The organism is Streptomyces sp. NPDC021100, from assembly GCF_044333095.1.
Lineage (GTDB): Bacteria > Actinomycetota > Actinomycetes > Streptomycetales > Streptomycetaceae > Streptomyces.
In genome coordinates, this window is record NZ_JBIRQH010000010.1 from 111,619 (window position 1) to 169,289 (window position 57,671).

General features: G+C 75.1%; 42 protein-coding genes and 1 pseudogene (2 of these 43 only partly in view). 13 read left to right on the top strand and 30 right to left on the bottom strand.

Translation table 11 applies throughout. The annotated features are described in order from the left end of the window. Window positions 1-34: the 5' end (the start) of a hypothetical protein gene (locus ACH4PU_RS19730; protein ID WP_398273219.1), read on the bottom strand. It extends 518 nt beyond the left edge of the window; 34 of the gene's 552 nt are visible here — the first part of the coding sequence; the start codon lies at window positions 32-34; its stop codon lies beyond the left edge, outside the window. A gap of 100 nt (window positions 35-134) precedes the next feature. Here ACH4PU_RS19730 and ACH4PU_RS19735 point away from each other — a divergent pair, with 100 nt between their 5' ends. After that, window positions 135-1,067 carry a hypothetical protein gene (locus ACH4PU_RS19735; RefSeq protein WP_398273221.1) on the top strand — a complete coding sequence of 311 codons (933 nt, stop codon included), beginning with the start codon at window positions 135-137 and terminating at the stop codon, window positions 1,065-1,067. A gap of 106 nt (window positions 1,068-1,173) precedes the next feature. Further along, window positions 1,174-1,410, top strand: a complete 237-nt coding sequence (locus ACH4PU_RS19740) for a hypothetical protein (RefSeq protein WP_185945181.1) — start codon at window positions 1,174-1,176, stop codon at window positions 1,408-1,410. A gap of 66 nt (window positions 1,411-1,476) precedes the next feature. On the opposite strand, the gene ACH4PU_RS19745 is transcribed toward ACH4PU_RS19740, so the two are convergent. The 9 genes from ACH4PU_RS19745 to ACH4PU_RS19785 all read right to left on the bottom strand — a co-directional run bounded on the left by ACH4PU_RS19745 (window position 1,477) and on the right by ACH4PU_RS19785 (window position 20,260). After that, window positions 1,477-3,678 (bottom strand): germacradienol/geosmin synthase, encoded by a 2,202-nt coding sequence (locus ACH4PU_RS19745; protein ID WP_398273224.1) that lies wholly within the window; start codon window positions 3,676-3,678, stop codon window positions 1,477-1,479. A 192-nt stretch (window positions 3,679-3,870) separates the two neighbouring features. After that, window positions 3,871-5,280 (bottom strand): family 2B encapsulin nanocompartment shell protein, encoded by a 1,410-nt coding sequence (locus ACH4PU_RS19750; protein WP_398273226.1) that lies wholly within the window; start codon window positions 5,278-5,280, stop codon window positions 3,871-3,873. Between the two features lie 374 nt (window positions 5,281-5,654). Next, window positions 5,655-8,285, bottom strand: coding sequence for a condensation domain-containing protein (locus ACH4PU_RS19755; protein ID WP_398273228.1), 2,631 nt, complete (start codon window positions 8,283-8,285; stop codon window positions 5,655-5,657). Then, window positions 8,282-12,412: an amino acid adenylation domain-containing protein gene (locus ACH4PU_RS19760; RefSeq protein WP_398273230.1), complete on the bottom strand. Its 4,131-nt coding sequence runs from the start codon at window positions 12,410-12,412 to the stop codon at window positions 8,282-8,284. The genes ACH4PU_RS19755 and ACH4PU_RS19760 overlap by 4 nt, the downstream gene beginning before the upstream one ends. A gap of 50 nt (window positions 12,413-12,462) precedes the next feature. Further along, the gene (locus ACH4PU_RS19765; RefSeq protein ID WP_398273232.1) at window positions 12,463-13,620 is read right to left on the bottom strand and encodes an acyl-CoA dehydrogenase family protein; all 1,158 of its coding nucleotides are present in this window, start codon (window positions 13,618-13,620) and stop codon (window positions 12,463-12,465) included. After that, on the bottom strand, window positions 13,617-16,724 hold the full coding sequence (locus ACH4PU_RS19770) for an amino acid adenylation domain-containing protein (protein WP_398273234.1): 3,108 nt from the start codon (window positions 16,722-16,724) through the stop codon (window positions 13,617-13,619). Before ACH4PU_RS19770 ends, ACH4PU_RS19765 begins: the two co-directional genes overlap by 4 nt. A gap of 144 nt (window positions 16,725-16,868) precedes the next feature. Beyond that, window positions 16,869-18,134, bottom strand: a complete 1,266-nt coding sequence (locus ACH4PU_RS19775) for a non-ribosomal peptide synthetase (RefSeq protein WP_398273236.1) — start codon at window positions 18,132-18,134, stop codon at window positions 16,869-16,871. Between the two features lie 68 nt (window positions 18,135-18,202). Then, complete coding sequence (locus tag ACH4PU_RS19780) at window positions 18,203-19,453, bottom strand: MFS transporter (protein ID WP_398273238.1); 1,251 nt, start codon at window positions 19,451-19,453, stop codon at window positions 18,203-18,205. Window positions 19,454-19,762: 309 nt separating this feature from the next. Further along, window positions 19,763-20,260, bottom strand: a complete 498-nt coding sequence (locus ACH4PU_RS19785) for a MarR family winged helix-turn-helix transcriptional regulator (RefSeq protein ID WP_398273240.1) — start codon at window positions 20,258-20,260, stop codon at window positions 19,763-19,765. Between the two features lie 55 nt (window positions 20,261-20,315). Between ACH4PU_RS19785 and ACH4PU_RS19790 the strand changes: the two genes are divergently transcribed. Further along, a complete protein-coding gene (locus tag ACH4PU_RS19790) occupies window positions 20,316-21,455 on the top strand; it encodes a hypothetical protein (RefSeq protein WP_398273242.1) in 1,140 nt (379 codons plus the stop codon). Window positions 21,456-21,617: 162 nt separating this feature from the next. On the opposite strand, the gene ACH4PU_RS19795 is transcribed toward ACH4PU_RS19790, so the two are convergent. Together ACH4PU_RS19795 and ACH4PU_RS19800 are read right to left on the bottom strand one after the other, a co-directional pair. Continuing rightward, complete coding sequence (locus tag ACH4PU_RS19795) at window positions 21,618-23,015, bottom strand: NAD(P)/FAD-dependent oxidoreductase (RefSeq protein ID WP_398273244.1); 1,398 nt, start codon at window positions 23,013-23,015, stop codon at window positions 21,618-21,620. Between the two features lie 451 nt (window positions 23,016-23,466). Next, the gene (locus tag ACH4PU_RS19800; RefSeq protein ID WP_398273246.1) at window positions 23,467-24,132 is read right to left on the bottom strand and encodes a TetR/AcrR family transcriptional regulator; all 666 of its coding nucleotides are present in this window, start codon (window positions 24,130-24,132) and stop codon (window positions 23,467-23,469) included. A gap of 64 nt (window positions 24,133-24,196) precedes the next feature. Here ACH4PU_RS19800 and ACH4PU_RS19805 point away from each other — a divergent pair, with 64 nt between their 5' ends. Both ACH4PU_RS19805 and ACH4PU_RS19810 read left to right on the top strand, forming a co-directional pair. Continuing rightward, window positions 24,197-25,711 (top strand): monooxygenase, encoded by a 1,515-nt coding sequence (locus ACH4PU_RS19805; protein WP_398273248.1) that lies wholly within the window; start codon window positions 24,197-24,199, stop codon window positions 25,709-25,711. A 199-nt stretch (window positions 25,712-25,910) separates the two neighbouring features. Continuing rightward, a complete protein-coding gene (locus tag ACH4PU_RS19810; protein WP_398273250.1) occupies window positions 25,911-26,297 on the top strand; it encodes a hypothetical protein in 387 nt (128 codons plus the stop codon). Window positions 26,298-26,445: 148 nt separating this feature from the next. Here ACH4PU_RS19810 and ACH4PU_RS19815 read toward each other — a convergent pair whose 3' ends face one another. The 9 genes and pseudogenes from ACH4PU_RS19815 to ACH4PU_RS19855 form a co-directional block, all read right to left on the bottom strand. Further along, a complete protein-coding gene (locus tag ACH4PU_RS19815) occupies window positions 26,446-27,378 on the bottom strand; it encodes a hypothetical protein (protein ID WP_398273515.1) in 933 nt (310 codons plus the stop codon). A gap of 404 nt (window positions 27,379-27,782) precedes the next feature. Further along, window positions 27,783-28,505 (bottom strand): annotated as a pseudogene (locus tag ACH4PU_RS19820) (glycosyl hydrolase family 32); the annotation flags it as partial. Between the two features lie 30 nt (window positions 28,506-28,535). Beyond that, window positions 28,536-30,059, bottom strand: a complete 1,524-nt coding sequence (locus ACH4PU_RS19825; protein WP_398273252.1) for a peptidoglycan DD-metalloendopeptidase family protein — start codon at window positions 30,057-30,059, stop codon at window positions 28,536-28,538. Between the two features lie 95 nt (window positions 30,060-30,154). Further along, complete coding sequence (locus ACH4PU_RS19830) at window positions 30,155-31,150, bottom strand: alpha/beta hydrolase (protein ID WP_398273254.1); 996 nt, start codon at window positions 31,148-31,150, stop codon at window positions 30,155-30,157. A 41-nt stretch (window positions 31,151-31,191) separates the two neighbouring features. Then, window positions 31,192-32,241 (bottom strand): LGFP repeat-containing protein, encoded by a 1,050-nt coding sequence (locus tag ACH4PU_RS19835; RefSeq protein ID WP_398273256.1) that lies wholly within the window; start codon window positions 32,239-32,241, stop codon window positions 31,192-31,194. A 110-nt stretch (window positions 32,242-32,351) separates the two neighbouring features. After that, complete coding sequence (locus tag ACH4PU_RS19840) at window positions 32,352-33,821, bottom strand: serine/threonine-protein kinase (protein WP_398273258.1); 1,470 nt, start codon at window positions 33,819-33,821, stop codon at window positions 32,352-32,354. Beyond that, the gene (locus ACH4PU_RS19845) at window positions 33,790-34,644 is read right to left on the bottom strand and encodes a serine/threonine protein kinase (protein ID WP_398273260.1); all 855 of its coding nucleotides are present in this window, start codon (window positions 34,642-34,644) and stop codon (window positions 33,790-33,792) included. Before ACH4PU_RS19845 ends, ACH4PU_RS19840 begins: the two co-directional genes overlap by 32 nt. 316 nt (window positions 34,645-34,960) lie before the next feature. Beyond that, window positions 34,961-35,695 (bottom strand): permease prefix domain 1-containing protein, encoded by a 735-nt coding sequence (locus ACH4PU_RS19850; protein WP_398273262.1) that lies wholly within the window; start codon window positions 35,693-35,695, stop codon window positions 34,961-34,963. Continuing rightward, the gene (locus ACH4PU_RS19855) at window positions 35,692-36,033 is read right to left on the bottom strand and encodes a PadR family transcriptional regulator (RefSeq protein WP_398273264.1); all 342 of its coding nucleotides are present in this window, start codon (window positions 36,031-36,033) and stop codon (window positions 35,692-35,694) included. Before ACH4PU_RS19855 ends, ACH4PU_RS19850 begins: the two co-directional genes overlap by 4 nt. A 215-nt stretch (window positions 36,034-36,248) precedes the next feature. Here ACH4PU_RS19855 and ACH4PU_RS19860 point away from each other — a divergent pair, with 215 nt between their 5' ends. Beyond that, window positions 36,249-37,247 carry an ATP-binding cassette domain-containing protein gene (locus ACH4PU_RS19860; RefSeq protein WP_398273265.1) on the top strand — a complete coding sequence of 333 codons (999 nt, stop codon included), beginning with the start codon at window positions 36,249-36,251 and terminating at the stop codon, window positions 37,245-37,247. After that, window positions 37,244-38,128: an ABC transporter permease gene (locus tag ACH4PU_RS19865; RefSeq protein WP_398273267.1), complete on the top strand. Its 885-nt coding sequence runs from the start codon at window positions 37,244-37,246 to the stop codon at window positions 38,126-38,128. Before ACH4PU_RS19860 ends, ACH4PU_RS19865 begins: the two co-directional genes overlap by 4 nt. 79 nt (window positions 38,129-38,207) lie before the next feature. On the opposite strand, the gene ACH4PU_RS19870 is transcribed toward ACH4PU_RS19865, so the two are convergent. The 3 genes from ACH4PU_RS19870 to ACH4PU_RS19880 all read right to left on the bottom strand — a co-directional run bounded on the left by ACH4PU_RS19870 (window position 38,208) and on the right by ACH4PU_RS19880 (window position 42,123). Beyond that, window positions 38,208-39,170, bottom strand: a complete 963-nt coding sequence (locus ACH4PU_RS19870) for an L-tyrosine/L-tryptophan isonitrile synthase family protein (protein WP_398273269.1) — start codon at window positions 39,168-39,170, stop codon at window positions 38,208-38,210. A gap of 113 nt (window positions 39,171-39,283) precedes the next feature. Continuing rightward, complete coding sequence (locus ACH4PU_RS19875) at window positions 39,284-40,735, bottom strand: cytochrome P450 (protein WP_398273271.1); 1,452 nt, start codon at window positions 40,733-40,735, stop codon at window positions 39,284-39,286. 314 nt (window positions 40,736-41,049) lie between these two features. Continuing rightward, entirely contained in the window at window positions 41,050-42,123 is a 1,074-nt protein-coding gene (locus ACH4PU_RS19880) for a glucose-1-phosphate thymidylyltransferase (protein WP_398273274.1), read from the bottom strand. A 466-nt stretch (window positions 42,124-42,589) separates the two neighbouring features. On the opposite strand from ACH4PU_RS19880, the gene ACH4PU_RS19885 reads away from it, so the two are divergent. After that, on the top strand, window positions 42,590-46,114 hold the full coding sequence (locus ACH4PU_RS19885; RefSeq protein ID WP_398273276.1) for an AfsR/SARP family transcriptional regulator: 3,525 nt from the start codon (window positions 42,590-42,592) through the stop codon (window positions 46,112-46,114). A gap of 12 nt (window positions 46,115-46,126) precedes the next feature. Here ACH4PU_RS19885 and ACH4PU_RS19890 read toward each other — a convergent pair whose 3' ends face one another. Further along, window positions 46,127-47,086 (bottom strand): SRPBCC family protein, encoded by a 960-nt coding sequence (locus ACH4PU_RS19890; RefSeq protein WP_398273278.1) that lies wholly within the window; start codon window positions 47,084-47,086, stop codon window positions 46,127-46,129. A gap of 603 nt (window positions 47,087-47,689) precedes the next feature. On the opposite strand from ACH4PU_RS19890, the gene ACH4PU_RS19895 reads away from it, so the two are divergent. After that, complete coding sequence (locus ACH4PU_RS19895; protein ID WP_398273280.1) at window positions 47,690-48,466, top strand: hypothetical protein; 777 nt, start codon at window positions 47,690-47,692, stop codon at window positions 48,464-48,466. A 160-nt stretch (window positions 48,467-48,626) separates the two neighbouring features. After that, a complete protein-coding gene (locus ACH4PU_RS19900) occupies window positions 48,627-48,881 on the top strand; it encodes a hypothetical protein (protein WP_398273282.1) in 255 nt (84 codons plus the stop codon). 59 nt (window positions 48,882-48,940) lie between these two features. Here the strand turns inward: ACH4PU_RS19900 and ACH4PU_RS19905 are convergent, their stop codons facing one another. The 3 genes from ACH4PU_RS19905 to ACH4PU_RS19915 form a co-directional block, all read right to left on the bottom strand. Further along, the gene (locus ACH4PU_RS19905) at window positions 48,941-50,158 is read right to left on the bottom strand and encodes an IS701 family transposase (protein ID WP_398273284.1); all 1,218 of its coding nucleotides are present in this window, start codon (window positions 50,156-50,158) and stop codon (window positions 48,941-48,943) included. 379 nt (window positions 50,159-50,537) lie between these two features. After that, on the bottom strand, window positions 50,538-51,185 hold the full coding sequence (locus ACH4PU_RS19910; protein WP_398273286.1) for a hypothetical protein: 648 nt from the start codon (window positions 51,183-51,185) through the stop codon (window positions 50,538-50,540). A gap of 606 nt (window positions 51,186-51,791) precedes the next feature. Next, window positions 51,792-52,523 carry a TetR/AcrR family transcriptional regulator gene (locus ACH4PU_RS19915; protein ID WP_398273288.1) on the bottom strand — a complete coding sequence of 244 codons (732 nt, stop codon included), beginning with the start codon at window positions 52,521-52,523 and terminating at the stop codon, window positions 51,792-51,794. A gap of 335 nt (window positions 52,524-52,858) precedes the next feature. On the opposite strand from ACH4PU_RS19915, the gene ACH4PU_RS19920 reads away from it, so the two are divergent. The 3 genes from ACH4PU_RS19920 to ACH4PU_RS19930 all read left to right on the top strand — a co-directional run bounded on the left by ACH4PU_RS19920 (window position 52,859) and on the right by ACH4PU_RS19930 (window position 56,044). Continuing rightward, complete coding sequence (locus ACH4PU_RS19920; RefSeq protein WP_398273290.1) at window positions 52,859-54,328, top strand: MFS transporter; 1,470 nt, start codon at window positions 52,859-52,861, stop codon at window positions 54,326-54,328. A gap of 183 nt (window positions 54,329-54,511) precedes the next feature. Then, the gene (locus ACH4PU_RS19925; protein WP_398273292.1) at window positions 54,512-55,273 is read left to right on the top strand and encodes a class I SAM-dependent methyltransferase; all 762 of its coding nucleotides are present in this window, start codon (window positions 54,512-54,514) and stop codon (window positions 55,271-55,273) included. 39 nt (window positions 55,274-55,312) lie between these two features. Beyond that, entirely contained in the window at window positions 55,313-56,044 is a 732-nt protein-coding gene (locus ACH4PU_RS19930; protein WP_398273295.1) for an NAD(P)-dependent oxidoreductase, read from the top strand. A 10-nt stretch (window positions 56,045-56,054) separates the two neighbouring features. On the opposite strand, the gene ACH4PU_RS19935 is transcribed toward ACH4PU_RS19930, so the two are convergent. Both ACH4PU_RS19935 and ACH4PU_RS19940 read right to left on the bottom strand, forming a co-directional pair. Then, window positions 56,055-57,359 (bottom strand): FAD-dependent monooxygenase, encoded by a 1,305-nt coding sequence (locus ACH4PU_RS19935; RefSeq protein WP_398273297.1) that lies wholly within the window; start codon window positions 57,357-57,359, stop codon window positions 56,055-56,057. Next, window positions 57,356-57,671 carry the final stretch of a class I adenylate-forming enzyme family protein gene (locus ACH4PU_RS19940; protein ID WP_398273299.1) on the bottom strand. Its footprint extends 1,283 nt past the window's final position, so the window shows 316 of its 1,599 coding nt (coding positions 1,284-1,599); the start codon falls outside the window, past its right edge; its stop codon occupies window positions 57,356-57,358. The genes ACH4PU_RS19935 and ACH4PU_RS19940 overlap by 4 nt, the downstream gene beginning before the upstream one ends.

Consider the following 57,671-nt stretch of genomic DNA (forward strand, 5'->3'; position numbering starts at 1 on the left):
GGGCGGCGGTCACGGCGGTGGAGGTGAGGCGCACGGGGGTCCTTTCACGGGTGCGGAGGGGGCATCGAGCACAATAGTTCGAGTGCGGGTGCCGCCGGGCCCGTACCCCCGGCACGAGCGAGAGAGCACAGCGCATGGGCATCACGGTCGAATACGTTGCGTACCAGGACGACACGGATGCCGAGGTCCGCCTGTACGAGGAGCTCTACGCCGGGCTGCCGATGCCCGTCCCCGACCTGGGCCGCGCCGCCGCCGACCGCCCGGCGTGGATCGTCGTCGCCCGCCGCCCCGACGGCCGCCTGCTCGGCTGGGCCGAGGTCCACCCGCCGGCGGCCCGAGACGATACCGCCGACGCCGCCGACGTCCAGTGGCTGCTGGTCTCCCGGGAGCGCGAACGCCTCACCACCGGCGTCCACGCCCGGCGCTCCCCCACCGCCGAGGAGCGGGAGACGGCCGCCCGGCTGCTGCGCGGCGCGGCCCGCAGGGCGGCGGCCGGCGGGCTCCCCGCCCTGGAGTGGACCGGCACGGACGGGGACGGCGTCGCGGCGGACCTGGGTGCCGGCGCGACGGAGGAGCCGGGCGGCCGCTGGACGACACCCGTCTCCCTGGCCGGCTGGCAACGGCCCGCCGGCCTACCGCAGGTGACGGTCCGTCAGGTCACCGTCCCGGCCCCCGCCGGCCTGCTCGCGGAGCACGCCCGCCTCTACTCCGAGGTCACCGGACGCCCGTACACCCCGCGCGACGCCGCCGAGGTGCTGCGCGACCTCCCGCCGCTCCCGCACCTCACCCTGGACCTCCTCACCCCCGCCGGCCGCACGGCCGCCCAGGTCACGGCCGTGATCGCCGGGACGGAGGCGCTGGTCGACGTCGTCTTCCGGGGCGCCGCGGCCGACGGGCCAGCCGTCGCCGGACTGATCGCCGAACTCGCCGCCCGCCTCCGCCGGGACCATCCGCGGGCCGCCCTGCTGGAGGTCCAGGAGCACGGCGACCCGGTCACCGCCGAGGCCCTGGCCGCGGCGGGCCTGCGGCCGGCCGAGCGGTGGTACCGGTACCGGCTGGAGCTCTGAGCCGGCCGTTCGGCGTCGGGTGCCCGCTCCGCCGGGCGGGTGCAGCCCGTTCGACGCGCCCGGCGGGCGCTTGCCAGCGTCCGCCGCACTCCGGAGCATGCGGCGCATGGCAGAGTGCGAAGTTTGCGGCAACGACTACGACATGGCGTTCTTCGTCGAGACCCAGGACGGCTCCCGGCACGCCTTCGACTCCTTCTCCTGCGCCATCCACCGCATGGCCCCGATCTGTGAGCACTGCCGGGTCCGGGTCATCGGTCACGGCGTGGAGGCCGACGGGCAGTGGTACTGCTGTGCCCACTGCGCACGGGAGGCCGGGAAGGCGGGCATCGTGGACCGGGTGTGAACCGCCGGCGGGGGGGGGGGGGGGGGGCGCCCCCCCCCCCCCCCCCCCCCCCCCCCCCCCCGCCGGTCAGCGGGAAGCCGCCCAGGGAGCGGCGGGCAGGAAGGCGGACGGCTCCGCCACCGGAAGGAATCGGAAGTTCCGCTCCAGGTCCTCCTGGCGGTACCTCCGGCACCCCCGGTGCCAGTTGAGGATCCCCGCCAGCCAGTTCTCCAGCTCCTTCACATAGCCCTCCAGCGCCTCCCGCGCCTCCGGCCCCAGCCGGGCGTCCTCGTACAGCACCGGCAGCTCGTGCGTGGCCACGTGCCGGAACTGGTTCATCCGGCCGCGCATCAGATCGTCGACGATGCCGAGCGCCGCCCGCCGGTCGCAGCCGAAGAACGTCTGCACCACCAGGACGGAGTTGTGCACCTCGCCCTCGTACTCGATCTCCTTCTGGTACGAGAACACGTCGTTGAGCAGTGTCGCGTAGTCGATCGCCGCGTTCTCCAGGGAGCGGACGGTGCCGCTGCGGTAGACCTCGTCCGGCACCGCGCGACCGTGCCCGACGCGGCACAGCGCGATGGTGAGGTCGGAGCCGAAGGTGGCGCGGCGCATCTCGATGTAGTCGACGGGTTCCGGGACGCGGTGCTCGGCCTGGTTCTGCAGCTCCCACAGCCGGCCCTCGCACATCGCCTCGACGGCGTCCCGCAGTCGGGAGCGGCCCGCGGCGTCCATCGGCCCGGTCGTGCGCTCCCACAGGTCGGCGAGGCCGCGCTCCAGTGCGGTCAGCGGTACGGGCGCGGGCGCCCCCGTCAGGTCGAGCGGCATCAGGGCCGGCAGCCGGGCGTGGGCCAGCTTGGCGCCGGTCAGGTCGCGGGGCCGGCCGTAGACCACGGGGTAGTAGTCGTCGCCGTAGGCGCCCCAGGTCAGCCACTGCGAGACCAGGTCGAGCTCCTCGGGGGTGGCGTCCGGGTGCAGGCCCGCCGCGCACAGCGGGAAGTCATAGCCGTACAGCTTGCGTTCGTCCCAGATGTACGACGTCGGCACCCCCGGCTGCGGGGCGAGCATGCCCATCTCCCGGGCCCACTCGACGGCGTTCGTCCGGGAGCGGTCCAGGTGCGGGCTGAGCCGCAGGGTGAACGGCATGTCGAAGTCCGGCAGTTCGGACGGGCCGACGTGCTGGTGGGGGATGTGGGTGAGGGAGCGGAGGCGCTGGGCGCCCGTCGCCGCGAACAGGTGCTTGAGGCCGAGGCCGGCCGTACCGGGGCCGGTGGGCCCGGGCAGCCCGGTCGGGGCCGCCTCCTTGTTCATGTAGCGGCTGGAGCGCATGTGCCACTCATGGCCGCCGGCCTGCCAGTCCTGGAGGCCCTTGGCGTAGGTGAGCACCGCCCGGCAGTCCTCCGGGCCGAGCGCGTGGTCGACGAAGAGCTGCGGCAGTTCGGTGACGACCGTGTGCTCGAACTGCTGCATCCGCGATGTCAGCAGGTCGTTGACGGACGCGGCGGCCTCCTGCGTCCCGCAGCCGAGGAAGGTCTCCAACACCAGGATGCCGTTCGAGAGTTCGCCCTCGTCCTCGACCTCGCGCTGGTACGAGAAGATGTCGTTGCGCAGGTGCACCGCGTCGGCGAACGTGTCGGACAGCACCCGCATCGGGCGCGTGCCCGCCACCGACGCCGGCACCTCGGCGCCGGCCGCGTACTCCACCAGCCCGGCCGACCAGGGTGCGCCGCCCACCTTGCGGCGCATCTCGATGTACTCGACCGGGTTGGCGATCCTCCCCTCGTTGATGTTGGACAGCTCCCAGAGCGACTCGTCGAGGAGGTTCCGGGTGCTCTCCGCGAACCGGACCCGCCAGCCCGCGGACATGTGCGGGACCGTGCGCGCCCACAGGTCCGCCAGGCCCGCCTCCACCGGGTGCGTCGGCTCCGGAACGGCGGCGGCGGAGTCCATGGGCATGAACGCCGGGAGCCGGTCCAGGTAGGCGCGGCCGCCCTCGCGGTCCTGGGTGCGCTTGAACAGCTCCAGGAAGTGGTCGTCGAAGAAGAACACCCACACGTACCAGTCGGTGACCAGGGACAGCGTCGGGCCGTCGCAGTCGGGGTGCGTGTAGGCGCAGAGCAGGGCGTAGTCGTGCGCGTCGAGGTCCGCCTGGTCCCACACGCCCGACCCCTCCAGCATGCCCATCCCGCGGGCCCACTCCCGTGCGTGGGCGCGTGCCTCCTCCAGGTGGGGGTTGAGCCGGGCGGGGTGGTTCATGTAGAAGGCGGGCAGGGTGAAGGGCTGGGTCACTGCGAGACTCCTCGTCCGGTCCGCACCGTGGCGGCGGCCGGCGCGTTCCTGATGCCGACGGGCCGGGCGGCCGTCGGCGACTCCTCGGCCGCGGCGCGCGGTCCGGCGCGGCACCGGCAGGTCACCGGGCGGTGCCCGGGGGTTCCCGCCGGCCCCGGGCCCCCGTCGGGGCCGGGGCCGGGGCCGGCTCGGTCAGCGCCACCGGCCGATCTCGACGTTCTCCAGCACCCCGAGCGCGTCCGGCACCAGCACGGCCGCCGAGTAGTACGCCGTCACCAGGTAGGACATGACCGCCTGCTCGTTGATGCCCATGAACCGCACCGACAGGCTCGGCTCGATCTCGTCCGGGATGCCGGCCTGCCGCAGCCCGATGACGCCCTGCTCGGCCTCGCCGGTACGCATGCAGATGATCGACGTCGTCCGCGCCTCGGTGACCGGGATCTTGTTGCACGGGAAGATCGGCACCCCGCGCCAGGTCGGGATGCGGTGGCCGCCCATGTCGATCGTCTCGGGCACCAGTCCGCGCTTGTTGAACTCCCGCCCGATCGCCGCGATGGCCCGCGGGTGCGCCAGGAACAGCTTCGAACCCCGTCGGCGGCTGAGCAGTTCGTCCAGGTCGTCCGGGCTGGGGACGCCGTCGTGCGGCTGGAGCCGCTGGTCGTACTCGCAGTTGTTGAGGAGCCCGAACTCCCGGTTGTTGATCAGCTCGTGCTCCTGGCGCTCCTTGAGCGCCTCGACCGTGAGCCGCAGCTGCTGCTCCATCTGGTTCATCGGGTGGTTGTACAGGTCGGCGACGCGGGTGTGGACGCGCAGGACCGTCTGCGCCACGCTCAGCTCGTACTCGCGCGGGTGCTCCTCGTAGTCGACGAACGTCGCCGGGATGTCGGCCTCGCCGCGGTGGCCGGCGCGGAGTTCGATCTCCTTCTCGCCGTACTTGTTGGTCCGCTGGGCCGGCAGCGAGCGGATCCGCTCGACGTGCCCGCGGAGCGACTCCGAGCGCTCCACCGCCTGGTCGAAGGCCAGCTTCGGCAGCACCAGGACCGTACAGGCCGTCGCGGCGCGGGCCGTGTACTCCCAGGTGGCGCCCGAGGCGAGCAGGGTGTCCCCGCCGAAGTGGTCGCCGTCCGCGAGCACGCCGAGCACCGCGTCGTCCCCGTAGGGACCCTCGCCGATCTTCTCCACCCGGCCGTGCGCGAGCAGCACGACCCCGTCGACGGGCTCGCCCTTCGTCGCCAGGATGTCGCCCGGCCCGTACTCGCGCTGCTCGCAGCGGCGGGCGAGCTCGGTGAGCACGTCGGCGTCCTCGTACCCGTGCAGCGCCGCCAGCTCGCCGAGTTCGGCCGGGATGACCTCGACGCGGTCTCCCGTCTTGATGAAGGTGACCCGGCCGTCGCCGACCGTGTAGGCGAGCCGCCGGTTCACCCGGTAGGTACCGCCCTGAATGTGGCTCCACGGCAGCATCTTCAGGAGCCACCGGGAGGTGATCTCCTGCATCTGGGGTTCGGACTTGGTGGTCGTCGCCAGATTCCGCGCCGCGGCCGTTCCGAGGCTCTGCTGCGGACGGTCCTGCTCTTCGGCGCGGTTCTCTTCGGCTACGGACATGTGCGTGCCTTCCCGGGTTGCCTGGCGGGGTGCGATGTCGGCATGGGTGTGCCTCGGGAAGACTTACCAACGCGGAGTGTGGTCGTATCCTCACACAAGTGAGTGAGATTACGGTGGGGGTTTCGAGGGAGGCGTTCGAGGTTACGGTGTGTGGTCGGGGAGTTGGGCCCCGGTCCCGCCCTTTCGCCGTTTCTTCCGGGGCTCTGCCCCGGACCCGTGATCGCGGCTTCGCCGCTCGTCCTCAAGCGCCGGACGGGCTGAAATCAGCCCGTCCGGCGCTTGAGGACAACCGCGCGGAGCGTGGTTCCGGGGGGGGCGGGGGCGGAGCCCTCGCAAGAAACGGTGAAAGGGTGGGTCCGGGGCTCATCCCCGCGTCAGCCCCGCAACATTGCGGCCAATACCTCCCGCCAGCCCTCCCCTGCTCGCGGTACGAGCAACTCCGCCAACGCCTCGGCCCGATACCGATGCCGGTGGCGAAGCCCGGGAGCGGTGGTCTCCGCGGGAAGGACGGGACCCGAGGTACCCAGGAGACGAACGAGCTCCTCGGCGAGCTCGGCCCACGCCACATGTCCACCGATCGCGTTGACGACCCCGTCCACCGGCCGCTCGACACAGTGCGTCAACACCCGCGCCAGCGAGGCCGCGTGGATCCACGGCGCCCCCGCCCACGGATCACCCGATCCGGGGACGGCCCCGGCGGCCGGCAGGACGACCGGGCCGCCTGCCCGCGCCGCCTGGTAGAGATCACCGGTCGCACCCCAGCGCAACTGGTCGCGCAGCCGCGGGTGATCGCCCCAGACGATGGGCGCCCGCACCACACTCGCCCCGCCCCCGGGGCCCGCGGCCTCCAGCAGCAGGCGTTCGCAGTCGAGCTTGCCCCGCCCGTACGCGCTCACCGGCTCCTCGGAGGGCGCGCCCTCCGGGACCTCGGCCACCGACGGCGAGCCGTAGGCGTCGACGCTGCTGACGAAGACGAACGGTCCGGGACCCCGCTCCGCGAGGAGCGCCCGCATCGCGGCCACGTCCACCTCGGGGGAGGTGAAGGTGCAGGCGGAGTGGATGACCGCGTCCACGCCGCGCACGGCGGCGCGCAGGCTGTCCGGGTCGGTCAGGTCGCCCTCGGCGATCTCGACGTCGGGACCGTCCGGCACCAGGTGCGCCGATTCCGGCCGGACGAGCGCCCGCACCGGGCGCCCGCGCGCGGCGAGTTCGCGCAGGACGAACGCGCCCACGCCGCCCGTACCGCCGGTGACCAGGACCGTACCGGCCCGGGCGGACGTACGCCGCCCACCCCCGGCCCCGGCGGCCGGGCGGGCCGCCGCGCGCCGCGCCGTCCGCTCGTCGAGCAGCGCGGCGAGCGCCCGCGGCGTGCGGTGTTCCAGCACGTCGAGGCCGGTGAGGGGCGCCCGGAAGCGCTCCCGCAGCCGTTCGGCGACCCGTACCGCGAGCAGCGAGTGGCCGCCGAGGAGGAAGAAGTCGCCGTCGGGGCCCGGCCGTTCGCCGAGCAGGTCCGCGAAGACGGCCTCGACCTCGGGCGTCGGACCGGGAAGGTGCTCCGCCGGCCGGGCCGGGGCGTCCTCCGGCGCGGCCTGAGGGGTGGCGGCCGGCCGGCGCAGCGCGGCGTTCCCGGACGCGGCCACGCCCGTCAGCAGGCCCGCGAAGCCGTCCAGCAGGGCCCGAACGGCCCCGCCGTCCAGCCGCCCGGCGTCGTACTGCACCACGCACCGGGCCGGACGCCCGTCCGCCGCCTCCTCCAGGAAGAAGCCGAGGCCGAACTTGGCCGTGCCCAGCGGGACGTCGACCGGGGTGCACTCCGCGTCCGGCAGCCGCAGCCCGACGGGACCGGACACGACGTCCGCCGTCACGCCCACCAGGGCGCCGCCGTCCGTGTCCCGGGCGGACGGATCCAGCCGCCGCACGATCGCGTCGAACGGCACGTGCCGGTACCGCTGCGCCCGCAGCAGTTCGTCACGCACCCGGTCCAGCAGGCCGGTGAAGTCCTCGGTGCCGGAGAGGTCGGGGCGGACGGGGAGGGTGTTGACGCAGAGGCCGACCAGGCCCCGGTCGGCGGTCCGGTCGCGGTGGCCGCTCGCGCAGCCGACGACCAGGTCCTCGCGGCCGGTCGCCTCCAGCAGGGCGCCGAAGGCGGCCGCGAGCACCACCGTGAACAGCGTGGCCCGGTGCGCGCGCCCGGCCTCGGGCAGTCCCTCGACGGTGCCGGCCGGCAGGAGGGCGGTGAGGAGGCGCCCCTCGCCGCGCGAGCCCTGGGAGCCCTCGGCACCCGGGGCGCCGTCCGCCGGACCGGGCAGCGCGGGCGGGCGGGCCCCCGCGAGCCGCCGGGTCCAGTAGGCGGTCCCCTCCTCGTCCGCCGGCGCCGAGCGCTCCCGCCGGGCGAAGTCGGTGTAGCGCGGCGCCGGGTCCTCCGCACCGTCCGGGCGGCCCTCCACGACCGCCCGGTACCGGTCGCCGAGCTCCCGTGCGACGATCTCCAACCCACCGCCGTCCACGGCGATGTGATGCATCGTCAGGAGAACGGTGTGGTCGTCCGGCGCGTGCCGGAGCAGCAGGGCCCGCAGGACCGGGCCCTCGGCGAGGTCGAAGGGGCGTTCCGCCTCCGCCCGCAGCAGCGGACCGGCCGCGTCGGCGGCGGCCTCCACCACGGGCACCGGCACCGGCGCGGGCGGCAGCACCTCCTGGTACGGCTCGCCGTCGCCCTGCCGGTAGCGGGTGCGCAGCACTTCGTGGCGGCGCACCAGCCAGTCCAGGGCCTGTCCGAACGCCCCGCGGTCGAAGGGGCCGCGGACGCGGGTGGCGAACGGCACGTTGTACAGCGCGCCCGTGTGCCCCAGGCGTTCCATCAGCCACATGCGGTGCTGGGCGTGCGAGAGGGGGGCCGGTCCGGCGTCCTCCCGCGCGGGGGCGGGGGCCGTACGGGTGCCCGCGGCGCGGCGGCGGGCCCGGCGCAGCAGTTCCTCCTGGCGTGCGACGTCCTGAGCGGTGCTCATCGGCCCGCCTCCGTCTCGTCCTCGTCCTGGCCGAAGGCGGCGGCCAGTTCCCGTTCCACCAGCTCGGCCTGGCCCGCCACGGTCGGGGCGGCGAAGAACGCGGCGAGCGACAGCTCGACCCCCAGGTCCTCGCGGAGGTCGTCCACGATGCCCAGCGCGAGCAGCGAATGGCCGCCCAGTGCCAGGAAGTCGGCGTCCGGTCCGGTGACCTCGCGGTCCAGGGCGCGGGCCCAGGCCGCCGCCACCGCCTGCTGGAGCGGCGTCAGCGCGCGGACCGGGGCGTCCGCCGGGTCCGGGGCGGTCAGGGGCAGGCCGGCGAGTGCCGCGCGGTCGACCTTCCCGTTGGCGGTCACCGGCAGCCGGTCCGTCAGCGACCAGGCCGAGGGCAGCATGTGCGCGGGCAGCAGCCCGGTCAGGTGCTCGCGGAGCGCCGCCGGCGATGGGCGCGCGCCCTCGGCGGGGACGACGAAGGCGGCGAGCCGCGCGTCCACGCCGCCCGCGCCGTCGGACGCGTCCGGCCGCAGCACCGTCACCGCCGCGTCCGCGACGCCGGCGTGCGAGCGCAGCGCGTGCTCGATCTCGCCCGGCTCGATGCGGTAGCCGCGCACCTTCACCTGGTCGTCCAGCCGCCCGTGGAACTCCAGCGTGCCGTCGGGGCGGGCCGAGACCAGGTCGCCGGTGCGGTAGAGCCGGCCGTGCGCGGGGTCAGCGGGGTTGTCGGCGAACGCCTCGGCGGTGCGCTCCGGCTGCCCCAGGTAGCCCAGGGCCAGCCGGGAGCCGCCGATCCACAGCTCGCCCCGGACGCCGGCGGGCACCGGCGCGCCGTGCTCGTCGCGGACGTGCGCCGTCGCCCCGGCGATCGGCCGGCCGATGGGCGGCGGCTCCTCGCCGTCCGCCGGGAGCACCCGGTGGGCGGTGGCGAAACTGGTGGCCTCGGTGGGCCCGTAGCCGTTGACCAGTTCCAGCCAGGGGTGGCGGCGCAGCACGGCGTGGGCGAGCCGGCCGGACAGCGCCTCGCCGCCGACGATCACGCTCCGGAGCACGCCGAAGACCGCCGAGCCGCGGGCCGCGAGGTGGTGGAAGAGGGCCGTGGTGAACAGGGCCACCGTCGCCCCGAGCCGCTCCACGTCCCGGGCCAGGTTCTCCAGCGACTCCCGGTCCGCGGTGGACACCACGGCGGCGGCGCCGTTGGCCAGCGCCGACCACAGCTCGAACGGCGAGGCGTCGAAGGCGAGCGGGGAGTGGAAGAGGACCCGGTCGCGCGGCGTGACCGTGAGGAACTCCGGCTCCGTCACCAGCTCCGCCACGGCCCGGTGCGGGATCGCGACCGCCTTCGGCCGGCCCGTCGAACCGGAGGTGAACATGGTGTACGCGACGGCGTCCGCGTCGTACGCGCACGGCTCCGGCAGCTCCCGCTCCGCGAGCGGCGCGCCCTCGCCGGCCGTACCGCCCGCCGCCGACACGGCCAGCGCGCGGGCGGCCGGCACCCCGGCCGCCTCCAGCAGGTCCTTGCCGCCCACCGTGAGGACCACCCCGGCGTCCGCCAGCATGGCGGCGATCCGGGCGCGCGGGTAGGCGGCGTCCAGCGGCACGTAGTGGCCGCCGGCCCACCAGACGGCGAGCTGGGCCACGACGACGCCGGTCGAGTGCGGCAGCAGGACGCCGACCGCGTCCCTCCGGCCGACACCCCGGGCACGCAGTACGCCCGCCAAACGCCGTGCCGCGTCGGTCAGTTCGGCATAAGTGAGGGTGTCGTCGGCGTCTCGCACGGCGAGGGCGTCCGGCGTGGCGGCGGCGTGCGCCAGCACCCGGCCGAGCACGCCGCCGGGACGGTTCGCCACCCCGGCCGGGGAACCCGCGGCTCCCGCCAGGCGGTCCGCTCCCTCGGCCGGGAAGCCGGCGGCTTCGGCCGGGTGGTCCGTCGCTTCGGCCGGGCGGCTCGCGGCGACGGCCGTACCGTCAGCCGTCCCTGCCGCCGGCCCCCGTCGCGCGTCCAGCAGCGCGGCCAGCGCTCGCAGGTCGGGCTGGCGCAGTACCTCCGGTGCGCGCAGGCGGACGCCGCAGTGCTCCTCCAGGGCCGTCAGCAGCCGGGCCGCCGACAGCGAGTCTCCGCCGGAGCCGAGGAAGTTGGCGTCCGCCGTGAGGTCCGGGCGGCCCAACAGGTCCCGGCACAGGCCGACGACCAGGTCCTCGGTCGAACGGTTCGCCGTCCCGCCCGGGCCGTCCGCCGCCGGTTCCGCGCCCGGAGCCGCCGCCGGCCCCCGTCGCGCGTCCAGCAGCGCGGCCAGTGCCCGCAGGTCGGGCTGGCGCAGTACCTCCGGTGCGCGCAGGCGGACGCCGCAGTGCTCCTCCAGGGCCGTCAGCAGCCGGGCCGCCGACAGCGAGTCTCCGCCGGAGCCGAGGAAGTTGGCGTCCGCCGTGAGGTCCGGGCGGTCCAGCAACTCCCGGCACAGGCCGACGACCAGGTCCTCGGTGGAGGACGACGCCTGAGCGGCCGTGGCTCCCTCGGGCCGGTCGGCGAGCGGAGCCGCGGCCTCGGTGGTCCGGCCGGCCCGCGGCGTCGTGGTCTCCTCGCGGCGTCCGGCGAGCAGCGCCTCGCGGTCCACCTTGCCGTTCGCGTCCACCGGGAAGGCGTCCACGCAGCGGACCGCCGACGGCACCGCCTGCTCCGGCAGCCAGCCGCGTACCGTGGTCAGCAGCTCGTCCGCCGTGGGAGCGGTCACGCCGGGCGCCGGGCGGACGAACGCGACGAGCCGGACGCCGCCCCCGGCGGCGGTGTCCGCCGCGACGACCGTGCGCAGCACGCGCGGGTCCCGCTCGAACGCGGCCTCGACCTCGGCCGGTTCGACGCGTACCCCGCGCACCTTCAGCTGGTCGTCCAGCCGGCCCAGGAACTCCAGTACGCCGTCCGGCCGCATCCGCACCCGGTCGCCGGTGCGGTACACCCGGTCGGTGCCCGTCACCCCGGCCGGCGGCGGTACGAAGCGCCGGGCGGTCAGTTCGGGGTCCAGGTAGCCGATCGCCAGGCCGTCGCCGCCGACCCGCAGTTCGCCCGGCTCGCCGTGCGGCACCAGCCGTCCGTCGGCGTCGGTCACGCAGGCGACGACGCCGGGGAGCGGGGTGCCGATGGGCGGCGGGGCGGACGCGTCGGTGCCGTTCAGGGCGTGGGCCGTGACCAGGACGGTCGCCTCGGCCGGGCCGTAGTTGTTGTCCACGCGCGCGGTGACGTCCGGGCCGGGGACGCGGCGCAGCCGGTCGCCGCCGGTGCTCAGGTGACGCAGCGGCAGGTCGCGCGGCCAGGGGCGCTCCAGGACGAGCTCGGCCAGCGGGGTGGGGAGGATCGCCACCGTCACCCCGGCGCGGCGCCACCAGTCGGTGAGCGCCTGCGGGTCCCAGCGGACGTCGTCGGGTGCGACGCTCAGTGTGGCCCCGGACGTCAGGCCCGCCCACAGCTCCATCAGGTGCGGGTCGAAGGCGACCCCGATCAGCAGGTTGTGCCGGTCGCCCGGCCCGCAGCCGGTGCGCCCGGTGTACCAGTCCAGCCGGGCGGCCAGCGCCGCGGAGCTCACGGCCACGGCCTTCGGCACCCCGGTGGTGCCCGAGGTGAGGACCGCGTACAGGGTGCCCTCCGGCGCGCCGCGCCGGCTCTCCGTGGGGGAGGCGGGGAACGCCGCGACGGGGTCCCCGGAGACGTTGGCCCCGGCCGCCGGGAGCGGCAGCGGGAGCGTGCCGCCGGCGCGAGCCGCCTCGGGCAGCGCGTCGGCCGTGCCGACCAGGCAGGTCACCCGGAGCACGTCCGCGACCGCCGCCAGCCGGCGCTCGCCGGGGCGCGGCCCCAGCGGCAGGTAGACGGCGCCCAGCCGGGCCAGCGCGACGGCGGTGGCGGCCAGGGCGGCGGAGCGGTCCAGGCAGACCCCGACCAGGTCGCCCGGCCGCACCCGGTCGCGCAGCGCGTCGGCGGTCCGGTCGGCCAGGGCGTCCAGTTCGGCGTAGGTCCAGCTCAGGTCGCCGTCCTCGACGGCGGGGGCGGACGGGTCGCGCCGGACCCGGTCCGTGAAGCGGGCCAGGACGTCGTCCGGCCCGCGCTCGGCGCGCTCGGCGCCGTACGCGACAGATGCAGTGGTCATGATGTCCTCGGTTGGCACGAAGAGTTCGGTGGGAAGGCCGGAACGCATGGTCAGCCCAGCCCCATGGCCCGGGCGACGATCACCTTCTGGATCTCCGAGGTCCCCTCGATGATCGTCATCATCCGGACGTACCGGTACAGGAACTCCAGCGGATGCCCGCGCACCCAGCCCGTGGCGCCGTGCACCCGCAGCGCGCGGTCGACCACGCGGACGGCCGTCTCGGAGGCGGTGAGCTTGGCCAGCGCCGCGTTCTCCGGGGCCTCCACGCCGTCGTCCACCAGCCGGGCGCAGGCCAGCGTCAGCAGCTTGGCCGCCTCGACCTCGGCGCGGCTGCTCACCAGGTGCTCCTGGACGTGCTGGTAGGCGCCGATGCGCTCGCCGAACGCCCGCCGCTCGCGGGCGTACTCGACGCCGAGCCGCAGCGCGTACTCGGCGATGCCGTTGCACATCGCGGCCACCACCAGCCGGCCCCGGGACAGGCTGTCGATGCCGTGGCCCAGCGCCGCGCCGATCCCCGGCTCGCCGCCGACGACCGCGTCGGCCGGCAACTCCACGCCGTCCAGGATCAGTTCGTACAGTTCCTCGCCGGACATGCCGGTGTAGCACTGGCCGATGCGGAGCCGCGGGTGGTCCATCGGGACGACGAACGCCGTCGCGCCCGCCTCCGCCTGGGCCACGACGATCGCGAAGTCCGCGTGCCCCGCGTTGCTGACGAACGTCTTGCGGCCGGACAGCACCCAGCCGCCGTCGTCCCGCCGGCCGGCCGTGCTGGTCAGCCGGAAGGCGTCGGATCCGGCGTTGGGCTCGGTCAGCGCGAGGCAGCGCGTCGCCTCGCCGCGCACCAGCGGCATCAGGTAGCGCTCGATCTGCTCGGGCGTGCCCTGCCGCAGCAGTGGACTGGGCCCGTCCGAACCGGCCAGCGCGTACGGCGCCAGCGGGCAGCCGCTGCTCCCGGCCGCGTGGTGGAGCTGGACGACGGCGGTGAACGGCATGCCGGAGCCGCCCAGTTCCTCCGGGTGGTCGGCGGCGTAGAAGCCCAGCTTCGCCGACCGCCGGCGGACGTACGCCCGCAGGTCGGCCGGGGGCAGGTCGCCGCCCTCGGGCAGCTCGGCGGCCAGCGGCACCAGCTCCCGGCGGACGAACGAGGCGAACGAGTCGACGATCTCGCGGTGGTCGGCCTCCAGGACCGACGACGGGGAGGTGCTCATCGGACCGCCTCCGCCACCGCGTGCGCCTGCTCGGACAGGACGGGGTTCTGGAACAGGACCCGCAGCGGCGGGCGGCCGCCCAGCCGCGGCTCCAGCCACGCGGCGAGCTGCGCCGCCAGCAGCGAGTGGCCGCCGACCTGGAAGAAGTGGGACGCCGGGGTGAACCGGTCGTGGCCCAGCACCTCCCGCCAGCCCTCGGCCAGCAGCTCGACGGCCGGGTCGGCCGCGGTCTCCGGCGCCTCGGGGGCCGTCTCCTCGGCGGTCTCGGCGAGGTGGGCCAGGGCCGTCCGGTCCGGCTTGCCGCCGGACAGCAGCGGCATGGACTCCAGCCGGATCCAGCGGGACGGGACCAGCGCGGCCGGCAGCCGCCCGGACAGCGCCCGGTGCAGCGCCACCTGGTCCGGCTCGGCGCCGCCGTCGAGGAAGCCGACCAGGCAGGGGCCGGCCGCCGAGCGGCCCAGCACCACCGCGCAGGACCGGCCGCCGAGCTCGGCCGAGGCCGCGGCCTCGATCTCCTCCAGCTCGATGCGGTAGCCGCGCAGCTTGATCTGGTTGTCGTGCCGGCCGAGGAACCGCACCAGCCCGTCCCGGCCGGCGAAGCCCAGGTCGCCGGTCAGGTAGACGCGCTCGCCGCCGAGGGCGGGCACGGGCACGAACCGGGCCTCCGTCGCCTCCTTGTTGCCCAGGTAGCCCTCCGCCAGGCAGGCGCCGGAGACGGCCAGCTGGCCGACCGCACCGGCGGGCAGCGGACGCAGCCCCGTGCCCAGCACGTGCACCCCGACGCCCGGCAGCGCGGCGCCCAGCGGCACCTCCGCCGCGTCGTCGAAGCCCTCGCGGACCACCTCGTGCACGGTGGACGTGATCGTCGCCTCGGTCACCCCGTAGGCGTTGAGCACCGTCGCGTCCGTCGCGTCCAGCACCTCGCGCAGCGCCGCCGCCGGCAGCCGCTCGCCGCCGGCCACCAGCAGCCGCGGCGCCCACATGCCGTCGCGCAGCGCCTCCGTCAACTCGGCGCGCGTGGCCAGGAGATAGCTCGTCGGCAGGTTCGCCACCGTCACCCGCCGCGAGGCGAGGACGGCGACCAGCTCCGCCGCCGTCGGCACCTCGCGCTGCGGCAGCACCAGGCAGGAGCCGGCCAGCAGTGACGGCAGCACCTCCTCCAGCGCCACGTCGAACGACGGCTGGGCGAAGACGAGCACCCGGTCGTCGGGCGACAGGGCGTACCGGTCGGCCGTCACCCGCGCGTGGTGCGCCAGCGCGGCCCGGCCGACCACCACGGCCTTCGGCAGGCCCGTCGAGCCCGACGTGTGGATGACGTACGCCGCGTCCGCCAGCGGCTCGGCCGGCTCGGCGGCCGGGAAGACCGGGCCGTCCAGCAGGGCCAGCGGCAGCCCCTCGGCGGGGAGCGACAGCGCGCTCTCCCGGTCGGTCAGCACCAGCGCCGGGCGCAGCCGGCGCAGCAGCGTCTCCAGCCGGTCCGCCGGGTCGTTGGGGGAGAGCGGGCAGTACACCGCGCCCGTGCGGAGGCAGGCCAGGAGCGTCACCACGCTGTGGACGCCGCGCGGCAGGACCGCCGCCACCGGCTGTCCGCGCCGCACTCCGGCGGCCGTCAGCCGGCCCGCCAACTCGTCGGCCATGCTGTGGAGTTCGCCGTAGGTGAGCTTGCGGGCACCGCTCAGCAGGGCGACGCGGCCGGCGCCGTGCCGGGCGAGCGGGTCCAGGGCGTCCTCGACGTCGTTCGCGGGGACGGCCACGGCCTCGGGCACCGGCTCCGGGTCGAGGGCCGCGGCCGGCGCCGACGGCGCGTCCAGGTAGGCGCGGACGAGGCGCAGGAAGCGGTCGGCGAGGAGCCGGGCGGTCTCCTCGTCGAACAGGTCCCGGTCGTAGTCCCACACCAGCGTCATCCCGCCGGTCCCCGACCGCGGCCCGACCATGCGCCGGTCGTCCGGGATCAGCACCAGGTCGAGGTCGAACCGGGTCGTCCCGGTGTTGAAGCCCTCGAACAGGGAGACGTCGAGACCCGGCACCTCCGTCTCCGGCAGCACCGCGTCGTGCGCGCTGAACATCACGTCGAACAGCGGGTTGTCCGCGCCCGAGGTGTGCAGGCCCAGCTCCCGCGTCAGCACCTGCACCGGCACGTCCTGGTGCGGCAGCGCCCGGATCAGCCCGTCGGTGACGTCGTCGACGAGGGCGTCGGCGCCCGCCTCCGGGTCCAGCCGCAGCCGCAGCGGGATCGTGTTCACGAACATGCCGACGGTCTCCTCGAAGCCCGCCGGACGGTTGCCGACCGCCGTGCCGACCACCAGGTCCGTCCGTCCGGCGTGCCGCCGCAGCAGCTCCGCGAAGAGGGCCAGCAGGGTGGAGAACGGGGTGTGGCCCTGTGACCTGCTGAACTCCCGCAACCGCTCGGCGAGTTCCGGCTCGACGGTCTGCCGCAGCTGCGCCCCGGCGTGCCGGCGGCGGGCGCCCGGCCGGGCGAGGCCGGGCAGCGGCAGGTCGAAGGTGGCGCCGTCCAGCTCGCGCCGCCAGTGCGCCAGCCCGGCCGCCCGCCGCTCCTCGCGGCCCGGCCCGGTGGCCGTCGCGATGTGCTCGGCGTACGAGGGAGCCTCGGGCAGGTCGACGGGCTCGCCCGTCAGGTGCGCCCGGTAGACGGTGAACAGGTCGCGGAGCAGGATCGCGAACGAGTGCCCGTCGTGGACGAGATGGTGCTCGACGTGGACCAGCCGGTGGTGACCGTCCGCCAGCCGGGCCAGGGTCCAGCGCAGCAGCGGCGCCTCGTGCACGTCCAGCGGCGTCTCGGCCTCGGTGCGCAGCAGCCGGGCGAACGCGGCCTCGGGATCGTCCTCGCCGCTCAGATCGACGGTCCTCAGGCGTGGCGGACAGCTCTCGCGGATCCGCTGCCCGGGCAGCCCCCCGGACGTCTCCACGAGTTCGAGCCGGAGCCCGGGGTGCCGGTCCAGGACGGCGGCGAGGCCGGCCCGCAGGGCGTCCTCGTCGAGGTCGCCGCGCAGGTCGAGGGTGGCGGTGAAGTTGTAGGCGCGGCTGCCGGGGAGCATCTGCTCGTGCAGCCACACGATCTCCTGCGAGGTGGAGAGCGGGAACACGTTCTGCCTTTCCGTAGGGGTGGGGGATGAGGCGGGTTTTCCGAAGGTCCCGGCGTCGTGCCGTCGGGTGGGACGGGGGCGCGCCGGGGCGGCGGCCGGCCGGTGGGCCGGGACGCCGGAGCCGGTGAGGGAGGAGTGGGTGCGTCAGGCGGTGGCGAGGACGGAGACGAGGGCCGCGAACGCGTCCTCGGCCCGGTCGTCGTCGATGTCCGAACGCCGCCACGCCATGCGGACGAGCAGGTCGTCGCCGTACGAGACGGACACCGCGAACGGCGCCTGGAGCGGCCGGTCGTCGAGGTGCGTCTCGCGCCCGGTGGCGCCGCCGAGCCGCAGCGGTGGCCGGCGGGCGAGGTCCTCGAAGGTCAGCAGCCCGTCGAACCGCCCGGACCAGGGGACGCCGGCGCCGCGGGCCGCGTGGACCACCTCGTCGAAGGGGGCGTCGGCGTGGTCCAGGTCGTCCCACCAGGCGGCGGTGCGTTCCTCCGGGCCGTCCGCGTCGGCCGGGTGGGCGACGGTGTTGAGGAAGCAGCCCAGCACCGGCTCGGCGGCGGCCGGTCTGCCGCCCCACGGGTAGCCGAGGGCCGGGACGTGCTCCGCGCCGTACAGCGTGCGGGCGGCGCGGGCGCAGGCGTCGAGCGCGACGGGGAAGGCCGCCGCCCGGCCGTCGCCGGCCGGGAGCGGAAGCCGCAGCCGGGTGCTCCCGGTGCCGGCCGCTTCCGGGCGCTCCGGGAGCGGGGGCGGCGGGCGCAGGCCGGCCAGCCGGCGGGCCCAGTAGGCGCGGGCGGCGGGCGCGGATGCCCGTTCCTCCGCCGCGAGTTGGAGCTCCACGGCCTCGCGGTAGGCGGCCACCTTGTCCGCCGCCTGTGTCTCCGGGACGTCGTCGGGGCCGAGCCCCTCGGCGTAGGCGCGGGTGAGGCCGTCGGTGATGCCGCCGAGCGACTGCTCGTCGCAGACGGCGTGGTCGAGGACGAGGGCCAGGACGTCCTCGGCGCTTCCGCGGGTGAGGAAGAACCGCAGCGGCGGCCCCTCGGAAGGCCAGTCGGCCAGGGCTCGCGGCAGCACCTCCGCCGCCGTCGCCCCGGGCGGCACCGGGACCTCGCGGACCCACCCCCCGGGCTCGCCGATCCGCTGCACGGGCACGCCCCGGCTCACCTCCGGGCGCACCCGCAGCGCCGGGTGCAGCGCGGCCAGATGGCCGGCGGCGACGCGCAGCCGCGCGGCGTCGACCGCCCCGGAGGGGAAGGCGAAGAACAGGGGGACGAGCGCGGGCCGCCCGGCCGGGTCCAGCCGGCGGGCGAGGAGGAACCTCCGCTGCGCCCCGGTGACGGGCAGCGGGGCGCCGGCGCCCTCGGAGCCGGTGAGCCGGCGGTAGCGGTCGAGGTAGGAGGACGTGATGCTGGGGGACTGCACGGTGACCTCCCGCGCGCCGGGAGCGGCGCGGCGGTTCGAAGGGCCAGGGGGTCAGGGAAGGAGGGGGCTCAGCCCGCGACGGGGACGGCCGGCAGGTCGCGCAGCCGCCGGAGGGGCGAGAGCAGGAGGGGCAGCGGCACCAGCAGGAAGCCCGCGGCGCACAGCCAGACGGCGGTACGGGCGCCGTACGCGCCGGCGACGGCCCCGCCGAGCAGGGCGCCGAAGGGCATCGTGCCCCAGACGAGGAAGCGCAGGGTGGCGTTCATCCGGCCCAGCAGCGCGTCGGGGCAGAGGAGTTGGCGGAAGCTGACCTGGGCGACGTTGTAGACCACGGCGCCGAAGAAGACCACGGCCTCGCCGACGGCGAACCAGGCCGCCGCGGCGCCGCGCCCGGCCAGCGGCCAGAGCAGGGCGAACGGCCCGGTGACGAGCGGGGCGAGCCAGATGACGCGGGCTCTGCCCACGGCCCGGCCGAGGACGTCCGCGCACAGCGCCCCGCCGAGTCCGCCGACGGCCGCCGCCGACAGCATCAGCCCGACGGCGCTCGCCGGCAGGTCCAGCACCCGGACCAGGAACACCGTCTGCACGGCCGTCAGCATGGCGGCGAAGAAGTTCGCGACCGCCGTCGAGCAGGCGATCATGCGCAGGGCGGGGTTGCGGAAGACGAAGGCGAGCCCTTCCAGCACCTGGGCGCGCAGCGGCTCGCCGTTGGAGGGGGCGGGCGGGGGCTCGGGGGCGCGGATACCGCGCAGGCAGAGGGCGGAGAGGAGGTAGCCGACCGCGTTCGCCAGCAGGGCGAAGGGCGCGCCGGCGAGCTGCACCAGGACGCCGCCCACTCCTGGCCCCGCCATCTGGGCGGAGGAACGGACCGTCTCCAGGGCGCCGTTGCCCGCGACCAGCTTCTCGCGGGGGAGGAGGGACGGCAGATAGCTCTGGTGCGCGATGTCGAAGAAGACCGTGGCGACGCCGGTGATCAGGGCGACCACGTAGAGCTGGGTCATCGTCAGGACGCCGGCCCAGGCGGCCAGGGGCAGTGCCGCCATGGCGAGGGCGCGGACGAGGTCCGCGCGGATCAGCACCGGGAGCCGGCGCATCCGGTCCACCCAGGCTCCCGCCGGCAGTCCCACCAGCAGGAACGCGGCGGTCTCGGCGGCGGTCAGGATCCCGGTCTGCAGCGGCGAGGCGTCGAGCTCCACCACGGCGACCAGCGGCAGGGCCACCAGGGTCACCTGCGCGCCCAACTGCCCCGCCGCGGCGCCGGACAGCAGCAGCCGGAAGTCCCTGCCGCGTAAGAGGCCGCCGCCGCTCTCGGACGTCATTGACAACATTTGACAGAGATTTGGCTACGTCGACGCGTTCAGTCAAAAACTGCGGCTATTTCCGGTCAGTTGTGTTCGGATTGCGGACAGTAATGACAGGCTGATCGACGGGGGTCGGTGAACGACTTCGGTCCGTCAGGCGAACGACACATGACGTGACGCCTGGTGCGCTGCGTGACCGACGGGGGGAGCGGCCCGGAGCGGTCCGGAAAGGGGCGGGTCGCGCGGATGTCCGGATTTCGGTGCCCGGGCCGGTGTTTCGGCCCGGTGCGACGGTCGTTCCGGTACGGCCATGGTCCCCGCGCCGCCTCAGCCGCTCTGCACCTCGTGCACCCAGGCGGTGAGCCCGGCCACGAACCCGGCGCGCTCCGCCGGACCGAGCGTGGCCAGCGCGCGCAGCAGCGGCCCGCCGCGCCGGACCATGAACGTCTCCAGTGGGGCCCGGTACGCCTCGGCGAGGGAGACCAGGACGCGGCGGCGGTTGGCCGGGTCCTCGGTGCGGTCCACGACGCCCGCCCGGTGCAGCCCGCCGACGAGTTCGCTCGCCGTGGGCAGCGAGATGTGCAGCCGCCGTGCGATCTCGCCGACGCTCAGCGGCCCGGCGGCCAGCAGCTGCGGCAGGACGGCGCCGTGGCGAGCCGTCAGTCCGTGGGTCTCCATGGCGTCGCGCAGCGCCGCCGGCATGAGGTCGCGGACCGCGCCGGCGCGGAAGTGCGGCTCCAGGAGCGGGATGAGGCCGACGACGAGGGTGTCGTCGGGGTGGCGGGGCGAGGGGGCCGGGGGTGTGGGGGTTTCCGCGTGCGGCATACTGCGGAGTGTAAACGGTTCGGATTCACAAACTATTCGGAACTCCGAAGGGTTGGTGTCCCACGTGTCACCGGTCACCTATTACGACGCCGTCAACGACGCCCTGGAGCGGCTCGACGACCTCGGTTACGAACGAGGCAAGGGCGTGGACCTCGCCAATCACGGTCCGATGGGGGCGGAGGCGCTCGCCCTGCTGGGCCACGAGGACGAGGTGTCCCGCTGGGTCGTCCGCTACCGGCGGGTGATGGAGCATCATGAACCGCCGTCCGAGCGCTTCCCCCTGTCGGCGGACGAGAGCTCCTGGCGCCCCGCGCTCGGCGACTTCCGCCGGGCCGGCGACTGGGAGGGCCTCTTCGTCCGCGAACTCGCCGAGGCGCACTGGCGGGACGTCCTCGCCCGGTGGTGGCCCCGGCTGCTGCCCGGGCTGTTCGCCGGCCTCACCCACGGACTGATCCGCACCGCGCACGCCGTGCGCGGCCTGTCCGCCGCGGGCGACCGCCCGACGCCGTACCAGCACCGCGAACTCGCCCGCGGGCTCGCCTACTGGGCCGCCCGCTACACCGAACTCCCCGGCACCCCGCGCCTCGCCGGGACCTACACCGTCCCCGCCGCCGTCGCCGCCCTGCCGCGCACGGCCGAGGACCGCCCGTTCGACGCGGCGATCGTCGGCGGCCGGTTCGCGGCCCTCGGGAGGCTCCCTGCGTACGGGGACGCGCTGGAGTGGCTGGCCCCCGAGGAGGCGGCGCACCTGCTCGGCGAGATGACCTGCCAGTTCGCCGACGTCTACCTCGGTCACCCCGAGGTGTTCCCGGTACCGCTCGTGCACGGCGTCACCGCCCCGGCCGCCGTCCGCCTCGTGCTGCCGCACCTCCCGCACGCACTGCACGGGCCGACGGCGGCCCGGCTCTGGCAGGTGCAGTCCGCCTTCCTGCTGGCACTGACCACCGACCGGCGCGGCGAGGGCACGGCGGCGTGGCGCGAGGAGGTGCCGGAGCTGCCGCCGACCGGCGAACTGGCCGCCAGGGCCGCCGAACACGGCGACGAGCACGTCATCAAGCTGACGGAGGCCTGCCTGCGGGAGTACGCCCTGCGGCCCGACCTCCGCTACCTCGCCGCCGCGGCCGCCGCCCAGCGGCGCATCCCCCGCCTGGACGCGGGCGGCGGCGTCAGCCGGGTACGGCCCGGCACGGCCTGACCGCCGGACGCCCGGCGGACACTCGCCGGGTGCCCGTCGGACGTCTGCCCGGCCGGTCGGTGACCCCGGCCGGTCGGCGACCCCGGCCGGGAGGTGGTCCGGGCGGCCGGGCGGCCGGATGGGACGGCCCCGGCCGCGGCGATCCGCCCCGCCCGCCGCCCCTCACCCCGTGACGGCGGACGACGACGTACGGGCCCGGATCTCTTCGGGCGTCAGATAGGCGTCCGTGTACTCGAAGTCCCGCAGGGTGGCGGGCCGCCGGCTCTGGAAGCCCGTGCGGACGTAGTCGTCGCCGGCCGCCGCGTTCAGCAGCCAGTTGGTGGCCGTCCGCACCTTGGCGACGTTGGTACGCAGGGCGAGCAGGTGGTACCCGCGCGCCACCGCCTGTGCCGGCAGGCCCGTCAACTGCACGCCCAGCGGCTTGGAGACGGCGTCCTTCCCACCCAGGTCCACCACCAGGCCCAGGTCCTTGTGGACGTACGGGCGCAGCTGCTCGCCGCGCAGCGACGCCACCACGTTGTCGGCCACCACCTTCCCCTGGCGCTGGGCGTGCTGGGCCGTGGGCGGGCAGACCGCGCCGTCGCCCTTGGCGCGGTCCGGCACGGCCGCGGCGTCGCCGAGGGCGAAGACGCCGTCGAAGCCCGGCAGCGTCATCCGGTCGGTGACGGCCAGCCGGCCCTTGACGGTCTCGGCGCCCAGCGTGCCCACCAGCGGACTGGCGGCCACCCCCGCCGTCCAGATCAGGGTCCGGCACGGCAGCTCCCGGCCGTCCGTCAGCGTCACCCGGTCCGCCCCGGCCTTCGCCACCGAGACGCCCAGCGACACCTCGATGCCGCGCCGCCGCAGCGTACGCGCCGCCTCGGCGCCCAGCCGGTCGCCGAGCTCCGGCATCAACTTCGGCGCCACGTCCAGGATGTGCCAGTGGACGTCCCGCGGATCCAGCCGCGGATAGCGCTCGCAGGCCGCCGTGGTGATCCGCTGCAGGCACGCCGCCGTCTCCGTCCCGGCGTACCCGCCGCCCACGACGACGAAGCGCAGCCGCGCCTCGCGCTCGGCGGCGTCGGTGGCGGCGTCGGCCAGGTCGAGCTGGGCGATGACGTGGTCCCGCAGGTACGCCGCCTCGGCCAGCGTCTTCATGCCACGGGCGTGGTCGGTCAGGCCGGGGATGTCGAACGTGCGGGTGATGCTGCCCGGCGCCAGCACGATGACGTCGTACGGCTCGTTCACGACCTCGTCGGTGATCTTCCGTACGACACACACCTTGGCCGCCGCGTCCACCCCGATGGCCCCGCCCGGCAGCACCCGCGTCCGGCGCAGCCCACGGCGGAGCGAGACCGCCACCGACTGCGGGGTGAGGACCCCGGAGGCCACTTGGGGGAGCAGGGGCAGATAGAGCTGGTAGTCGAAGGGCGTGACCAGAGTGATCAGCGCTTCCTGAGGCTTGAGCCGGCGCTCCAGCCGCCGGGCGCACTCCACACCGGCGAACCCCCCGCCGACGATCAGAATCCGAGGCCGGCCCGTGGTCCGGGCGGCCTCCGTGGTGTTCGTATGCGTCGTCATGGTGTGACGTGTGCTCGCTGGGCGGCGATTCAGTGCTGATTCCCCGAACGCCCGGTGCCCCGGCGGGCCGTACCGCGCGCGGTGGCGGACCTCGGGCCCGCGCTTCGTGTGGCCGCCGGTCGAGGACGCGGACCGGACGGTCACCGCACCACCCCCGCGTGCGGGGACACTCCTTCCGCGACCGGTGACGAGACGGGCGCGCGCCAACCGGCCGAGCAACCCGGCGATCCCGCTGGACTCGGCCGACGCGTAGCAGCGGTGCAGCGCGTACCCGGACGGCTCGCGCGTAGGCCGGCACGCGGGGCACCCGGGTGCCCGGCCCGCCGTCCCGCGGCATGCGCAGGGCCACGCCTATGGACGGCGAGGGAAGGTCCAGTGGCCGCGCATGCCGCTCGGCGAGTACCCGGTCCCCCACCGGACCGAGGCCACGGTGGGGGCACCGCCACCGGGCTCACCGCCGGACGGCACGCAGTCCGTCCAGGAGCAGCCGCAGTCCGAACTCGAAGTGTGCCGTGAAGTCCGTGCTGGTGAGCACCGGCAGGGTGGCGGCGAGGTGCGGATACGTCCCTGCCGTCACCGCCTCGCGCAGGACACCCGCGTCGGCGGGCTCCCCGTCTCCCGGCCGGAGGGCGGCCTGTTCCTCCAGGGTGTGGCCGACGGTGAAGCTGGTCACCGCGTAGAGCGCCCGCGCCGCTTCGTCGTCGCCGAAGCCCGCCTCGCGCAGCACGCCGACGAGGCTGTCGGCGAAGTTCAGGGTGTTCGGGCCGGTCGAGTGCGTACCGGCGAAGACGCGTGCGCCGTCGCGATGGGCGAGCAGGGCCGTACGCAGCGCGCGGGCGAGGCGTGCCGCTCTTTCGCTCCAGTCGCCGTCCCCCGTCGGCCCGGCAGCGTCGGCGACCTTGTCGGCCATGCGCTCGGCCATCGCGGTGAGCAGGTCCTGTTTGGTCGCGAAGTAGCGGTACAGCGCACCGGCCCGGACGTCCATCGCATCGGCGAGCCGGCGCATGGTCAGCGCGTCGAGACCGGACTCGTTCAGCAGGACGAGGGCGGTCCGGACGGTGCGGGCCCGGTCGAGTCGTGCGGGCCGGCCTCTGGTCGGGCTTGACGGGGAGCTCATGGACCTCACTATAGTGAACAGCGTTCACGTGAACGCTGTTCACTAAATAAGGAGGGCATCTCCGATGAACACCGATGTGATGGTCGTGGGGGCGGGCCCGACCGGGCTGATGCTCGCCTGCGAGCTGGCACTGGCGGGCGTACGGACCCGGATCCTGGAACGCCGCACCGAACCCCGGCGCGATTCGCGGGCGCTGAGCCTGCACCCGCGCAGCGTGGAACTCATGGACCAGCGGGGGCTGCTCGACCGGTTCCTCCCGCTCGGCCGCACCGTGCCGGGCTGGCACTTCGCGGGGCTGGACACCCGGCTGGACTTCGGCACCCTCGACTCCCGGCACGGCTACACCCTCTTCCTGGCCCAGGCGCGCACCGAGGCGATCCTCGCGGAACGGGCGCACGAGCTGGGGGTGGAGATCAGCCGGGGATACGAGACCCTCGGAGTGAGCCAGGACGGCGACGGGGTCGAGGTGGAGGCACGCGTCCCCGGCGGCGGCACCGAGACCGTGCGCGGCCTGTACGCGGTCGGGTGCGACGGCGGGCGCAGCGTCGTGCGGCAGGCCGCGGGGATCGGCTTCCCCGGCACCGACGAGACCCTGACCGGGGTGCTCGGGGACTTCATGGTCGTCGACCCACAGCACGGCGCCCTCGATGTGGCACGGGCCCGTGGCGTGATCATCGCGCCGCTGGAGGGAGGGCTGACCCGGTTCGTCTACCTGGATCCGGAGCGGATGCGGGTGCCGGCCCGGGAACCCGTGACCCTGGAGGAGTTCCGTACGTCGCTCACCCGGATCACCGGCTCCGACTGCGGGGTCGCCGAGCCCCGCTGGCTGTCGCGCTTCGGCAACGCCACCCGGCTCGCGGAAAGCTACCGTTCGGGACGCGTCCTGCTGGCGGGTGACGCCGCCCACATCCACTTCCCCGCGGCGGGTCAGGGGCTCAACACCGGTCTCCAGGACGCCATGAACCTGGGGTGGAAGCTGGCCGCCGTGGTCAACGGCTGGGCTCCGCCCGGGCTGCTGGACAGTTACGACGGGGAGCGCCGGCCGGTCGGCCGGTCGGTGACCGAGAACACCGAGGTCCAGACCCTGCTGGCGGAGCTGACGCTGACCACGCGGTACCAGCGCCCGGCCGCGGCCCTGCGCAGGCTCCTGGACCGTCTGCTGGGCATGGCGGAGGTCAACCGCCTGCTCGCCGAGCAGATCTCCGGACTCGGCACCCGCTATCCGCCGGCGGCCCCGGGCGCCGACCCGTTGGTGGGCCGGCGGATGCCCGATGTCGGGCTGACCGCCGTCGGTTCGCAGGCGACGCGGGTCTACGAACTGCTCGACCGGGGCCGCTTCGTTCTGCTGGCTCCGGCCGGGAACCCGGCCCTTCGGGAGGCCGTCGGCGCAGGCTGGGGTTCGCGGGTCACAGCCGTCACCGTCGACACGTACGACGAGCACGCGGACCTCGACGGGGTGACCGAGGTTCTCGTACGTCCCGACGGCCACGTCGCGTGGGCCACCCGCACCACCGACGGCGGCGCGCGCGGCCACGAGCGGGTCCAGGCGCTGACCGCCTGGGCGGGTGCGCCCTCTTGATAGGAGCTCACCATGCCGGTGCGTCGCGTCAGTTCACAGTCCGTGCCCCACCCCCGGCGGGTGAAGACCAAGCTCGCGAAGCGGTACTCGTCCGCCGTGCCCGGGAGACCCCGTCCTTGGCCGCGCGACGGGGCGCGAGCACCGGCAGGCGCTCTGGCCCCCGTCGTCGAGCAGACCGGGCCGCGCCTGCTCGTGGCGGATGTCGACCAGCTGGACGTCGCACTCGAACTCGCGGAGGAACGCCCCCTCACTGGGCAGGATCGTCGTCATCGGCCACCGGCCCGAGGCCACCGCCCACCAGGAGAAGCCGGTAGTCCGCGCGCGCCCGGCTCGCGGCGCGGGGCCGGGGAGCGGCCCTGGACACGCGCCGGCGTCGGTCGTCGAGCGGGGAAGGGCGCTGCCGTCGCTCCTCCGGGTGCCCGACGGGTCGGCGGCCGACGCGCTGAGTGCGCTGATCTCCACCTCGGAAAGTACCGGCACCCCTATGGGGGCCATGTACACCGAGTATGTGGCCCGGCGGTTCCGGGTCGACTTCGTACCCGGGCAGCCGGTGCGGCCGGCCATCGTGCTCCACTGCCTGCCGTGAGGGTGCCCTGAGCAGGCAGACAATGCGTCACCCTGCCCGCCGGTCGCCCGTGCCCAGGGCGGCTGTAGGGCAGCGCGCGACTGCCCGGGCCGGCGCAGGGGGCGCGGCGACGCCCGGCCCGTGCACCGGCCCCCGGGCAGCGCGTGACCTACCAGGCAGGGCTGCCCGACCGGACCGGGGCGACCGCGCGGTCGCCGAAGCCGGTCCACGGGCGCCAGCCGCCGCCGGGGCGGTCCTGGACACGGGTGCGGATGCTGCCCTCCGTGGTGACGGCCAGGACATGGATGCGTCCCGTGGCGTCGGCCGCCGCCGTCGGCGGGGCGGCGAGCCGGACGCCGGGCTCGCCGAAGTCGTCACCGGAGGCCCAACTGCCGCCTGGGGCCGTCTGCCAGCGGTGGGCCAGCCGGGCGCCACCGGGGGACAGGGCGAACGCCTCCAGCCGGCCGTCGGCGCCGGGGGCGAGCACCGGGGCCGTGGCCGTCCAGCCGAACAGCGGCTGCCAGTCGTCCCAGCCGCCGCTCGGCACGGTCTGACGCCGCTGGAACGCCGCCACCCCGGACGGGGCCATGGCCGTGACCGTGAGCCGGCCGCTGCCGTCCCGTGCCACCCGCGGCGCGCAGCCGGCCGCCGTGCCGAAGCGCTGCCACGGTGACCACGCCCCGCCCGGCGTCTCCTGCCACCGGTGGAGGATCTCCGCGCCGCCGGGCGCGAGGACGAAGACCTCCAGCCGTCCGTCGGCGTTGGCGGCCACGACGGGCGGGGCGCCCACAGGCCCGCCGAAGCCGGCGTCCCACGACTCCCACGTCGACGAACCGGGCCTCGACTGCCGCCGGCGGGCGATGCCGGTGCCGCCCGGGCTCGGCGCGAACACCTCCAGCCGTCCGTCGGCGTTGCGCGCGACGGCCGGCGCGGCACCCGCGGGACCGCCGAACCCGTCCCACTCGTACCAGCCGCCGTCGGGCCGCTGCACCCGGTGGTGCAGGCCGGCACCGCCCGGGTCGAGGGAGAACACCACCAGCGTGCCGTCGGCGTTGCGGCCGAGCGCGGGACCGCCCCGGCGGGTCCGCCGAACGACTCCCACGCCGACCACGTACCCGATTCACCCGACTCCGCGTCGAGCAGGACCCGCCGCATCGGCGAGCGGTCGCCCGCCGCCAGGGCGAACACCGTCAGCCGGCCCTCGACGTCCAGACCGGCCACGGGATTGTCCGGGCTCTGCCAGGGCGGTGGCGTGTCCTGCCGGAGCAGGGGGGCCACGTACAGCCCCTGCTGGAACCAGCCCGCGGCGCTGGCGTACCACTGCTGCCCGTCGGTGATCACCTCCACCGCGTGGCCGGGTACGTGACCGGCGTAACCGTCGATGCCGAAGCGGAACGGGTCCCGGGAGGCGAACACGTCCGTGCCGTCGTAGCCGTTGCGGGGCCCGACGAACAGGTGGTACCAGCCGTCGCGTTCGACGACGAAGGGCGACTCGGTGACGGACAGCGTCGCCGTCGTGGTCGCGTCGGTGAAGGCGACGGCCGGCGGGCCCCAGCGCACGAGGTCGCGGGACCGCCGGCAGGCCACGACGTGCCGGCCCTCCTGACCGGGGAGCCCGGAGCCCCCGGAGACTTCGGTGTAGTACATCACCCACTCGTCGCCGATGCGCAGCACCATGGGATCCCGCGCCACCAGGCCCCGGAACAGCGGGCCCGTGGGCAGGCGCCTCCAGGCGAACAGGTCGGTGGAGGTGGCCAGGTTGATCGCGGCACCGCCCCGCCCGCCGGCGGCGTAGAACATCCAGTACGTGCCGTCCGCCTCGACGACGTACGGCGCCCACAGGTGCTCCTCGCCGAAGTACGACGGGTCGACGGTCAGCGCGTCGGCGTGTGTGGTCCACGGCCCGGACAGGTCCGGTGCGGAGGCGTGGACGAAGGACACCTCCGCGCCGCTGTCCGGTGACTGGCCGTCAGCCGCGCTCGCCCCGACGATGCTGAACAGGTGCCACCGGCCCGCCGCCTTGATCAGGGTGTGGTCGTTGAGATAGCGCCTGCGCCCGGGGGTGGACGGATCGTAGACGTGGGTGAAGGGCCCCGCGCCGATCCACGGGTGCGGCGGTGCGGGCGCGGCCGGGACGGCCGCGGCGGGGGCGGCGCCGGAACCCAGGAGGGTGAGGGCGCCCGCCGCGGCGGAGCCCCGGAACAGCTGCCGTCTGGTGATCGGGCGCATGGGCCCTCCGCTCCTCCGCTCTCCGCGGTGTCAGGTGATGACCGGGCCGGACGTGGCGTTCACCCAGGACCATTCGGACCAGGTGCTGAAGCCGGTCTGCCACTTGTGGCGGACCCCGGCGCCGCTGGTGCTGAACACTTCGAGACGGCCGTCGGCATTGGTGGCGGCGGTGATCTCGCTCCCGCCGGCGCCGAAAGCGGTCCAGTCGCCGTACGGGGCGTTGACGCCCGTCTGCCACATGTGCAGGGAAACGTCATTGGTGGCGGCGAACACCTCGACGCGCCCGTCGGCCGTGCGGTCGCTGGTGAGCTGTGCGTTGGCGGGTCCGCGCGTGGGCTCCCACCCGGACCAGCTGCCCGGGTCCGTCTGGTACCGGTGGAAGACGCCCTCCGGGCCGGAGGCGAACACCTCCAGGCGGCCGTCGGCGTTGTGGTCGACGGTCAGGTCGCGACCGCCACCACCGAACTCGCCCCACGCCGACCACCCGCCGTTGACCGCGGTCTGGTACTGGTGCTGGAAGACCTTGTCGTTGAGCGCGAAGACCTCCAGCCGGCCGTCGGGCGACTTCTCCATCCCCAGCCGGCCGGCGGCCGGGCCGCCGCCCGTCGGCTCCCACTGCGACCAGCCGCCGTTCGGCGCGTTCTGGTACCGGTGGAACACCCCCTCCGGGCCGGAGGCGAACACCTCGATGCGGCCGTCGCCGTTGACCCCGGCAGCGGTGTCGCGCCCGCCCGTGCCGAAGCCCTCCCAGCCGGACCAGCCGCCGGACGGCGACATCTGGTAGCGGTGCTGGAACGTCTTTCCGTTGACCGCGAACACCTCCAGCCGGCCGTCGGCGTTCGGCGCGATCGCGAGCTCCGCGCCGCCCGGGCCGCCCAGCTGCTCCCAGGGCGACCAGGCGCCGTTGGCCTGGAGCTGCCAGGCGTGGTGCACCCCGTCGGCCGCGGCCGCGAACACCTCCAGGCGTCCGTCCGCCGACCGGGCCGAGACCACCCGTCCCGACTCCGCCGGATACACCAGTGGCGCCGGCCCGGGGCGGGCCCCCGGGGTGCACGGCAGGGTCACCCCGCGTTCGGCGAGGTAGGGCTCGGGGTCGATGCCGCGGTTCATGGACGTGTCACGCCGCACCCGCAGATGCAGGTGCGGGCCGCTGGCCTCGCCCTCGGCCCCCATCAGCGCGATGCGCTGGCCGGCCGTCACGCGCTCGCCGACGGCGACGTCCCGCTGGTACATGTGCCCGTACTCGGTCACGGTCCCGTCGGGGTGCAGGATCCGGATCCACTGCCCGTAGCCCTGGGCGGGGCCGGACGCGATGACCTCGCCGTCACCGACGGCGAAGATCGGCGTGCCGTGGTTGTTGGCGATGTCGACGCCGTCGTGGTCCCGGGCGCCGCCGTAGTGGTCGGACACGAAGCCCGCGGTGGGGCACGCGGCGGCGAAGCCCGCGACCTGGGCCCGGGCGGACGCCGGGGACGGCAGCGCGAGCGCCGGCACTACGGCGGCCGCCGCCGCGACGACGACGCTCAGGGCGCGTCGGGAAAGGCGGTGCAACACGTGGCGTTCCTCCTCCGTGGGGACCCTCCCGGGCGCGGGGCCGGGGGATGCCGCCGCGCCCGGGAGCTGTGATGTCCTGCCGTGTCTGCCGGGGCCTACGCCTTGCGCAGCCGGTCGATGATGCCGTTGAGGTCGTCCTTGAACAGGTCCTCGCGGACGAAGTGGCCGCCGGGCACCTCGTGCCACTCGTGCGGGATGCCGGCTCTGCCGAGGAATCCGCGGAACTCGCGCTGCGTCTCCAGCACGGCGGTCTCGTTGAACCGGTCCCAGAAGGTCGGCTCGGGGCTGGTGCCGGAGACCAGGAAGATCCGCTTGTTGCGGTAGCTCTCGACGCGCTCGACCGGGTTGTCGGCGGTGACCCTGGCCTGGTCCCAGAACGGCGCGCCGTAGACCGTGCCACCGCCCAGCTCCTTGGCCGCGGACGACAGGTTGGCCCAGTGGACGACGCCGCCGGCGATCCCGGCGGCGTTGCCGCGCAGGCTGGCCGGGCCGGAGTGGGAGCTCACCGAGGCGAAGTGGCCCCAGTACTTGGCGGCGTACTTCAGGGCGCCGAAGCCGCCCATCGAGAACCCGGAGACCGCGCGGCCGTCGTACTCGGCGTACGTCCGGAAGTTGGCGTCGATCCACGGGATCAGCTGGTTGATGTGGAAGGTCTCCCAGTTGCGGGGACCCACGTTGGTGCTGACCGGGTTGGAGTACCAGCCCGCGGGCCCGCCGTCGGGCATCACCACGATGAGCGGCTTGCCTGCGGTCCAGGGACGGATGCCCTTGACGTCGAAGGAGATGAAGTCCTCCAGGCCGCCGTGGAGCAGGTAGAGGACGGGGTAGGTGCGGCCGCTGGTGTGGTAGCCGTCCGGGAGCAGGACGTTGACGGCGGGCGCCCAGGCGATCTCCTTGGTCGCGAACCGGTAGTACCACATGCGCGGGTCGGACTCGTTGCGGTCCACGATGCTCAGGCCGAAGCCGTCGCCGGCCGCGTGGGCCGACGAGGCCGACGAGAGAACGCCTCCGGCGCCCAGGGCCAGCGCCGCGGAGGCTCCGCCGACGGCCTTGAGGATGCCCCGGCGGGTGGGGTGCTGCTGCTCGTTCAACGCGACTCCCTGGTCGGTGAGTGTGTGTGAGGAGGGAGGAGCTAGTTGTCGGTGATCCAGGTGCCCCTGGAGGGGTTCCAGTGGATGGTCGCCTTCTGGAACTTCTGGGCCTTGCCGCCCGCCTCGTCCGTCTCGTCCGTCAGGGGATAACCCACCGCGGCTTCGTGGCCGGCGTTCTGGAAGGCCTTGAGGATCTCGCCGTGGACGGTGTGGGCGCCGGTCGGCGGCGACCAGAGGAACAGTCCGCGTTCGAAGAACTGGTAGCGGCCGCGCGTCCCGTCGGGCGCCCGCCCCGCGTCGGCCTCGTCCATCGTGGGGAAGCCCCAGCGCTGCTCGGAGTCCGTCGCCCAGTACTTGGCGAGGATGTCGCCGTAGACCGCGAAGGCCGCGTCCGGGTGCCAGATGACGATCCCGTTGCGGAACAGCTGGAAGCGGCCGCCCAGCCGGGCGCTCTCCTCGGCACGCAGCGGTTCGCCGAGCGGGCCGCCGGGACCGCCGAGGCTGTGGTACTTCGCGCCGATCGAGCCGTACGGCTGGAACGCCTCGTCCCGCATCCCCCGGGCGACGCCCTCGGCCTGGTCGTAGCGGGCCGGGTAGGCGGACCGCTGCACGGCCTGGGCGAGCTGCCCGGCGCTGCTGCCCTCCATGCGAGGTTCCATCTGCTGGGCGACCTCGAAGAACTTGTTGGCCGCGTAGTCGACGTCGAGGACCTGCTCGGGCGTTCCCCAGCCCTGCGACGGCCGCTGCTGGAAGACGCCGAGCGAGTCGCGGTCGCCGCAGTTCAGGTTGTTCATACGGGACTCGACCCAGCCGGTCTCGAAGCCGGCGAGCATCACCTTGTCGGAGACGTTGCGGCGCTGCCCCACCTCGTAGACCTTGCGGGTCACCGCTATGTCGCGTTCGGCCGGGATGTCGCAGAAGGCCTCGGCGGGCGCGGGGTGCCCCAGCGGGCCCGGGACGGTGGCGGGGCTGCGCGCCGAGGGCGGCTGCCCGTGGCCCGCGGCGTTCCCGGCGGCCAGGGCACCGGGGGCCGGGAGGAAGGAGGTGACGGCAAGGGCCCCGCCGATCAGGAGCGTGCGTATCCGGCGCATGCTGTCTTCCGTTCCGTGTGGGTGAGGTGACCGACGGCCCGGAAGGTAGTAGCGGGGCTACGGGGGCGGTATCCGGAACGATCCGGAGTGACGGCCGAGCCCCGTGTGCCTCACGGTGGGGGAGTGGGGCGCGGACACACGGGGACGGAGGGCCGGTCCTTGGTACGGACGGCGGGCAGCCACGCGGTGCCCGGCCCGGACGAGCCGGCCGGGAGCCGGACGCGGAACCACTGGGCCGAGCGCAGGCCCGTCTCGTCGACGATGGGCAGCCCCTGCGGGAGCCGGCAGTCGACGGCGAGGACGTCACCGTGCCACACCCGTGTCGGCACCACGTTGTCCGGCGTGTAGGGGTGGAGAGGGTCGATGGCCAGGCCGAGGCTGCAGTTGGGGTCCGGCCCGCCGGTGCGGTCCCGGCAGGCCCGCTCGGCGTTGAACACCCGTACGCGGCCGGCGGCACCGGACGACGGGCCGGCCGCGGCCGGCCCGTCCGGGCCCGGCAGTGGGGGAGCGGGGTCACGGGCGGTGTGCCACCAGCCCGCCGCGAGCGCGCCGCACACGACGGCGGCGGTGAGAGCGGTACGGAGGGCAGGGGTGCGGCGGGGGCGACGGGGTTTCCCAGCGGCCGGTGTGCCGGGTGTGTCCGCCGTGGCCATGTGGGAGGCGATGCGGGCCAGCAGACTCTCGGCGGTGTGCTCGGCCCGTGCGGCGTAGGCCGGGGCCAGGCAGTCGGTGACCAGCTCGCGCCAGAACGGCGGTACGGCCGGGTCCAGGCGCAGGGGCGCCCGCCCGTCCGCGTACTCCTGTGCTGCGGCGGCGCGTGAGACAGGTGTGGCTCCGGGGAACGGAGAGGCTCCGGAGGCGAACACCTGGTGGATCACGATGCCCAGCGCCCAGATGTCGGCGCTCGGCCGGACCCGCACGCCCTGTTCGCTGAGCGACGCGTTCCACCGCTCGGGCGGGAGGTAATCGAAGGTGCCCATGGGAGGGGCGTAGCCGTGCGTGCCGTGGGTGCCGGTCAGTTCGGTGACGAGCCCGAAGTCGGAGAGCTTGACGGAACCGTCCGCCATGAGCAGGACGTTGTCCGGCTTGAGGTCGCCGTGCACCCAGCCGCTGCGGTGCAGGTGGGCCAGGCCCTCGCAGATGCCGCCGACCAGCCGGGCGCCCTCGGGCCCCGTCACCGCGGTGCCGAGCCGTTCCCGCAGGTTGCACGCGGCCCGTTCCATGACGAGGACGATCGCGCCGTCGAGGAACGGCTGCGCCGGATCGCTGACCTCGACGGAGTCGAGCAGGCGGATCAGCCGCGGGTGCCGGGCCCGGCGGCCGAATTCCACCTCGCGACGGGCGACTTCGGCGACCTTGCGGGCCTGGCCGGGCGCGAGCCCGTCGGTCGGCAGGATCTTGAGTGCGACCGTACTGGGGACTCCTGGGCCGCCCGTTCCCGGAGCGGCCGGGCGTCCCGCGTAGACCGTTCCCCAGCCGCCCTCGGCGATCGGGCCGGTGACCTCCCAGCTGCCGATGCGGTGGCCCGGCGGCAGCGGCCCGGTCCCGTCACTCCCCGGTATGCCGGACGACCCCTGCACCGTTCCCTCCTCCGGGCCGCCCCGGCCCCGCGTTCCGGGGATCGTTCCCCGCCCGGGGCGGCAGCAGCGCCAGGTGTTCCTCCCGTACGAGCCCGAACCTCAGGGCGAGTCCGACGAGCGCCTCGCGCTTGCCGTTGCGGCGGGCGTCGCGCCGCGCGTCGGCCCCGGCGGGGGTGCTGATCCGGATCTTCTCCTCGGCCAGGTAGTCGATGTGCGAGCTGACGGCCCGGGCCGTCAGCCGGGGACAGGCCGGGTGGCCGGCGAGCCGTTCGACGATCTGCGGCGTCGTCGGGACGGCGACCGGTGACACGTCGCGCAGCCGCGGTTCGCACAGGGCGACCAGGACCAGGAAGTAGGTGGCCGTCTCGTCCAGCGAGTACGCGGTGACCGTACGGCTCCCCCAGGGGCCGCCCGTGCCGCCGGGGTCGAGGTAGACGTGGTCGGGCGCGTAGACCTGGAAGGACACGGTCGCGCTGCCGCGGGTGGGCAGCACGACGCGGGAGAACTCGAAGGGGATGGGTGCGCCGGCGCGTCGTGGCGGCACCCGCAGGTACTCACCCGCCCCTTCGGGGTTCTCCACCAGGTAGCTGTGGGTCGTGCTGTGGTTGCTCAGCTGCCAGTGGTCGTCGGTCACCCGGATCTCGCCGGCCAACCGGGAGATCGCGGCGTCGACGAGCCGCAGTTCGACGGGGGTCGCGGGGGACCCGCGCCCGAACCGCGCCACTTCGCCCGGGGCGAGCCGCAACGTCACGGCGTCACCGCACGGCTCACCATCGCCGCCGGTATCGCTGCTCCCCGGCAGGTGAACGACAATCCCGCGCACTGTCCCCTCCTCCCCCCGCCGTCGGTAACCGGCCCGCCGGCGGATGTCACGCACGCCGAACGTTACACATCGGGGGAGGGGCGAGGAGGGGCCACAGCCGGTGTTGTGCGGACCCGGGGTCTCGAAGCCGTCCTGATGCGGGTGGACGTCGCCCTGGCCACGGCGGCGCGCAGGTGGTGTCGCCGCGTTGCGCCGAGGTCCTGTTGCCGCCCGGCCCAGGCGGTGGGGCCGCCGGAGGCCTCGGTGTGGCGGGGGCGGCCTGCCGCGTGAGCGTGGTGGACGCCCGCTGGTGCGCGATGGTGACGCCCGGTCCGCGTCAGGGCCGCAGCGCCGGTACCGGCAGCCGGGCGCAGAGGCGGCTGGCTCGGGCGGGGCCCGCGGTGACGGCGTGGGAGGCGGCGGTGAGGAGGGTGGCCAGGGTGGTCAGGGGCCAGTGGTCGGTGAGGGGCATGGTGGAGGCGAGGACCAGGGTGCACAGCGCCATGGACGCGGTGACCGCCGTGCTCGTCCAGGCCACCGTCCGGGGGAGCCGGGACGGGGTCGGTATCCAGCGGGCCAGGGTGCCGGTCAGGGCGATCACGGCGAAGGCCAGGAACGCGGCCACGGCGGTGAAGGTGGTGATCCGGGTGGCCAGGAGGTGCGCCGTGTGCGTGAGGTGCCAGGCGCCGGAGGGGGCGGTGGTGTGGAGGAGGTACCAGGCGGCGAGGAGGAGGGGAGTGGCCGCCGCGGTGGCGCGGGCGGTCTGCCGGACCTGGGCGATGGTCAGCTCGTGCTGACAGGAGGGGAGGAGTTCGTCCACGGAGCCGCAGTCGCGGACGGCGAGCTCCGCCGCCGGGCCCCGGTCCACGCCCGTGTGGACGTGCGCGGCGACGGCGTCCTGCAGGCCGCCGCGGAGCTCCTCCAGCAGGCGCGCCTTGGCGGCGGGCGGGCCGTGCAGCGCCGCGCCGAGGGCGGCGAGGTGGTCCTCGACGGGGTCGGCGGCGGTGAGGACGTCGCCCCGGGGTGTCTCCGGGCCGGCCGCGAGCCGGTCCGCCGGACCGTCGGGGATCATGAGGCCAGTCCGGGGCGCGCGGCCGGGTTGAGGACCGAACCGATGGCCGTGGTGAACTCGCGCCAGGCGGTCCGCTCGGCGGCCAGGGTGTGCCGGCCGGCGTCCGTCAACTCGTAACGGCGCCTCCGCCGCTCGCCGTCGGCCTCCCAGGTGCTCCGCAGGAATCCCAGCCGCTCCAGGCGGTTGAGCGCCGGGTAGATGGTGCCGGTGCGGAGCTCCAGCATGCCGTTGCTGCGCCGCTGGACCGCCGTGATGATCGCGTACCCGTGGAGCGGGCCGGTCTCCAGCACGGCGAGCAGCAGCCCGTCGAGATGTCCCCGTACAGCGTTCTGCCTCATAAGTAGACAGGCTACTCAGGAGAGTTGTCGGCGTGCTATGTATTTCCAGCCAACATATTGACAGGGTGGGGGTGTAGGGTGCCGGCATGCCGGTTCCTGGTGAACCGCCCGTCCGTCTCCGCTCGTTGATGCGTTCCGAACACTTGATTAGGCGGGTGGCGACGGGCAGTTTGGGCGGGCCGGACGGTTTCCGCATACGGAAGGGGGTGGCCGCGATGGCGCCGAGCAGCGGTGCGGCGGTCGAAGTAGCGGGATTGGTCAAGGTGTTCGGGGGCGGGGTACGGGCCGTGGACGGCGTCGACCTCGTCGTGCCCACCGGGGGCGTCTACGGGGTGCTGGGGCCCAACGGGGCCGGCAAGACCACGTTCGTGAGAATCCTGGCGACGCTGCTCCGGCCGGACGGCGGCCGGGTGCGGGTGTTCGGGCGCGATGTGGTGGAGGACGCCGAGGGGGTCCGCGCCCGGGTCGCGCTGACCGGGCAGTTCGCCTCCCTCGACGACGACCTGACCGGCGCGGAGAACCTCGTGCTGCTGGGGAAGCTGCTCGGCTACGGAGCCCGCGGCGCGCGGGAGCGGGCGGCGGCGCTGCTGGAGGGCTTCGGCCTGAGCGAGGCCGGCGGCCGGCAGGTCAAGGGCTATTCGGGCGGCATGCGGCGCCGGCTCGACATCGCCGCGTCCCTGGTGAGCCGGCCGGACCTGCTGTTCCTCGACGAGCCCACCACCGGGCTCGACCCCCGCAGCCGCAACCACGTCTGGGAGATGGTCCGCGCGGTCGTGGCGCAGGGCACCACCGTGCTGCTGACCACCCAGTACCTGGACGAGGCCGACCGGCTGGCGGCGCGGATCGCGGTGATCGACCGCGGGCGGGTGATCGCCGAGGGGACGAAGGCGGAACTCAAGGCATCGGTCGGCGCCGGCTCGGTGCACGTCCGCCTGGAGGACGCCGGATGCCGGGAGCGGGCCGCCGGTGTCCTGGACGACTGCCTCACGGGCGTGACGCAGCGGGAGGACGACCCGGTGGCCCTCACGGTCCGCCTGGGCGGCGGTGGCGCGGCCGCGGCCGAACAGGCCTCCAGGGCCCTGGCCGAACTGGCCCGGGCGGGCATCGGCGTGGAGTCCTTCTCCCTCGGCCAGCCCAGCCTGGACGAGGTGTTCCTGGCGTTGACGGACGACGGCTCCGGCGCCGGCCGGGTGACGGGGAAGGTGGGGGTATGACCACGGTGACGGGCCCCGGGACGGGGTCGGAATCCGGCGCGGGCGCGGGATCCGGCGCGGACGCGGAGGAGCCGAGGACGGCGAACGCGCTCATCGGAGCGCTCGTCGCGGGCGAACGCCCGCCCCGCCCCAACGCGTTGACGACCTCGCTGGCGTTCGGCTGGCGCGCGGTGCTCCGCATCAAACACGTGCCCGAGCAGCTCTTCGACGTCACGGCGTTCCCCGTGATGCTCGTGCTGATGTACACGTACCTGTTCGGCGGCGCGCTGGCAGGCTCGACCGACGCGTACCTCCAGTACCTGCTTCCCGGCATCATGGTGACGTCCGTCGTGATGATCACCATGTACACCGGGATGGCCGTCAACACCGACATCGCCAAGGGCGTCCTGGACCGCTTCCGCAGCCTGCCCGTCTGGCGCCCCTCCGTCATGGTGGGTTACCTGCTGGGCGACATGCTGCGGTACGTCCTGGCCTCGGTGATGATGCTGGCGATCGGCCTGGTGATGGGCTACCGGCCGCACGGCGGGGCCGGCGGGGTGATCGGGGGAGTGGCGCTGCTGCTCCTCTTCAGCTTCTGCTTCTCCTGGCTGTGGACGATGTTCGGCCTGCTGCTCCGCACGGAGAAGGCGGTGATCGCCGTGTCCATGGCGGTGATCTTCCCGCTCACCTTCCTGAGCAACGTCTTCGTCGAACCGCGCACCATGCCGGGCTGGCTCCAGGCGTTCGTCAACAACAGTCCGCTGACGCACCTGTGCAGCGCGGTGCGCGGCCTGACGGAGGGCACCGCGCCGTCGGCGCACATCGCCTGGACGCTGGGCTGGTCGGCCCTGTTCGTCCTGGTCTTCGGCCCGGTCACGATGCGGCTGTACGCCCGCAAGTAGCGTCGGGCCCACGGGCCTTGCGGAGAGGGGCGCGCGAGACGCCCGCCCCTCTCCGTTCACCGCCTCGGCGGGCGCGGTGCTACGCCTGCGTCGACATCGGCAGGTCGGTCCGGTAGTGCGTCACCCGGCCGTTCTCCCGTACGGGCTCGCCCAGTTCGGCGGCCCGGGTGTGGTGGACCAGCTGGAAGCCGTCGGGGTGCTTCAGCAGGGTGGCGTGCCAGGGGGTGGTCCAGGGGTTGGTGGTGTCGAGGAACTTGATGCCGTACTTGGCCTCGTTCCGGTTCTGCGGGTGGATGGACAGCCGGACGGTGTCCTGGTGGTAGTCCGCGATCAGGCTGGCCCAGGCCCGGCTGCGCGCGATGACGTGGTAGGCCCGCTGCCGGGACTGGCGCTGGAGGGCGGCCTTGCTGCCCGTCCAGTCCGGGGTGTCCTCGACGAGGAAGCGGGTGATGCCGCGGTACATCCGCAGGGTGGACTCGTCGGTCTTCACCTCGGCGCGCAGCTGCTCGACGGTGGGCGCGTAACGGTCGGCCGTCATACGGCGCTTCTCGTCGTAGTCCAGGTCGGGCCCGTACACGTCGCGCAGGTCGAAGGTGCCCAGGTGGTCGAGGCCCTCCTCCTGGATCATCGTGCGCAGGGCGTCGCCGTAGGCGTCGATGTGCTCGTCCGGAACGCCGATGACGTCACCGAAGATGTGGCCGTCCGAGCAGATGAGGACCCGTGCGCCGGGCGAATAGATCTTCTCGATACCGGTGCAGAGGTCCTGCAGGAAGTGCAGGGCGAGCCGCTCGCCCTCGTCGGGCAGGTGGCTGATGACCTTCGCCGTGTTGGGCGACTTGCAGGGGAAGCCCGGCAGGGAGAACAGGATGGGCTGCCGGCGTTCCAGGTGGTGGGATATCTGGCGTATCTGATGCGGGAAGTCGTGGGTGGTGTCGTTCTCCGGGTCCGGCTCGATGGTCCGCCGGTGCGGCAGCAGCTGGGACAGGACGGCATGGGCGGTCTCGGTGAGGGACTCGGTCGCCGACGGTGTGGTGGCGGGCATGGGTGGTCTCGCTTCCTGGTGAAAGAACGGCCCGGGGCGGGGTCGCCGTCCCGGGCCTCGGGTGGGTCGGTCGGTGCCGTGGGTGGTGGTACAGGCGGTGGTGCGGATGGTGGTCAGTGGCGGAAGGGGCAGCGCGGAGCGGCGTCCTGGCCCTCTTCGGGGCCGCCTTCCGGGGCGTAGCTGAGCGGCAGCCGGTTGACGCCGCGGGCGAGGACGGCGTGGACCCAGGGCAGTTCGCCGGGGCCGGCCTCCAGCCGGAGGCCGGGGAGGCGGGTGAGCAGCGTCCGCAGCGCGGTCTGCAGCTCGATGCGGGCGAGGGCCGCTCCGGGGCAGAAGTGGATGCCGTGGCCGAAGGCGAGGTGCGGGTTGGGCTGGCGGTCGAGGTCCAGGGCGTCCGGGTCCGCGAAGCGCTTCGGGTCCCGGTTGGCCGCGCTGAGGGAGACGATGACGGAGTCCCCGGCGGGTACGGTCTCGCCGTGGAACGCGGTGTCCTCCGCGAAGAAACGCCAGGTGGTGAGCTCGAAGGCGCTGTCGTAGCGCAGCAGTTCCTCGACGGCGCGGGCGAGGAGGGCGGGGTCGCCGTCCTCGTCGGTGAGGGACTTCCGCAGCCGCTCCAGCTGGTCCGGGTGGCGGAGGAGGGCCACGAGGGCGGTGGTGATCTGGTTGGTGACCGGCTCCTGCCCGGCGACCAGCAGCTGGAAGACGATCGAGTCGGTCTCCTCGGTGGTCAGCGAGCCCGCGTCGTGCGCGGCCACCAGGGTGGTCAGCAGGTCGTCGCCGGGCTCCCGGCGCTTGGCGTCCGTGACGCGCGCGATGTACGTCTGCAGGGCGCGCAGCCGTCCCTCGTACACCGGACGCTGCGGGTCGCTCGGGCCCACGGGCTGGACGACCTTGCCCCAGTCGCGGTCGAACTCCCCGGCCAGCTCGGCGGGGAGGCCGATGACCTCGGCCAGGACGCGGAAGGGGAAGTGCGCGGCGAAGCCCTCGACGGCGTCGAAGGAGGCCCGCCCGCCGGCGTCCGCCGGGCCGTCGCCGAGCGCGGCGTCGAGGAGCTCGTCGGCGATCTCCTGGATGCGCGGGCGGAGGCGTTCGACGGCGCGGGGCGTGAAGGCGTCGGTGACCATGCGCCGCATGTGGGTGTGCTTCGGCGGGTCCTGGTGCAGGAGGTGCACCTGGAGCTGGGAGTGCTGCGGCTCCGGCATGATGGCGGCCTTGGACCGCCAGGCGTCGTTCCCGAGGTCGTGGTTCTTCCCGAACCGGTCGTCGGTGAGCGCCTGCTGGGCCGCGTCGTAGCCGGTGACCAGCCAGGCGTGGACGCCGCTGGGGAAGTGGACCCGGTGCAGGGGGCCCTTGTCGCGGAGGCGCGTGTACAGCGGATAGGGGTCGGTCTTGTAGTCCTCGCCGTAGAGCGGTACGGGGTCGGGCAGCGGCTCCCGTTCCCGCCGCGTCCGCTCCTCCGCGGAGCCGGAGCCGGAGCCGGACGGGCCGGAGGGACCGGAGGGACCGGCGGGGACGGCCGGGTCCGTGGGGAGCTGCGTGGTGCCGTGGGTGTCGGGCTGTGCCATGGGTGTGTTCCTTAGGGGATGGGACGGGTCGGGGCGGTACGGGGACGGTGCGGGAAGGGGACGGTGGTGGTCCGGGGACCCCGCCCGGCCGCCGCGCCGGCGCCCGCGGAAGCGCGTTCGGCTTCCGGGACGAGGTGCGGGGCACCGGCGGTTCACGGCCACCCGGACGGAGCGGAGCCGTCCGTGGGGGAGGGACGGCGTCCGCGGGGGAGGTGCGGCGGGCGCGCCGGGGGCCCGCGGTCCGTCGGGGACGCGCCGGAGCCGCCCTCAACGCGCGTGCGCGCGCCCGGAGTCCGGCCGCGGCGGCCCGGCCGTCACGCCGCGACCTCCACCCCCGCGTGGTCGCCGATCACCAGCCGGTGGTGCCGGTCGCCGTGGTCCGCGGCGCTGACGGTGGCCCCCCGGCCGATCACCGAACCCTCGATGCCGCGCATCCCGGTGACCGTCGCGCCGTCCAGCACGATGCTGTTCCCCAGGTGCGTGCCGCGCAGGACGCAGCCGCCGCCGACGGCGGTGTACGGCGCGACCTGGCTGTCCTCCAGCACGGTGCCGGCGCCGATGACGGCCGGCCCCTGGACCCGGGAGCGGACCAGCCGGACCCCGGGGCCGAGGCCGACCGGGCCGATCAGCTCGCTCGCCGCGTCCACGGACGCCGTCGGGTGGCGCGCGGTCCGCAGGCCGTCGAGGACGGTGCGGTTGCAGTCCAGGACGTCCGCGACCTCCCCCGTGTCCTTCCAGTAGCCGTCGTACTCGACCGCACGGACCGCGGCACCGCGCGTCACCAGCTCCTGGATGGCGTCGGTGATCTCCAACTCCCCGCGCGCGCTGGGCCTGATGGCGGCGATCGCGTCGTGGACGGCCGGCGTGAAGAAGTACACGCCGATCAGCGCCAGGTCGCTGCGCGGCTCCCGCGGCTTCTCCACCAGCCGCAGCACCCGCCCGTCGGGCGCGGTCTCCGCGACGCCGAAGGCCCGCGGGTCGGACACCTTGTGCACCAGCACCTGGGCGGCCGGGCGGCCCGCCCGGAAGCCGGCGGCGGCGTCCGTGATCCCCGCGGGCAGCATGTTGTCCCCGAGGTACATCACGAAGTCGTCCTCGGCGAGGAAGGCGCGGGCGGTGGCCACGGCGTGCGCCAGCCCTCTGGGGGCGTCCTGGGGCAGGTACGTGATCCGCATCCCCAGCCGCGAGCCGTCCTGGAGGGCGGCGGCGATCTGGTCCCCGCGGTCGCCGGTGACGATCCCGACGTCGTGCACGCCGGTCGCGCGGATGTTCTCCAAAACGTACTCGAGCACGGGCTTGTTCGCGATGGGCATGAGCTGCTTGGGCATCGAGTGACTGAACGGCCTCAGACGGGTTCCCGACCCGCCCGAGAGGACCAGTGCCTTCATAGAGCCTCTCCTCGCAACCGTTCCCGCCGCGCGGGCGGGAACCGCCAGTGGATCGCCGAAAGGACGTCGGTCGAACGGGACGATGGAACGACAGTGCGGCGGCACGGCGGAACGCCCGGATGCCGACGGCGCGTCAGGGGCGGCCGCCCGGGCACGCCGGGCGCCGCGCGGGACGGACGGAACCGGTCCGGGGGAGGCCGTGGGGATCGGCTCGCGGGCCCGGAGGCCGTACGCGTCGCGCCCTCGTGGGGGATGTCCCTGCCGCAGGGCGCAAAGAACCGATGATGAGAAAGTATTCTTGGCGCGTGGTGGGGCTGTCAAGGAACTCACCCGGGAACCCCGGGCGTTGCCGGCCGCTCCGTCGCCAGTAGGCCGCTCGACCGCCGTCACCGGTGGCGCGTCACGGTCGATTGTCTGTCCGAAATTCTCTCCTGACCGCGACATTCATCCCGTACAGTGATCAACCATGATGGCCTCACGGGGGAGTGCTGTCCGGTTCGGCGTACTGGGCACACTTGAGGTATGGGACGGGGACGACCGCCTGCAGGTAGGCGGTCCGCGCGCGCGTGCCGTGCTGGCGGCGCTGCTGCTGGAAGCCAACCGGGTCGTGTCCTTAGCGCGACTGGTCGACGCCGTATGGGAGGACGCCCCTCCCGCGACGGCCGAACATCAGGTGCGCAAGGCCGTGGCGGAGCTGCGGGCCCGCATCCCGGACGGCCGGCTGCTGCTGCTCACCGACGGACCCGGCTACCGCATGGTGGTCGACGGCGGCCAACTGGACCTGCTGCGCTTCGAGAAGGCCCTCGCCCGGGCCCGCGCGGCGGCGGACACCGACGAGGAGGCCGCCGCCCTGGAGAGCGCCCTCGCCCTCTACCGGGGCCGGGCCCTGCCCGAGGGACGCAGCCCGCTGCTGGCGGCCGCGGCGACGATGCTGGAGGACCGCCAACTCGGCGCGCGCGAACGCCTGCTGGAACTGCGCCTGGAACAGGGCCGCACGGAGGAGGCGGTCGCCGGGCTGCGCTCGCTCGTCGCGGAGCACCCGCTGCGCGAATCCCCGGCCGCCCTGCTGATGGTGGCCCTGTGCCGGACGGGCCGGCAGGCCGACGCCCTGCGCGTCTACCACCAGCTCCGCCATCTGCTCGCCGAGCAGCTCGGCATCGACCCCGGGCCCGAGGCCACGCTGCGCTACGAGCAGATCCTGCGCAACGAGCCCGCCCTGCACGGCGGCACGCCGCGGGGCGGGCGCCCCGACGCCGTCGGCCCCGGCGGCCGTCCCGCGCCGCCGGGCACGGCCGCCCCGGCCCCGGCCCTCCCCGAGGAGCCCCACCGGGCCCTCGGCCCCGGCGGGTTCCCGGGCGAGGACGACGGGGGCGGCGCGGCGCCGTACTACGGGACGGGCCGTGCGCCGTACGGCGGGGACGGTCATGTGCCGGACGACGGGAACGGCGTCGCGTCGGACGGCAGGGGCGCGCGGCCGACGACGGCCGGAGCGGGATCGGGCCCTGACGGACGCGCGACGGCGTCCGCACCGGCTTCCGCGTCCGCGTCCGCGCCGGACCCGGGTGCCGCGCCCGTGCCGGACCCGGGCGCGTATCCGGCGCCGGCCCCGCACTCGGCCTCGTACCCGGCGTCCGTGCCGCACTCGGGCTCCTACCCCGCGTCCGCCCACCACCCGGCCCCGTACTCGGCGTCCGCCCCGTACCCGGCCTCGTACCTCGCCCCCATGCCGCACCTGGTCTCGTACCCGGCACCCCTACCGCAGGCGGGCCCGTACCTGGCGCCCGTCCTGCCCCCGGCCCCCTACCCCGTGCCCGTCCCGCCGCGCTCCCTGCCGCACGATCTGCCCGACTTCACCGGCAGGGAGGAGGAGACCCGCCGGCTGCTCTCGCACGCCACCCGGGAGCCGGACCGGCCGACGCCGGTCCTGGCGGTCGACGGCATGGCCGGTGTCGGCAAGACGGCGCTGGCCGTCCACGCCGCCCACCGCCTCGCCCCGCACTACCCGGACGGGCAGATCTTCCTCGATCTGCACGGTTTCACCGTCGACCGCACCCCCATGACCGCGCGCACCGCCCTGGGCGTCCTGCTGCGGGCGGTCGGCGTGCCCGACCGGCAGCTGCCCCCGGGCCGCACCGACCGGGAGCAGCTGTGGCGGGCGGTCACCGCCGGCCGCCGCCTGCTGCTGCTGCTCGACAACGTCGCCGCCTCCGAACAGGTCCGGCCCCTCATCCCCGGCACCCCCGGCTGCCTGGTGCTGGTCACCGGCCGCCCGCGTCTCTCCGCCCTGGACGGCGCGGTCCACCTCAGCCTCCAACTGCCCCCGCCGGGCGACGCCCTGCGCCTGCTGGGCGCCGTCCTCGGCCGCGACCGGCCGCGCGCCGAGCCCGAGGCGGCGGCCGACCTCGTGACCCTGTGCGGACGCCTTCCGCTGGCCCTCCGCGTGGCCGCCGGCCGGCTGCGCAACCGCCCCCAGTGGACGATCGCCGCCCTCAACGACCGGCTCCGCGACGAGTCCACCCGCCTCGCCGGCCTGGTCACCGAACACCGCGCGGTCGCCACCGTCCTGGACCTGTCCCGCACCGCCCTGCCCACCCCCCACCAGCGCTTCTTCCACCTGCTCGGCCTGCACCCCGGGCCCGACTTCGACGCCGGGACCGCCGCCGTCCTCACCGGCACGCCCCCGGCCGTCGCCGAGGCGCTGCTGGAGGACCTCCTCGACGCCCACCTGCTCACCCAGCACACCCCCGGCCGCTACGCCTTCCACGAACTGGTACGCCTCCTCGCCCGCCACCACCCCGCCGCGCCGCCGCCCGCGACCGCCCACCGGGCGGTGCACCGGCTCCTCGACCACTACCTGCACACCGCGACCCGGGCCGCGGAACTGATCGACGCCCCCGCCCGGCCCGGCCGGCCCGCCGTCACCCCGGCCGACGAGCCGCTCGCCGACGAACCCGCCGCCCTGGCCTGGTTCCAGGCCGAGCGGCCCGGCCTGCTGTCCGCCCTGGCGCTCGCCGGCGAGCGGGGCCTCGACCGGCACGCCGTCCGGCTGGCCCTCGCGCTGGCCCCCTGCCTCCGGCTGCGCGGCCACACCGAGGACGAACGCCGGGTGCTCGGCGTCGCCGCGGCCGCCGCCCGCCGCCTGGGCGACCACGAGCGGCGGCTGACCGCCCTCACCGACCTGGCAGCCTCGTGCTGGCACCTCGGCCGCGTCGCCGAGGGCCTGGAGAGCGCCCAGGAGGCGCTGGCCCTCGCCGAGAAGCTGGACGACGGGCCGGGCACCGCCCTGTGCCTCAGCCGGATCAGCATGTTCTCCACCACCCTCGGCCGGTACGAGGAGGCCATCGACTTCCTGCACCGCGCCCTCGCCCTGCTCAGCGGCACCGGCTCCCGCTCCGGCTCCGGCGGCGAGGAGGGCACCGCCCTCGCCTGCCTGGGCACCGCGCAGAGCGCCCTGGGCCGGCACGCCGAGGCGCTGCAGACCAGCCGCCTGGTCACGCTCGGGAGCCGGACGGCCGGCGACGCGCACGGCGAGATCACCGGGCTGACCGGCGAGGCCGCCGCGCACGCGGCGGCCGGCGCCTTCGACACGGCGCTGCGCCGGCTGGCGGAGGCGTCCGCGCTCGCCCACCGCATCGTCACCCCGCACGGCCAGGCGGTCGTCCTCGCCCGCTATGCCGACGTCTACCGCCGCCAGGGCCGCCACATCGAGGCCCTGCGCGCCGGCCACGCCGCCCTGGGACTGCTGCGCACCGTGCGCCGCCCGGCCCTCGCCGCCACCGTGCACAACGTCCTGGGCGCGGTGCACCGCGCCCGCGGCGACCTCGATCTGGCGCGCCGTCACCACCAGCAGGCGCGCCGCCTGGCCCGGTACACCGGCCTGCGCAGCGAACTGGTGCTGGCTCTGGACGGCATCGCCAAGTCCCGCGTCCCCCGTGCCGGTCAGCGCCCCGTCGGCACCCGTGCCGCCCCCTTCGCCCCCTCTCCCAACTGACAGCCGGCCCGTTCAGCGGAGACAGCGCGCCTCCGCGTACTCCTTGGCGTAGCGCAGCGTCAGCCGGCTGTCCGTGCCCAGCACGCTGCGGACGACGTCCTTGGCCTGTGCCACGCCGGCGCCCTCGCCGAGCACCGCGCCGATGGCCGCCGGATCGACCGCGACGGTGTGCCGGGAGGTGGCCGTCACCGCGTCCCCGCACGGTGTGAACAGCCAACTGCCCGTGTGCAGGCTGAGCAGCGCGGGCAGCCGCGTCTGCTTGAAGACGATGCGCCGCGGCGGGAAGCACACCCGGACCGTGCCGTTCCGCCCCGCGTCCCGGCCGTCGCCGGCCGGCCGCCCCCGGCCGCACGGCGTCCGCCCCCACGCCCCCGCGGCCAGCACCGCCGCCGCGCCGCCGGCCGACGGCAGCCGCTCCGACCACAGCTGTGCCTCGCTGATGAAGGCGTAGACGTCGTCGGCCGAGCCGGCGATGCGGACGCTGTCCTCGAAGGACAGCAGCAACTCGTGCCCCCGCACGCCCAGTTCGGCGCTGCGGCGCAGCGCCTCCAACTCGGCCCGGGCCCGGCGCACCACCGTCCGGCCGATCCGGGCGAGCTGCCGCGGATCGTCGTCGACGGCCCGGTACTCGTGCCACAGCCGCACCCGGCACTCCCGGGCCGAGACCGGTTGGAACTCCCACCGGCCGCCGAGGAAGGCCACCGGCGGCACCGGCACCTCCTGCCGGAACCCGATGCACCGCCGGTCCGGCGCCAGGACGCGGCGCGAGACGCAGCCGCGCGGCTCGCCGTCGGCGACCGCCCACACCCGGATCACGTCCCGGCGGCCGGTCCGTTCGAGGCAGTCGACGTGCACCAGCGGGGGGAAGACCCGCGGCCAGTCCTCGGCCGCGGCCACCAGCCCGTAGACCCGGTCGACGGGAGCCCGCACGGTCATGGTGTGCTCGGCTCCGCGCCGGTCCTCTCCTGCCATCGTCGTCAGTCTCCTTCGAGTCCGTGGACGGCCGGTGCCCGGCCCGTCCCGCGCCGGCGGACCGGAGCGGGACGGGCCGGTGGCGGCCGCCGGGGTGCCCGCCCACGCGGCCGGCGGGCGCGCGGGCACGACGGCTCGCGGCTCGGGACGCGGCCGGGGCGCGGGCGTCGCCGCGAGCGGGGGCGGTACGGGAGCGGTGCCCGGTGTGAACGGGGGTACGGGGCGCGGTCCCCGAGGCCGGCGAACGGGCGGCGAGGTCCGGTCCGGCACGTCCGCCCCGCGCCGTCCGGTGAAGGCGCGGCCGGGGCGGGCGGCGTCGGTCGCCCTCGTCCCGGTGCGGAGGGTGCAGGGGCACCAGTGTGGTGGGCATCGTCTTGGCTCAAGAACCCGGTGTCAAGACCGCCTTGGCGCGGAGGCGGAGCTTCCGCCGGGCGGGGGAGCGGGCGCGGGGACGGCCGGGGGACCCGGGGGAGCGGGGCCGGGAAACCGGGACCGGGAACGGCGGGAACGGGACGGGAACGGACCGGTACTGGCCCGGTAACCGGCTCCGGCAGGCTCGGGCCCAGTCGCACGACCCACCCGCGCCGCCCCCATGGAGCCCCGATGCCGCACGCCCCGATGCCACCCGCCCCGGCCCCGGCCGACACCGCCGCGGCCCGCCGCCGCCTGCTCAAGGACCTGGCCGTCCTGCGCTGGCTGTACGACGAGCTGGCCGGCGCCCTCACCCGTCCCCGCAGAGTCGTCGAAAAGGTCAGCGAGCGCGGCTCGCCCGGCATCCCGCTCGACACCCGGGTCCTGGACGCCAGGGCCGACATCCGGTCGGTGCTGACCGGGTGGGCGGCCCTGGTCCGCGAGCAGCGCGGTGTCGCCGCCCCGGCCCGCGACACCGCCGCGCTGACCGCCTTCCTCGCCCGGCACGCCGACTGGCTGGCGGCGCACCCGGCCTCCGCCGACCTCGCCGCCGAGACCGGTGAGCTGGTGCGGGCCGCCTGGTCCGCGCTCTCCGGCCACCGCGACCGGCACGTCGTCGTCGGCGCCTGCGTCCGGCCGGGGTGCCCCGGCCGGCTGGCCGCCCGGCTGGGCACCCGCACCGCCGCCGGCGAGGCCGCCATCGTCTGCTCCGCCGACTCCGGCCACACCTGGTCGCCGGAGGTGTGGCACACCCTGGGCCCGCGCGGCGAACGCCCCGGCCCGGGCGCGGGCTTCACGGCCCAGGAGATCTCCGTCCGCTGGCGCGTCGCCTCCGGCACCGTCTACTGGCTGGCCAGCACTCACGGTTGGGGCCGGCGCAAGGAGGGGCGGCGCGTCCTGTACGACCGCGACGACGTCATCGCCACCATGCGGGACCGCGTGACCGACCAGGCGGCCCTGGCGGGCTAGCGCCCGGGCACGGGATCCCTCCGGATGGCCGCCCCTCTTCGCACCCCGAACGGCCGGGCGAAGCGTTTCCCCGCCCGGCCGGGCTCGTTGAGCGGTGACGGGTCACACCCTGTCCAGGCTGTTCATGAAGACGAAAAGCGGAGGAATGCCTGTGTACCGGATGAGTGTCGTATCGGCCGCGGTCGTCGTGATCGGAGGAGCCCTGTCCCTGCCGGCCGTCGCCCAGGCCCGGACGGCGGCCGCGCCGGCCCTGCCGGCCGTCCCGGTCGTCCACGCCGTCCCTGCCGACCAGCCCCCCTTCCCCTACGCCGACTGCATCAGCGCCGCGAAGAAGAAGGGCGAGACCGCCTCGTACGCCAAATGGCACTGCGACGAGCTCGTGAAGAAGGGCTGGGTCAAGCCGCCCAAGCGCTGACACCGCGTCACCGAGCCCTCCCGCCCGCCCGGGGCGGGAGGGCGCTTCGCTGCCGGCTCTCAGGCCGCCGGTACGGCGCGTTCGGCCAGTTCGGTGACGGCGTGCGCGACCGAGACGAGGGTGGCGTGGCGGTGCCAGCCGGCGAACGACCGGCCGACGAAGTCGCGCATGCCGACCCGCTCGGCGCGGCGCATGCCCGCCGTCTCCACCGCGCGCCCCAGGCACACCAGCCGCAGCAGAGTGGCCTGGTCGGCGGTGGACAGGTCGGTGAGCCACAGCTCGGCCGGCCACTGCGCGCCGGCGGGCCCGGTGCAGAAGAGGACGAAGTCCCCGATGCCGCGCGGGCGTCCCGACGCGTCGGGCAGCGCGGGCAGCCGTACCCGCACGGTGGCCACGAGCTCGGCCACGTCCGGGCCGCCGGTGGTCACCAGGGTCATGCCGTGCCGCCCGATCCGCGTCAGCCGGGCGATCCGGCGGGCCGGCAACGGGGTGTCCGCCCAGCCGGGCAGCGCGGGATCGGCCGGCAGCAGCCAGGTGTCCTGGCGGATCCGCGAGATCTGCGTCGCCCCCGCCGCGCGCAGCCTCGCCGTCACCGCGATGCCGTCGAGCCGTTCGCCGTTGAGCACCACCGGGCCCAGGGGCAGCCGGTGTCGCGCGACGGTGTCGCGGTACGCCCGGACCACCGAGTGCTCCGGCGTCTCCCGGAGCGGCCCCTCCCCGTACGGTGCCGCCTCCCCGTCCTCACCGGGCCGGCGGGGCGGCAGGTGCAGCCGCCAGTTCACCGGTACGGTCGCGGCCGCGGACGCCGTCCACACCCCGACCACCTGCTGGGCGGTCACGGCCTTGCCGCTCTCCCACGAGTACGTCCGGCCCACCCCGACGGAGTGGGTGCCGGACTTCGGTATCGTCATCGGCTGCAGCACGCACGCCTGCGGCGCCGCGTGCCGCGCCAGACAACGGGCCAGGGCCTCGCGCATCGGCTCCCACGCCCACGTGGAGTCGTTGACGAAGTGGTGCAGCCCCTGGTCGTTGACCTGTTCCCCGAGGAACGCCGCGATGTTGCGCACCGACTTCCGCCCCGGCGCCCCCAGCAGCCCCCGCAGATACATCACCCCTTTGCGGCGCTGGTCCGCCCGGGGCAGCGAGGCGAAGACCGCGGAGGACAGCTCTGCCAGGAGGCGGTCGAGGACGACCTTCCCGGCGGCATCCGGAAAAGGGTCGTTCCGGACGGCATTCCGTAAATCCGTACAGTGCGGCTCACCGGTCGCGAGAGTCATCGACGCTCCTCCCTGTTCGGGTCGCGCGGTCCGCCGCCCGGAGAACCGGGGGCGGACGGCGGTGCCTGGTCCGTGATGCGCCGGCGGGGTCTCCGCGTTCCTTCCCCGTGGAGGCGGGAAGAGGCCGGCTGTGGAAACCGGCGGGCAACTCCGGCCGTATGCCGGGAAATCGGCCGGCCGCCACGGTCCGGCGCCCGCGGACGGAATTCATGGTGGGCGGCGGGGCGGGCCCTGACAAGGGAATGCCCGGCGCCCCCGGCCGGGGTGGCGGGAATCTGGCAGGAGCGCCTGCCATCCCGCGCGGACCGGGAAAGCGGCTGCCGTTTCCGGGCGCCCGGCGACCGGTCCGCCGTCCGGGCGGGGCGCGCGCCGTACCGGTTCAGAAGATCCCGTACGGCATCCGGGTCCACAGCTCCTTGCGGTTGGCGACGCCCAGCACCTCGTACACGCGCCGTATCCGCCGGTACATCGACCGCTCGGAGCAGTAGAAACGGCGGGCCATCTCCCCGACCGGGACCCGCTCGCGGAGCATGCCCAGCAGCGCCCGCTCCTCGTCGGAGAGCGCGCTCACCGGCGCGTCCGCGCCACCGGGCGCGGTGGCCCCCGGCGCGGGCCGGGCGGCGGTCGGGACGCCGACGGCCGCGGCGTGCTGGAGCAGCAGCCCCCGCAGGACGCGGAAGGACTCGGAGGGCTGCACCAGGAGGTTGAGCACCCAGTTGGCGCCGCTCTGGATCGCCAGGTGGGTCTGGGTGCCCACCGCGTCCGCGACGACCCCCACGATCCCGGCGACGGGGTCCGCCGCGGAGAGCCGGGCCAGCACCGCGGCGTGCTGCGGGGTGAACGCCGGCAGGGCCGCGAACGCCCCCTCACGGCCCCGGACGGCGGCGCCGACGTCGTCCACGTACCGCCAGCACAGGGAGGTGTCGGTCGTCCTCCCGCCGTACCCCTCCAGTGGCCGCCGCAGGGAGCGGTGGGCGACGATCACCGCTCCGCCCCTCCGGACCACGGCAGTGTCCTGATTTCCCATGAGGTCCCCCGTGTGCGCCATCGAGCGGCATTCGTCTCCCGTACGGCGGGTGGTGGCCGGGCCGGCGCGGGCGCGTCACCGCGCGCGTGCCGGCCCGGCGGCCGGCGGCACCGCCGCTCTCGGCGGAAGGACGCGCGGACCGGCGTGCGGGCCGGCCGCCGGGCCGGGGGCCGCGCGGTGCCGTCCCGGCGGGGGAGTGGTGCGACGAGCAGATCCGCAGCACATGCCGGTTTCCTTCGTCGGCCGACAGCAGGCGCCCGCTCCGCGCACGGCCGCCGGAAGCGCGGCCGCCGGTCCGACCCGGGAGCCGTATTTCCGTGCGGCGCATGGCGAAAACCAGCGCCAGGAGTCCAATATGCTGTCACTGCATGGCAGTTGAAGGCAAGTGGCCGTCGGGGGCGCCGGTGCCGCGCACCTCATGGGCGCCCCTTGTCGCGGAATTGGTGTGCGTCAAGCCCGGTCGCCGACGATATCCGGCACCCTTACCCGTGCGGTTTCCGCGTTTCTCCAGGCGGGCCGGTTTCCGGCCGGGCGGCGCCCCGGCGGGGAATCCGCCCGTAATTCACCCGTGTTTCCGCCGGGCGGCGCGGACGGGCCGGGCGGCCGTCAGGACCGCTCCGTCCCCTGCCGTGCCCCCATGCCGTCGAGCAGGTACTCCAGGCCCGCCGTGAAGTTCCCGTCCCAGTCGTCGTCGGTGATGTAGCTGTGGGCGGCGACGGTCGGGTACCGCTCCCGGCGGCCGTCGAGGTAGTCCCGGCCGGCGCGCGCCTCGTCGGCGGAGAGCCGCAGACTCGACTGGGCGGCGGTGGCGCCCATCACGTGGTTGTACAGCGCCCAGGTGGCGGCGTTGAGCCGGTCCTCGCCCAGCCCGGCCCGGAGCAGCGCCGACTGCAGGAACTCCATCCACGCCAGGAAGTTCGGTCCCAGCAACGGCCGTCGGCGGGAGGGCAGTTCGGCCGACCAGGGGTGGCGCAGCACGGCCCGCCGCCAGTCGTGCAGCAGTCGCGCGATGTCGTCCCGGGGGTGGTCGGTGTGCCGCTCGGGGACGGGCGTCTCGCCGAATATGGCGTCGACGGCGAGGTCGACGACGTCGTCCTTGGTCGTCACGTGCCAGTAGAGCGTGGTCGCCCCCGCCCCCAGCCGCTCGGCCAGCCGGCGCATCGTCAGCCGGTCGAGGCCCTCCTCGTCCAGCAGCGCCACGGCCGCCCCGACGATCCGCTCGCGGGTGAGCGGCGCCTCCCCGCCCCGGCCGGCCCGGGCGGGCCGCAGCCAGACGCTCCCCACCCCGCGGTGGGCCCGGCCGCCCGGCGTGTGCTCGCTGTCGGTGATGGCCTCCACCTCCCCCTGTACGTGACCACCGCCGGGTGATCACCTCGAAAAACGCGCACAACGTATCACCCGGCGCCGCGCGCCCGGCCACCGCCGCCGGGCTCCTCGCGCGCGGCCGCGTCCCGTTCCGGAACGCGGCGGGACGGCGGGTGCGGACCCCGGTTCCGGGAACCCCCGCACCCGCCGTGACCAGGGCCGACGCTCTCCCGCGCGGCCCTGCCGCCCGGCCCGCAACCCCCGTTCCCTATAAGGGCGTTCGGCCTTTCGGCCCGATCGGCGGTGTAGTACGCTCGCCGCCGACTCGACCAGTGTTCCAGTAACTCGACCGATGTACGAGGTGACGCATGGTTCCCGAAGTCCCGGCGCCCCAGACCGACTCCAAGCGCTGGTGGACCCTGCCGGTGGTGAGTCTCGCCCAGCTGATGGTCGTGCTGGACGCGACGATCGTGAACATCGCCCTGCCCTCCGCCCAGCACGACCTGGGCATGTCCGACAGCGACCGGCAGTGGGTGATCACGGCGTACGCCCTCGCCTTCGGCGGACTCCTGCTCGTCGGCGGCCGGATCTGCGGCATCCTCGGCCGCCGCCGCGCCTTCCTCGTCGGCCTGGTGGGGTTCGCCGCGGCCTCCGCCCTCGGCGGGGCCGCCGGTGACGCCGGCACCCTCTTCGCGGCCCGCGCCCTCCAAGGCCTGTGCGCCACCCTCCTCGCCCCCGCGGCCCTCTCCCTGCTCGCCCTGACCTTCACCGACGCCCGCGAACGCGGCCGCGCCTTCGGGGTGTTCGCCGGTGTCGGCGCCGGCGGCGCCGCCCTCGGCGTGGTCGCCGGCGGCCTGCTCACTGAGTACGCCGACTGGCGCTGGTGCCTCTACATCAACGTCCCCATGGCCGCCCTCGCCCTGGCCGGCACCCCGTTCCTCCTCCGCGACCGCCCCGACCGCGGCCTGCCGCGCCCCGACGTGCCCGGCGCGGTGCTCAGCGCCGCCGGCCTGGTCGCCCTGGTCTATGCCTTCGCCCAGGCCGAACCGCGCGGCTGGACCGACCCCCTGGTCCTCGCGCTGCTGACCGGAGGCGTCCTGCTCCTCGCCCTCTTCACCGCCGTCGAGGCCAGGACGCCCCACCCGCTGCTGCCCCCGCGCGTCCTGCTGCACCGCGCCCGCGGCACCGCGTTCTCGTCGGTCTTCCTCATGTTCGTCGCGATGTTCGGGTTCTTCCTGTTCGTCAGCTACTACACCCAGACGATCCTGGGCTACTCCGCCGTCCGGGCGGGCATGGTCCTGCTGGTCAACGCCGTCGGCGGGATCGTCGGCTCGGTGGGCGTCGCGGGCCGGCTGCACCGACGCGCCGGCCCCCGCGTCCTGATCATCGCAAGCCTGCTCTCCGCCGCCGCCGGGATGCTGGTCCTCACCCAGCTGACCGCCACCAGCTCCCACGTCTTCCTCGGCTACCTGCTGCCCGCGCAGATCCTCACCGGCCTCGGCCTCGGCTGCCTCCTGGCCACCGCGACCGACCTGGTGACCGCCGACATGGGCCCGGCCGACGCCGGCATCGCCTCCGCCGCCTACAACGCCGTCCAGCAACTGGGCGCCGCCCTCGGGACCGCCCTGCTCAACTCCATCGCCACCAGCGTCACCGCCGGCTACCTGGACCGCCACGGACACGGCCGTGACGCCGTCGACGCCGGGACCGTGCACGGCTACACCGTGGCCCTCTGGATCGCCTTCGCCGTCCTCGTCTGCGGCGCGCTCACCGCCGGCGCGCTCTCCCGGAGCGGACCGGCCGGCAGCGGCGCCCGCGCCACCGAACCGGTCTCCTGAACACGACAACCCGTCCTGGCGGGCCATGAGTTGACAGATCTCATCGGCCCGCCGTGGCCGCCCCGCGCGGGCCGCCGCTACCGTCGTCCGGGGGCGCCGCCGCCCCCGAGACGCCCGGCGGCCCGCCAGGACCGCACCCACACCGACGGATCCACGTACTGTCCGGCAGAAGGGCGAGGGACCATGCGGAAATCGGTGCACCACGACAGGATCAGCGCGCAGTACCAGTCCGTGAGCAGCCGCTACGACCTGGTGAAGAACCTCCCCTACGCCTTCGCCGAACGGGAGACCCTGTGCGCGGCGCTCCCCGACCTCACCGGCAGGTCCGTCCTGGACGTCGCCTGCGGCACCGGCTACTACTCCCGCCTCTTCAAACGCCTGGGCGCCGACCGCGTCGTCGGCGTCGACATCGAGCGGAGCATGGTCGACTGCGCCCGCGAGATCGAGGAGGAGGACCCGCTCGGCATCAGCTACGAGGTCCACGACGCCGCCGGGCTGCCCGTCCTGGGCGAGTTCGACGTCGTCACCCCCATCTGGGCGTTCGTGCACGCCAAGGACGCCGCCGAGTACGACGGGATGGTCGCCCGGTGCGCGCGCAACCTCGCCCCCGGCGGCACCATGGTCGCCCTGGTCTCCAACCCGGACATCGACCTGGAGCGGATGACGGCCTATCCGCGCTACGGGCTCTCGATCACCCCCAAGGAGAAGCACGGCGACCTCCAGGTGATCACCATCGGGATGGACGTCGACCCGCCCGTCTCCTTCGACGGGTTCTTCTGGCCCGCCGGCATCACCGAGGCGGCCATGGCCAAGGCCGGCCTGACCGGCATCCGGCGCCGCCCCGACCTCGCCCCCGGGCACGTGGACGGCGTCAACCCCAAGGGCTACTGGACCGAGTTCGTCGAGAACCCGCCGTTCGCCCTCTACACCGCCGAGCGGCCCTGACCGGGCCGCGGACTTCCGGAGACGCGAGACGGAGAGCCCATGAAGATCGCTGTATTCGGCGCCAACAGCGCGACGGGCCGGCACCTCACCCGGCAGGCCCTCGCCGAAGGCCACACGGTGACCGCCGCCGTACGGCGGCCCGACGGCTTCCCCCTGGACGGCCCCAGGCTGCACGTGCGCGGCACCGACGTGTTCGACCGGGACGCCGTCGACGCGGCGGTCACTGGACAGGACGCGGTCGTCTCCATCCTCGGCGTCCCCTACGGGCGGGAGCCCGTCACCGTGCTCTCCCGGGGCATCACCCACATCACCGACGCGATGGCCGCCCACGGCGTCAAACGCCTCGTCTGCGTCTCCTCCCGGCTGCTCGCCGTGCGCGCGCCGGCCGGGTCGGGGGAGCGGCCCCCCAAGGAGCGCTTCACCTACCGCAGGGTCCTCTACCCGGCCCTGCGCACCCTCGGCCGGCAGCTCTACACCGACATGATCCGCATGGAGCGCACGGTCCGCGCCACCGACCTCGACTGGACGATCGTGCGGCCGTCGGCCCTCTACGACACCGGCACCCGCACCGACTACCACTTCGCCGTCCCCGAGGCACCCGGCCTCTACACCTCGCGCGTCGACCTCGCCCACGCCCTCCTGCGGCTGGCGGCCGAGGACCTCCATGTGCGCACGGTGATCGGCGTGTTCACCACCGAGGGCGTGCCGTCCTTCCGGGACGTGCTGCTGAAGGAGGTCCTGCGCGTCGGCTCCTGGGGTGGCGGCGGATAGCCGCCGGCGCTCAGGGGAGCTCCAGGAGCCCGCCCAGGGTGTACGTCCCGGACCGGCCGGCGGCGTCCTCTCCGTCGGCCTCCGGCGCCGCCGGGAGGTAGCCGCCCAGGGTGTACGTCCCCGTGCCGGCACCGGCGGCCTCGCCGGTGCCGGCCTCCGGGCCGTGCAGCCAGGACACGTAGTCGTACAGGTCGGACGCCGACATGGCGGCCAGGGCCGCGTTGCGCGCGGCCGCCGCCGCCCCCGCCGCGTGCCACAGGGCGACGCTGTCCCGCGCCAGCCGGTGCACCCGCGCCGTGCGGTCGCGGCGGGCCGCCGCGTACACGGCCAGCCCCGCCGCGAACCCGCCGGCGGGCCGGTCCAGCGCCGTACCGAGGACCACCGCGTCCTCCAGGGCCTGGCAGGCGCCCTGCGCCGCGTAGTGCAGCGCCGGGTGCGCCGCGTCGCCGAGCAGGGCCACGCGCCCGTCGGTCCACCGCTGTACCGGTTCCCGGTCGACCAGCACCCAGGACTTCCAGCCGGTGCCCAGTTCCAGCAGCCGCCGGGCCGCCTCGCACAGCCCGGCGAACTCCTCCAGCACCGACGCGGCGGTGACGGGCCGTCCGGAGAACGGCTCGGGCGGCGCGTTCTCCGCGCTGGGCGCCAGGTTGAGGTACCGGCCACCGGCGATCGGGTAGTGCACGAAGTGCCGGCCGGGCCCGGCCCACCAGGTCACCGCCCGCCGCCGCAGCCGGGCGGGCACCCGCTCCATGGGGACGACCGTCCGGTAGACCGTGATCCCCGCGCCGCGCGGCGGGCCGTCGCCGAGCATCCGCTCCCGCACGGCGGAGCGCAGCCCGTCGGCGCCCACCAGGGCGTCCGCCACCAGGTGCCGGCCGCCCCGCAGCAGCACCCGCACCCCGGCATCCGTGTGCTCGTAGCCGGTGACCGGGTGCGCGGCGCGCAGCTCCACCCGCCGCTCGGCGCGGCAGGCCGTGAGCAGCGCCCGGTGCAGCTCGCCGCGGTGCACCACCACGTACGGGGCGCCGAACCGGGCCCGGTAGCGCTCGTCCAGGGGCATGCTCACCACGTGCTCGCCGGTGACGCCGTCCATGAACCGCAGCTCCGGCACCGGCACGGCGAGCCGCGCGACGGCCTCGGCCAGCCCCAGCCGGGCCAGGGCCCGCAGGCCGTTGGGGGCGAGCTGGACGCCCGCGCCGAGCTCGGTGAAGGCGTCCTCCCGCTCGCAGACCACCACCTGGTGGCCCCGCCGGGCGACGGCGAGCGCCGCGGCCAGCCCGCCGATGCCGCCGCCCGCCACCACCACGGCCGTCATGCCCGCTCCCCTCGCCGGCCCGCGCCGCCGTCCTCGTCGCTCCCGTCCGCCAACCGGGCGGCCAGCTCCAGGCGTTTGACCTTCGTCGTCGCCGTCCTGGGCAGGTCCGCCTGCGACCACCGGACGGGAGCGGCCATCGGCGGCAGCCCGGCCACCGCCGCCCGCCACGCCGCCTCGTCGAGCGGCCGGTCCCCGTGCGTGCACACCACCGGCAGCGGTGGCCCCCCGGCCAGCGGGAGGATCACCACCTCGGCCAGCTCGGGCAGCCGGGACAGCAGCCGGTCCTCCACCGTCAGCGTGCTGCCGAACCCC

Coding starts and splice junctions, on each gene's coding strand:
- ACH4PU_RS19735 (WP_398273221.1), top strand. CDS start 135: ATGGGCATCACGGTCGAATACGTTGCGTACCAGGACGACACGGATGCC.
- ACH4PU_RS19740 (WP_185945181.1), top strand. CDS start 1,174: ATGGCAGAGTGCGAAGTTTGCGGCAACGACTACGACATGGCGTTCTTC.
- ACH4PU_RS19750 (WP_398273226.1), bottom strand. CDS start 5,280: ATGTCCGTAGCCGAAGAGAACCGCGCCGAAGAGCAGGACCGTCCGCAG.
- ACH4PU_RS19755 (WP_398273228.1), bottom strand. CDS start 8,285: ATGAGCACCGCTCAGGACGTCGCACGCCAGGAGGAACTGCTGCGCCGG.
- ACH4PU_RS19760 (WP_398273230.1), bottom strand. CDS start 12,412: ATGACCACTGCATCTGTCGCGTACGGCGCCGAGCGCGCCGAGCGCGGG.
- ACH4PU_RS19765 (WP_398273232.1), bottom strand. CDS start 13,620: ATGAGCACCTCCCCGTCGTCGGTCCTGGAGGCCGACCACCGCGAGATC.
- ACH4PU_RS19780 (WP_398273238.1), bottom strand. CDS start 19,453: ATGACGTCCGAGAGCGGCGGCGGCCTCTTACGCGGCAGGGACTTCCGG.
- ACH4PU_RS19785 (WP_398273240.1), bottom strand. CDS start 20,260: ATGCCGCACGCGGAAACCCCCACACCCCCGGCCCCCTCGCCCCGCCAC.
- ACH4PU_RS19795 (WP_398273244.1), bottom strand. CDS start 23,015: ATGACGACGCATACGAACACCACGGAGGCCGCCCGGACCACGGGCCGG.
- ACH4PU_RS19800 (WP_398273246.1), bottom strand. CDS start 24,132: ATGAGCTCCCCGTCAAGCCCGACCAGAGGCCGGCCCGCACGACTCGAC.
- ACH4PU_RS19805 (WP_398273248.1), top strand. CDS start 24,197: ATGAACACCGATGTGATGGTCGTGGGGGCGGGCCCGACCGGGCTGATG.
- ACH4PU_RS19810 (WP_398273250.1), top strand. CDS start 25,911: ATGTCGACCAGCTGGACGTCGCACTCGAACTCGCGGAGGAACGCCCCC.
- ACH4PU_RS19835 (WP_398273256.1), bottom strand. CDS start 32,241: ATGCGCCGGATACGCACGCTCCTGATCGGCGGGGCCCTTGCCGTCACC.
- ACH4PU_RS19850 (WP_398273262.1), bottom strand. CDS start 35,695: ATGATCCCCGACGGTCCGGCGGACCGGCTCGCGGCCGGCCCGGAGACA.
- ACH4PU_RS19855 (WP_398273264.1), bottom strand. CDS start 36,033: ATGAGGCAGAACGCTGTACGGGGACATCTCGACGGGCTGCTGCTCGCC.
- ACH4PU_RS19860 (WP_398273265.1), top strand. CDS start 36,249: ATGGCGCCGAGCAGCGGTGCGGCGGTCGAAGTAGCGGGATTGGTCAAG.
- ACH4PU_RS19865 (WP_398273267.1), top strand. CDS start 37,244: ATGACCACGGTGACGGGCCCCGGGACGGGGTCGGAATCCGGCGCGGGC.
- ACH4PU_RS19870 (WP_398273269.1), bottom strand. CDS start 39,170: ATGCCCGCCACCACACCGTCGGCGACCGAGTCCCTCACCGAGACCGCC.
- ACH4PU_RS19875 (WP_398273271.1), bottom strand. CDS start 40,735: ATGGCACAGCCCGACACCCACGGCACCACGCAGCTCCCCACGGACCCG.
- ACH4PU_RS19880 (WP_398273274.1), bottom strand. CDS start 42,123: ATGAAGGCACTGGTCCTCTCGGGCGGGTCGGGAACCCGTCTGAGGCCG.
- ACH4PU_RS19885 (WP_398273276.1), top strand. CDS start 42,590: ATGATGGCCTCACGGGGGAGTGCTGTCCGGTTCGGCGTACTGGGCACA.
- ACH4PU_RS19890 (WP_398273278.1), bottom strand. CDS start 47,086: ATGGCAGGAGAGGACCGGCGCGGAGCCGAGCACACCATGACCGTGCGG.
- ACH4PU_RS19895 (WP_398273280.1), top strand. CDS start 47,690: ATGCCGCACGCCCCGATGCCACCCGCCCCGGCCCCGGCCGACACCGCC.
- ACH4PU_RS19900 (WP_398273282.1), top strand. CDS start 48,627: ATGAGTGTCGTATCGGCCGCGGTCGTCGTGATCGGAGGAGCCCTGTCC.
- ACH4PU_RS19905 (WP_398273284.1), bottom strand. CDS start 50,158: ATGACTCTCGCGACCGGTGAGCCGCACTGTACGGATTTACGGAATGCC.
- ACH4PU_RS19910 (WP_398273286.1), bottom strand. CDS start 51,185: ATGGGAAATCAGGACACTGCCGTGGTCCGGAGGGGCGGAGCGGTGATC.
- ACH4PU_RS19920 (WP_398273290.1), top strand. CDS start 52,859: ATGGTTCCCGAAGTCCCGGCGCCCCAGACCGACTCCAAGCGCTGGTGG.
- ACH4PU_RS19925 (WP_398273292.1), top strand. CDS start 54,512: ATGCGGAAATCGGTGCACCACGACAGGATCAGCGCGCAGTACCAGTCC.
- ACH4PU_RS19930 (WP_398273295.1), top strand. CDS start 55,313: ATGAAGATCGCTGTATTCGGCGCCAACAGCGCGACGGGCCGGCACCTC.
- ACH4PU_RS19935 (WP_398273297.1), bottom strand. CDS start 57,359: ATGACGGCCGTGGTGGTGGCGGGCGGCGGCATCGGCGGGCTGGCCGCG.